Raw genomic sequence first — 56,812 nt, 5'->3', positions numbered from 1 at the left:
CGCCGGCAGCTCGAAGAGCAGCGCCGGCCCCGCCACGGCCCCGAGGACGAGCGCCGCCGCCAGGGCCGCGCTCAGCAGCGCGTACCCGATCTCCACGGTGATCGCGTCCCGCTCGGCCTGAGTCCGCCGCTGCCCGTGCCCTGTCATTGCCATCCCCCGATCGCCCCCACCCGAGAAGCCAAACAGGCGTGTACCCCGCGGGCAAGCGCCACACCTGCCACGCCGCGTTCATGGCGGCGGCACGTCCCGGTGACCGGCGGGCCGGGCCCCCGGATCTCAGACCACGGCGGACGTCTCCCGCCACAGCGTGGCGAGTTCCGGATCGCCCGACAGCGCCGGAACCGATAGCCGGTTCCACAGGGCGAGATACAACTCCTGTGCAGGTGCGGCCAGTTCGCACTCCGCGACGCCGACCGCGTCCCGTGTGGTCACCGGCGGCTCCTGAGACAGGTGTACGGTCCACACCGCGTCCGCGTCGGTCGTGCGCAGCCGCAGGACGCGGGGCCGGTCGGTGCGTATCCGGCTCTTGCGACGGGCGTGGAAGCCACGCAGCAGCTCATCGACACCGTCCACCGCGAAGTCCGCGGCGATCGGGGCCGGGACGCCGCCGCGGGCCGACTCCGCGTCGAAGCGGTGGACCGTGGTCTCGTGTGCCTGGCGCCGGGCCCAGAAGGCGAGGGCGCCGGACGGGCCACCGGGCAGGAAGGTGAAGCACTGCGTCCCGGGCGCGGCGCCGGCCAGGGTGTCCACCAGGCGGCGGTGGCTGTCGCGGTACCACGACACGAGCCCGGGGCCGTCCAGTTCGGGGTGCTCACCCATCGGGCGGGGCGCCGTGTGTCCGTCGGCGACGAAGGCCGCGGCCCATCGGTGCACCACACCGGTGTGCCGGAGCAGATCCCGTACCTCCCATCCCGGGCAGGACGGAACGGAGGCGGTCATACCCGCCTCCTGCGCGGCGTCGGCCAGCAACTGCCCCTCTGCGTCGAGGATTCCGAGAAACCAGGCGGTGTCCATGGGGACGATTCTGTCGTACGCCCGGCCCGCCCGGCCTACGGCAGCGGGGTCCCGCCCGTGGCGTTGACGATCTCGGCGGTGATGTACGAGGCTTCCTGGGAGGCGAGGAAGACATACGCCGGTGCCATCTCGGACGGCTGGGCCGGCCGGCCGATCGGGGCCTGTTTGCCGAACTCCGCCGTGTCCGGCAGCGTCGCCGGGATCAGTGGCGTCCATACGGGGCCCGGCGCCACGGCGTTCACCCGGATGCCCCGCTCGATCAGCATCTGCGCCAGCCCCTGGGTGAACGTGACGATGGCACCCTTGGTGGTCGCGTAGTCCAGCAGATGCGGGCTCGGCTTGTACGCCTGCACGGAGGCCGAGTTGATGATGGAGGCGCCCTCCGGCATGTGCGGCAGCGCCATCTTGCACAGCCAGAACATGCCGTACAGATTGGTCCGCAGCACGCGGTCGAACTGCTCGGTGGAGATCGCCTCGATGCCGTCGGGCTGCGACATCTGGTACGCGGCGTTGTTCACCAGGATGTCGATCCGGCCGAACTCCCGCGCCGCGCGCTCGATGAGCGTCCGGCAGTTCTCCTCCTCCCGCACGTCGCACGCGACGGGCACGGCCCGCCGGCCCGCCTCCTCCACCAGGCGTGCGGTCTCCTCGGCGTCGTCCTTCTCGCTGTCCAGGTAGGTGAAGAGCACGTCGGCGCCCTCCCGGGCGAACGCGAGGGCGACCGCCCGGCCGATCCCCGAGTCCCCACCGGTGATCACGGCCTTGCGGTCCGCCAGCCGGCCGCTGCCCCGGTAGGAGTCCTCACCGTGGTCCGGTGGCGGATCCATCGGACCGGTCCAGCCGGGATGCGGCTGGTCCTGGGCCGGGAAGTCGGGAGTCGGCTGCTGGTCCACGGGGTTCTGCTGTTGGCTCACGGTCTCTCCCAGGGATGTGCGGGCCTCGTACGTCCGGTGCCCGCCGACGGAGGACCGGCGGGCACCGCCGTCCGTGTACCCCGGTCCGGCCGGCGGTGAACCGCGCGCCCGGTCCGGCCGTCGGCCACGCGCTCGGACGGCTGCCGGGCGCGCCCCTGTGCGGCTCAGGCCGCCTTCACATGGCGGGTCGCGAAGCCGATGACGGTGGCCACCGCGGCCAGTACGGCCACGCTGGTCAGCGCCGTCGGCAGGCTGAACCAGTCCGCCATGAAGCCGATCGCGGGCGGGCCGAGGAGCATGCCGCCGTAGCCGAGGGTGGAGGCGGTCGCCACGCCGGTGGGGCCCGCGAGGGCGCCCGCCCGTTCGATGGCCACGGGGAACAGGTTCGCGAGACCGAGGCCGGTGATCGCATAGCCGATCAGGGCGGCCGACAGCGACGGCGCGAGCGCGCCGAGCAGCATTCCGGCCGCCGCGGTGGAGCCTCCGGCGAGGATCGTACGCGTCCGGCCCAGCCGTTCCAGCAGCGTCGTTCCGGTGAGCCGCCCGATCGTCATGGCGAGGGCGAAGAGGGCGTACCCGACGGCTGCCGCACCCGGCGAGGCGTCCAGGTCCTCCTCCAGATGCAGGGCGCCCCAGTCCGCCAGTGCTCCTTCGCCGTATGCCGTGCAGAGCGCGATCATGCCGAAGACGATCACCAGCGCCCGGGTGCGCCGGTCGAGCCGGCGCGGACCCTCCCGCCGGGCCCGGCCGGAGGCCGCGGGGGTGAGCGGCTCGCACCGCATCAGGGCGCGGCCCGCGAACGCCGTGATCAGCAGCCCGACGGCGGCCAGTCCCCACAGATGCGAGGTCGGCGACAGGGACCCGGCGACCAGCGCGCCCAGCCCCGCCCCGATCATGCCTCCCAGGCTGAACGCGGCGTGGAAGCTGGGCATGATCGGCCGCTGCAGAGCGGCCACCAGATCGACGGCGGCACTGTTGAAGGCGACGTTGATGCCACCGTAGGCGGCGCCGAACAGCAGGAGCACGGTGCCCAGCGCGACGGCGGAATGGGTCAGAGGGGGCAGGGCGACGCTGAGACAGAGCACGACCGCACAGACCACGGTCACGAGATGACTTCCGTACCGGCGGCACAGGCGGCCGGTGAGCGTCATGGTGACGACCGCCCCGGCGGAGACACCGAGCAGGGCGAGACCCAGCGTGCTCGCGGAGGCGCCGGTCTGCTCCTTGATGGCGGGGATGCGGACGACCCAGCCGGCGAAGACGAAGCCGTCGAGAGCGAAGAAGGCGGTCAGAGCGAGACGGAGGCGGGCGAGGTCGGTACCCGGCACCACACTGTGCGATCGGGTTTTGTTTATTTGCGGCACAAAGTCAGGCTAAGTGTCGGCCGGGTCGGGGGCAAGGGTGCCGGGACGGGACGAGGGTGTGACCGGACGCCGCCGCTGGGGTGACGGGCGTTAACCCGTGTGAACGCCCCGGATGGTGGGACCGCGCGGCATGGCCGAGCGTGGATCATGCCGGAGAACGGGACGTTCGTGCTGACGAGGGGTCAGCTGCCCGGCCTCCCGCGGAAGGACTGATCGATGCGCTCTGCCCGCATGGTGCTTGCCACCGCAACGGCCACGGCGGCCCTTGCCCTTGCCGCGCCCACAGCCTATGCCGACCACACCGGCGACGACGGTCACGACACCTCTTCCTACAGCAAGGAGCACGACAAGGAGGGCAAGCACGACAAGGAGAGCAAGCACGACAAGCCGCACGGCGGAATGCACACGGGTGGCGGGGCCCTCGCCGCCGTGAGCGAGGAGGACTGGGGTACCGCCAAGGACCCGAAGTACGACCCCGAGACGTACAAGGACAAGGGCGACTCCCAGAAGGAGGAGCCCTGGAGCGGCAAGCAGGACAAGGAGTGGAACCACGACAAGCCGAGCGGCGGCATGCACACCGGCGGCGGCGGGCTCGCCCAGCCCGGTGTCACCGCGGGCGGCCTGGCCGCACTCGGTGTCCTGGGCGCCGGCGCCTACGCGCTGCGCCGTAAGAAGGTCGCCGGCGGCGTGGCCTGAGCCGTGCCCGGCGTCATAGCGGCCGGGGCCGTCCGCGCGCCAGGCGCGTCATGACGGCCCCGCCCGCTCTGCCGGGACTCCTGCCTGCTCTGCCGGGACTCCTGCCCGCTGCCTCCCGAGACTCCTGCCCGCTGCCGTTCCCGAACGAGGTGGTCCCCCCGATGCCGGCCAGTCCCCCCACACCCCCCGAAACCGGTCCGGCGTCGCCGACGAGGAGGAGGCTGCGCGCCGTCATGACGGCGGTCTTCTGGAGCGGGGCCGGCCTGCTGCTGGCCGCGACGCTGATGGGCGGCGGGGACGACCTTCCGGACGACGCCCATGGGCCGCACGCGCCCCCCGCCGTCTCGGCGGCTCCGTCCGCCCCGGCCTCGACCGAGCCGGCCGCCGGCGAGACCGCCCCCTCCGCGCCGGCCGGCAAGCATCTGCCGCGCTCCGAGCCGACCCGGCTGGTCATCCCCGGGATCGGTGTCGACGCCCCCTTCACCGATCTCGCCATCAACCGCAAGGGTCAGCTCGAACCGCCGCCGGCACACAACACCAATCTCGTCGGCTGGTACGCCAAGGGCATCTCCCCCGGAGAACCCGGTACGGCGATCATCGCCGGTCACGTGGACACCGCGACGTCCCCGGCCGTGTTCGCGCGGCTCGGCGAACTGGAGAAGGGAGACCGTTTCCGGGTGCTGCGCGACGACGGCAGCAAGGCCACGTTCGTGGTCGACGACACGGAGTCCTTCGACAAGGACGACTTCCCCGACGAGCGCGTCTACGCCGACACGCCCGACGCCCAGGTCAGGCTCATCACCTGCGCCGGCGACTACGACCACTCCGCCAAGGACTACACCGAGAACCTGGTGGTCTTCGCCCGTCTCGTCTGACCACGACGTGTGAGGTCCGGTACCGGCTGCCCTCGCCCTGACCCGTCCGGTCGGCGGGCTGCCCGGGGGGCACCCCCGTGCGCTCATCCGTCCGGGAGGAATGGCTGGTGCGTCACCGCGACGCGAGGCGATCCTCACCTTCGCCGGTACGACGCCGGGAACCGCGCCGACGCCACGGCCAGCGCGGTCGCCGCACTGGCGATACCCAGCACGGCCCCCGCCGCCACATCGCCCGGATAGTGCACTCCCGTATGGACGCGGGAGTATCCCACCGCTCCGGCCAGGGCCCCCAGCGGCACCGAAGCCGCAGGCACCACCGTGCCGACCGCCGTCGCGAACGCGACCGCCGACGCGGTGTGCCCGGACGGGAACGACGCCGACGTCGGCATCGGTACGTGCCGGTCCACCGTCACCCGCGCCGCTTCCCGGTCCGGACGGTCCCTGCGCACCAGGCGTTTGCCCAGCAGATTGGCGGACGCCGAGGCCACCGCCACGGCCCCGACCCCGGCGAGTGCCGCCCGGCGCGGACGCGACCCGGCCAGGGCGAGCGCGCCCGCGATGGCGAAGGAGATCTTGGAGTGGTCCGCCGCGTGGGAGAGGCGGCGCAGCGCCCGGTCCAGCGTCGGCGTCGGGGTGGCCGCGACCGCCGCGTACAGGGCGCCGTCCACCGCTCTGAGGTCACCGAACACCGCGGAGACGACCCTGCGTAGTCCGTCGGCGGGGGGCACTGGCTCGGTGAGCGGACGGGTGACGTCCTGTGCGGTGGTGGGCGGCTCACTCATCTGTCTCTCCCGCGGTGGCATCGTGGAGCGGCGGACCCGCACAGCGGTGCGGGAATCACCAGGTGCCCACGGTACGCAAGAACCACACGAGGGGCCCGCCCGCCCCGGCCGTTCGCCGGATCAGGTGCCGCGGAACGCCCGTAGGCGCGGGGAGTTGCCGGCCATGAAGACCGAGGGCATGGTCATGGCCGCTGCGACGATCACGCCGGTCCGCAGCCCGGACGCCGCGAGCGGCAGCGCTCCGACGTTGCGGGCGAACGGCCATCGCGACCGAACAACCCTCCGCCTGCGGCCGCTTGACGACACCGGTCTTGTCCCGCGGCGGCACCTCGGCGATGACGTCCTCCGGCGCGATGCCGAACTCGTGCGACCGTGTGACCCCCTACGTGGTGGTCCCCGGTCAGCAGGACCGGCCGCTGCCGACGAGACCGCGTGGCCGTCGAGCACGCCCCGGACCCGAGGCGGGGTACGTTCGCGAACTCCTCCGGACCCGGCGGCAGCGCTCGATACGGGGGTGATCGTGGAGGAGGATCTCCTGCATACCCCCCAGCCGTATGTGGAACAAAGGTCGCGTGACTTGACTGAGTACCCCCCAGGGGTATGGTGAACCGTGTGGATCGGTTCCGCGGGAGCCGTACGTTCCTGTCTCGAGGAGACGGTCATGAACTCCGGACTGAAAGTCAGCGCGTTCGCCGCCGCCCTGGCGGCCACCTTCGGTGCGGCCTACGGCATCGGGGAGGGTCTCGACCCGGTCGCCGCCGAGCGTGCGCCGGCGCATGACGAGCGGCATGCCTCGCCGTCACCGGAGGTGAAGGACAGCGGGGGACACGCCGGCCACGACAGCACGCCGGCCGGCGGGCTCCAGATCTCCGAGGGCGGATACACCCTCGATCTGCGGACCCAGCGGATCACGGCCGGACACCGCGCCGACCTGCGTTTCACCGTGCGGGACGACAGCGGGCGCGCCGTCACCGAGTACCGCCGCGAACACGACAAGGAGCTCCATCTGACCGTCGCCTCCCGCGACCTGCTCACCTACCGCCACCTGCACCCCACCCGCGCCGCCGACGGCACCTGGAGCATCCCGGTAGACCTGCCCCGGGCCGGGGGCTACCGGGTCTTCGCCGACTTCACCCCGGCGGAGAAGGGCGCGGAGAACCTCACCCTCGGCGCGGATCTCGCGGTCTCGGGCTCCTACCGGCCACAGGAGCTGCCCCGGGCGGCCCGCACGGCCCGCGTCGACGGCTACGAGGTCGAGCTGACCGGGGCTCTGCGACCGGGCCGTTCGAGCGAACTGCGCCTGAGCGTCTCGCGGGACGGGAAACCGGTCACCGATCTCCAGCCCTACCTCGGCGCCTACGGCCACCTGGTCGCCCTGCGCTCCGGAGACCTGGCCCATCTGCACGTCCACCCGCAGGGTGAACCCGGTGACGGCCGGACCCGGCCCGGCCCGGAAATCTCCTTCGCGGCTACCGCGCCCAGCGGCGGCAGCTACCGGCTGTTCCTTGATTTCAAGCACGACGGAGTTGTCCGCACCGCGGCGTTCACCGTTCGGGCCGGAGCGGCGGCGCGCACCGATGCCGAGACCCCTGCGGACAGCACACCGCGGCACTCCGGCGACCACGGCCACTGAGCCTCAGCCCAGGGCGCGGTCCAGGGTGAACGCGGCGCTGATCAGGGAGAGATGGGTGAACGCCTGCGGGAAGTTGCCGCGTTGCTCCCCGGTGTGGCCGATCTGCTCGGCGTACAGGCCGAGATGGTTGCCGTAGGTCAGCATCTTCTCGAAGGCGAGGGCCGCCTCGTCGAGCCGGCCCGCCCGGGTCAGTGCCTCGACGTACCAGAACGAGCAGATGGAGAACGTGCCTTCGTCGCCGTGCAGTCCGTCGGGGCTCTCCTGAGGGTCGTAGCGGTAGACCAGCGAGTCGGACACCAGATCCTCGGTGAGGGAGGCGAGCGTGGACAGCCACTTGGGGTCGGTGGGCGCGACGAACTTCGCCATCGGCATCATCAGGACCGCCGCGTCCAGTACGTCCCCGCCCTCGTGCTGCATGAACGCCTGCCGTGACGCGGACCAGCCGTCGTCCATGATCCGGCGGTAGATGGTGTCGCGGCTCGACTGCCAGCGGGGGAGGTCGGCCGGCAGACCGCGCCGGTTGGCCATGCGGATGGCGCGCTCGATCGCCACCCAGCACATCAGGCGCGAGTACAGGAAGTTCTTCCGGCCGCCGCGTGTCTCCCAGACGCCCTCGTCGGGCTGGTCCCAGTGTGCGCACACCCAGTCCACCAGCGCCGTCACATGGTCCCACTGCTCGCTGGAGACCGGCTCGGCCCACTTGTCGTACAGGTAGATGGAGTCGATCAGCGCCCCGTAGATGTCGAGCTGCAACTGGTCGGCGGCGGCGTTGCCGGCCCGGACCGGCGCCGAGCCACGATGACCCTCGAGATGGCCGAGTTCGTGCTCGGTGAGATCGGTGCGGCCGTCGATCCCGTACATGATCTGCAGCGGGCCGGAGCCCTTGCACTCACCCGGGCTGATGTGCCGGGAGACGAACGCCATGAACGCCTTCGCCTCCTCGGTGAAGCCCAGCCGCAGCAGCGCGTACACACAGAAGGCCGCGTCGCGCACCCACACGTACCGGTAGTCCCAGTTGCGTTCCCCGCCGGGGTCCTCGGGCAGGCTGGTCGTCGGCGCCGCCACGATCGCGCCCGTCGGCGCGTAGGTGAGCAGTTTCAGCGTGAGGGCGGAGCGGTGCACCATCTCCCGCCATCGCCCCCGGTAGCGCGAGGAGGACAGCCAGCGCCTCCAGTACGCCACCGTCGCGGCGAATTCCCGCTCCGCCTCCCCGCACTCGCACAATTTCGGTGCCCCGCCCGCGTCGAACTCGTCCAGGGTGAGGACCGCCGTGTCGCCCTCGGCGAGTTTGAAATCGGTCCACACGTCCGTCCCGTCCGTCTCCAGCGGGACGGTCGCGGTGAGCGCGAGGGACAGATCCCTGGACTCGAGGACCGCGATGCCGTCGGTCATCCGGACGGTGTGCGGGTGGGCGCCGTAGCCGAAGCGCGGTGCCACCCGGGAGTGGAACGGCACGGAGCCACGTACGCACAGCACCCGCCGGATCAGCCGGTGCGGGCGCTGCGTGACCGATTCGCCGTCGACGGGAATGAAGTCCTGCACCTCGCCGACCCCGTCCTCCGTGTAGAACCGGGTGATCAGGACGTTGGTGTCGGGGAAGTAGAACTGTTTCGTGCGGGCCGGTACGGCCGCCGCCAGTGCGAAGTTGCCGCCCCGCTCGGCGTCCAGGATCGCGCCGAACACGCTCGGCGAGTCGAAGGACGGGCAGCAGTACCAGTCGATGGTCCCGTCGGTCGCCACCAGCGCCGCACTGCGCAGATCACCGATCAGCCCGTGATCGGCGATCGGCGTGTACCGCGGCGCCCCGGACGTGTCCCGTTTCCTGGCCGTCCCGTCCATCGCAGCCTCCCTGACCGGCGGCGCACACGGTCACGTCCGCACCACGTCACTCCAGCGTAGGCCCGGGGCCGGGCGGCGGCCTCCTGTCGCCCGGGGCATGCCCCCGGCACTGCGGCCTTCCCGGACGTGCGCACCCGCCCGGGACGCGGCCGTACGCCGCGGTGCAGGCCCGGCGGAAGGCCGACGGGCCGGCGCGGCACCCGGCGGACGACCTCGGCCACGCCGTGGCTCCGGAAGAGTCGCGAGAGGGCTCACGCCACGACGACCCGCAGCCCCGTCTCCTCGAAGCGGCGCACGGTCTCCGGGGTCACCGCGGAGTCCGTGACCAGGGTGCCCACGGACTCGGTCGCGCAGATCCGGGCGAACGCCCGGCCGCCCAGTTTGCTGGAGTCGGCGGCCACGATCACCCGCTCGGCCCGCTCGCACAGCAGCCGGTTGACCGCGGCCTCCGCCTCGTCGTGGGCCGCCGCCCCGTGCTCGGCGTCGAAGGCGACGACACCGAGCACCGCGACATCGAGGGTGATCTGCCGCAGCACCCCGTCCGCGAGCGGCCCGACCAGCTCGTAGGACTGGGCGCGTGCCACCCCACCGGTCAGCACGATCTTGAACTGCGGCCGTACGGCCAGCTCGTTCGCGATGTTCAGCGCGTTCGTCACCACGGTCAGCGCGGGCGACCCGGAGGTGAGATCGGCGCGTACGGCCAGGGCCCGCGCCACCTCCGTAGTGGTCGTACCGCCGGTCAGGCCCACCGCCTCGCCCGGTACCACCAGGTCCGCCACCGCCTTCGCGACGCGCTGCTTCTCGGAGGCGTGCCGCGCCGTCTTGTAGCGCAGCGGCAGCTCGTACGACACCCCGTGCACCACCGCGCCGCCCCGGGTGCGCACCAGCATCTGCTGCTCGGCGAGCTGGTCGAGGTCGCGCCGGATCGTCGCCGCCGACACCGCCAGCTCGGCGGCCGCCTCCTCGACGTCCAGCCGGCCGCGCTCGACGAGCAGCTCCAGCAGCGTCTTCCAGCGGGCGTCCCGCGACATCCGCCCTCCCGTTCCCGGCCGATTCTCCGATCTTCGGTGACCCTAACGCACACCGTCGAGCACCCGATGCTTGATTCTGCTCGAAACCTGGCTCTATCTTGCAAGAACAATCATTCAGTCTGTGGGGGTGTGCCGCATGACCCATGTCGAGGACGAACTGAACAGCCAGCCCGAATGCTGGCAGCGCGCAGCAGGTCGGGCCGGGGCACACGCCCCGGCCCTGCCGGCGCCGGGGGAGCGGGTCGCGGTGGTCGGCTGCGGCACGTCGTACTTCATGGCGCAGGCCGTCGCCGCCCTGCGCGAGGACACCGGCCAGGGCGAGACCGACGCCTTCGCCGCCTCCGAGTTCCCGCACCAACGCGCCTACGACCGTGTCGTCGCCCTCACCCGCTCCGGCACCACCACCGAAGTCCTGAACCTGCTGGGCCGGTTGAAGGACCGGACACGTACCACCGCGGTCACCGCCGACGCGGCCACCCCCGTGCGGTCACTCGCCGACGAGACCGTCGTACTCGACTACGCGGACGAACGCTCCGTCGTCCAGACCCGGTTCGCCACCACCGCTCTCACCCTGCTCCGTGCCCACCTGGGACTGCACAGCGACCGGGTCGTCGAGGACGCGCGCACTGCCCTGGACACACCGCTGCCCGAAGGGCTCGTGGACCGGACCCAGTTCACCTTCCTCGGCCGTGGCTGGACCGTCGGCCTCGCGAACGAGGCCGGACTGAAGATGCGTGAGGCCGCACTGGCCTGGACGGAGGCCTACCCGGCGATGGAGTACCGGCACGGGCCCATCAGCATCACCACCTCCGGCACCGCGACCTGGATGTTCGGCGACGCGCCGGAAGGGCTGGCCGGACAGGTCCGGGACACCGGCGCCCTGTGGATCGAGGGCACCCTCGACCCGCTCGCCGAACTCCTCCGCGCCCAGCGGCTCGCCGTCGCCGTCGCCGCGGCCCGCGGCCTGGACCCCGACCGCCCCCGCCACCTCACCCGCTCGGTCGTCCTCGCCCCCTGACCCGTCGGAAAGGACGGACCGTGCCCCTCACCACCACCGGCGAGCTCGTCGCCCGCGCCGCCGCCGGCCGTTCGGCGGTCGCCTCGTTCAACATCATCACCCTCGAACACGTCGAGGCCGTCATCGCCGGCGCCGAGTCGGTGGACGCCCCCGTCGTCCTCCAGGTCAGCGAGAACGCCGTCAGGTTCCGCCATGGCCGGCTGCTCCCGCTCGCCCGCGCCGCCGTCGCCGCCGCCGAACGCGCCGCCGTCCCCGTCGCGCTCCACCTCGACCACGTCCAGAGCGACACCCTGCTGCGCCAGGCTCCGGACGCCGGCTTCGGCTCGGTGATGTACGACGCCGCCCGGCTGCCCTACGCCGACAACCTCGCCGCGACCCGGGCCGCCGCGGACTGGGCGCACGCCCAGGGCCTGTGGATCGAGGCGGAGTTGGGAGAGGTCGGCGGCAAGGCCGGACAGCCCCCGCTGGACGCCCATTCCCCCGGCGCCCGAACCGACCCCGACCAGGCGCGCGCCTTCGTCGCCGACTCCGGCGTGGACGCGCTGGCCGTCGCCATCGGCACCACCCACGCCATGACCACCCGCACCGCCACCATCGACCACGCCCTCCTCAAACGGCTGGCAGCCGCCCTGAACGTCCCCCTCGTCCTGCACGGCTCCTCCGGCCTCCCCGACGACGAACTCGCCGCGGCCGTCACCGGCGGCGTCACCAAGGTCAACGTCGGAACGGCCCTGAACATCGCCATGACGGGCGCCATCAGGAAGTACCTCACCGCCCACCCAGAGGCCGTCGACTCCCGCGGCTACCTCACCGCGGGCCGGGAGGCGATGACCCGGACGGTGGCGGAGACCATCGCAGCACTCGACCCGCACTGAACCGACGAGGACTCACACCGCGCCCGGCGGACGACCACGCCGCGGAGACGGCTCGTCCGCCCGCCCGGTGATCCGCACACGGCGCGTGCCCCGTGCCCGGCCGCCGTGGCCGCCGACCCGGACAGCGCGTCGGTCCCTGGACCGGCCTGCCGCCGGCTCTGCGCAGGGCGGACGCGCCGGGCGGCCCCGCCACGACGTCCGGCGCGCGACGCGGTCGCTGTCGGACCGGCCCCAACCGGTGCGCGGGGTATACACGATGGCCCGGTCCGGTGGCCCGGCGCCCGGCCCTGTCACCCTGGCGGCGTGGATCGACGGACCGTCCGGTGTCCGGCCTCCGCCCGTCCCCGCCGGCCCGGCACCGGTGCCGCGCCGCAGGGCCGGCGCACCTAGCGTTTCCGGGCCCTCAGCACCACGAACTTCGGGTCCGACGCCACCACGTCGCTGTTGCCGAACAGCCGCCGCAGCTGCACGTGGTATCCGAGATGCCGGTTGCCGACGACCCACAGCTCGCCGCCCGGGCGCAGGGTGCGGCGGGCGTCGGTGAACATGCGCCGGGCCGTGGCGTCGGTGGTCGCCTGGTGGGAGTGGAAGGGCGGGTTGTTGAGCACGAGGTCGACGCTGTCCGCCGGCAGGCCCGACAGGCCGTCGCCGACCCGGAACTCCGCGTGCCCCGGCACGCCGTTCGCCCGGTACGTGGCCTCCGCCGACGCCACCGCCTGGAAGGACTCGTCCACGAACAGCACCTCGGCCCGCGGATCGGCGAGTGCCATCGCCGTACCGACGACACCGTTGCCGCAGCCCAGGTCCACCACCCGGGCGCCGTCCCGGCCGGCGGGCAGGTGTCTCAGGAAGAACCGGGTGCCGATGTCGAGACGGTCCGCGCAGAAGACGCCGGCGTGATTGACGACCGTCCGGCCGGAGACCGGGCCGATGTCATCGGGCAGCGTGTAGCGGTACGGCCAGGGGTTCGCCGGGCGGGCCGGGGTGGGATCCGGTGTGCAGAGGATCAGCCGCGCCTTCCGCTCGGCGAGCGACGTCCTGGTCGGGCCCAGGATCCGCTCGAAGAGGTTCAGGGTGGAGGTGTGGATCTCCTTCACCATGCCGGTGCCGACGACGACCGTGTCCGCGTGCACCGCCGGTGCCAGCCGCAGCAGCTGGTCCTCCAGCAGCGCCAGGCTCTTCGGCACGCGGACGAGCAGCACGTCGATCCGGTCGGGCGGGGGATCCTGTGTGGTGAGCAGCCGGACCGTGCCCGGTTCGACGCCGTTGCGCGAGAGGTTCGCGCGGGTCGCCTCCTGACCGAGCCAGGAGTCGGTGATCTGGGTCGGGCGGTGCGCCGCGAGAGCCGTGGCCAGCGCGCCCCAGCGGTCGCCGACGACCACGACCGTGCCGGACAGCGGGACCTGCCGGTCGGCGAGATGCCTGAGGAGATATTCGTCGGAGGCGTCCCAGGCACGCAGCCTGTCCCGCGGATCCTCGGGGAACCGGGCCAGCGCCGGCTCGCCCCACGGAGTCGTCATACGGTCGTTCATCGTCCGACCAGGCTAGCCGAGCCGAGCACGGCCCCGGCGGGTCCCGGGGAGGATGGGGGCATGGACGCCGAGCTGTTTCCCAGGGACCGGAGCGAGATCGCGCCGGGCGCTGTGCACATGCCGGACTGGCTGCACGCGCCGGAGCAGCGCGAGCTGCTGGAGGCGTGCAGGGAGTGGGCCCGGCCGCCCGCCGGACTGCGCACCGTCCGCACGCCCGGCGGCGGCACCATGACCGCCCGGCAGGTGTGCCTCGGGTGGCACTGGTATCCGTACGGCTATGCCCGCACCGTCGTCGACGGCGACGGCGGCCCGGTGAAACCCTTCCCCGGGCGGCTCGGTGAACTGGGCCGCCGCGCGGTGACCGACGCGCTGGGCGAGGACGCCGCGCGAGGGGCCGATCACGACATCGCGCTGGTCAACTTCTACGACGCCGGCGCCCGGATGGGCATGCACCGGGACAGCGACGAGAGATCGGACGCGGCCGTGGTGTCGCTGAGCCTCGGCGACACCTGTGTCTTCCGCTTCGGCAACCCCGAGACCCGGACCCGTCCGTACACGGACGTGGAGCTGCGCAGCGGCGACCTGTTCGTCTTCGGCGGGCCGTCCCGGCTCGCGTACCACGGCGTCCCCCGGGTGCACGCGGGCACCGGGCCGCCGGAGCTGGGGCTGAGCGGGCGGCTGAACATCACGCTGCGGGTCAGCGGCCTGTAGCCCCTGCCGCTTGCGGATCATGGGAGACTCGCCTTCATGAGCGGGAAGGCGGACCCCCGGCCGGCGGGGGAAGGGAGCACCTCCAGGACGCGGCTGGACCGGGGGCGTGGCGCGCTCGGACCCGCGCTGGAGCTCGTGCACACCGGGCGCGCGCCGACCCGCGCGGTACTCACCGCCGAACTCGGCGTGACCCGCGCGACGGCCGGCGCGGTCGCCGCCGAGCTGGAGGCGCTGGGGCTGATCAGGGTCGACGCCCGGCCCGGAGCGGCGGCCGGTACGCAGGGGCGTCCCTCGCACCGGCTCTCCGTCGCGGAGGACGGCCCCGTGGCGCTCGCCGCGCAGGTGCACTCCGACGGTTACCGGGCGGCGCTGGTCGGACTCGGCGGCCGTATCGTCGCCACGGCGCCCGGCTCCGAGGTCGTCGACGCCGACCCGGCGAAGGTCCTCGGTTCCGTGGTCGCGGTCGGCGCCGGGCTGCTGCGGGAGACCGGGCGGCGGTGCGTGGGCGCCGGGCTCGCCGTGCCGTCGGCGGTGGCCGAGCCGGAGGGGCTCGCCCTCAACCCCCTGCACCTGGCCTGGCCCGCCGGGGCCCCGGTGCGGGAGATCTTCGCCGAACAGGTGCGCGCGGCAGGTCTGGACGGGCCCGCCTTCGCGGCCAACGACGTCAACCTCGCCGCCCTCGCCGAGCACCGGCACGGCGCCGGACGGGGTTCCCGCGACCTGCTGTGCGTGGCCACGGGCCACCGCGGAGTGGGCGGGGCACTGGTGCTCGACGGCCGTCTGCACTCGGGCAGTTCGGGTCTCGCCCTGGAGGTCGGCCACCTCGCCGTCAACCCCGACGGCCGTCCCTGCCACTGCGGGGGCCGCGGCTGTCTCGACGTCGAGGCCGACCCGCTGGCCCTGCTCACCGCGGCGGGACGCGCACCGGGCCCCGAGATGTCCCTGCTGAAACAGGCCGACGACCTGATCCACGGACAGTACGGCGAACCGGGCGTGCGCGGCGCCACCGAGTCCCTCATCGACCGGCTCGGCCTGGGGCTCGCCGGGCTGGTCAATATCCTCAACCCGGACCGGATCATCCTCGGCGGACTGCACCGCACCCTGCTCGAGGCCGATCCCGACCGGCTCCGCGCGGTCGTCGCCGACCGCAGCCTGTGGGGCCGAAGCGGCGGCGTCCCCATCCTGGCCTGCACCCTGGACCACAACAGTCTCGTCGGCGCGGCGGAGCTGGCCTGGCAGCCGGTGCTGGACGATCCTCTAGGTGCACTGGCGTAAGGACGACTCCCGTCGTCCTGGGACGCCCGCGCGGCGACAGACGACCTCCCGACGTACAGAGAGCCGGCTTCATGACCGACAAGCTCACCGTCAGCGTCCTGGGCACCGGCATCATGGGCGCGGCGATGGTCCGCAACCTCGCCCGCGCGGGGCACACCGTCCGGGCCTGGAACCGCACCCGCGCCAAGGCCGAACCGCTCGCCGCCGACGGCGCGCACATCGCGGACACCCCCGCCGAGGCGGTCGAGTCCGCCGACGTCGTGCTGACCATGCTGTACGACGGCCCCGCCACCCTGGAGACGATGCGCGACGCCGCCCCCGCCCTGCGTCCGGGGACCGTCTGGGCGCAGTCCACCACCGCGGGGATCGACGGCGTCGCGGCACTGGCCGCATTCGCCCGTGAGCGCGGACTGCTCTTCTACGACGCCCCGGTCCTGGGCACCCGTCAGCCCGCCGAGTCCGGCCGGCTGACCGTGATCGCCGCCGGGCCGGCCGAGGGCCGCGACCGGGTGACGCCGGTGTTCGACGCCGTGGGCGCCCGCACTGTTTGGACCGGCGAGGACGGCGCCGCGGCCGGCGCGACACGTCTGAAGCTCGTCGCCAACAGCTGGGTGCTCGCGGCCACCGCCGCCGCCGGAGAGACCCTCGCCCTGGCCGAGGCGCTCGATGTCCCACCCGACGGCTTCTTCGACCTCATCGCCGGCGGCCCGCTCGACATGGGCTATCTGCGCGCCAAGGCCGGGCTGATCCTCGAGGGGCGGCTGACCCCGGCCCAGTTCGCCGTGACGACCGCGGCCAAGGACGCCAGACTGGTCGTGCGGGCCGGTGAACAGCACGGCGTCCGCCTGGACGTCGCCGCCGCGAGCGCCGAACGCCTGCGGCGGGCCGCCGACCGGGGCCACGGGGACGAGGACATGGCCGCCGCCTACTACGCCAGCTTCGACGACGGGCCCGCCGCCTGAGCCCCGGGCGCGACCCCACCGCCCCACTGTCCACCGCCCCCCAACACCGAGGAGCCCGTAGTGTCCAGACCCCCGCTGCCGCCCGAGGCCGACGCTCTGCTGCGCAGGCCCAACCCCTGCGTCATGGCCACCCTGCGCTCCGACGGCGCACCCGTGTCCACCCCCACCTGGTACCTGTGGGAGGACGGCCGCGCGCTGGTCAACTTCGACGAGGGCCGGGTGCGGCTGGAGCATGTGCGCCGCGACCCGCGCGTCACTCTCACGGTCCTGGCCGGGGACGACTGGTACACCCATGTCACCCTGATCGGCCGCGTGGCCGGCCTGTACGACGACGAGGGCCTGGCCGACATCGACCGCCTGTCCCGGCACTACACCAAGAACCCGTACCCGGACCGGAAGCGCTCCCGCGTCAGCGGCTGGGTCGAGGTCGAACGCTGGCATGGCTGGGGCGCGATGAAGGACAGCACGCAGACCGGCTGACCCGCGGCGTCCACCGCCGGCCGAGTACTCCCCGCGAGGTACGCCCGGTGCCGCCGGTCGTACGACGACCGGACCCCCCTCGCGGGGCGACTCTCGAGGTGTCGCACAAGGAGCGACGGGACAGCGCACCCGAGGAGTTGACGATCATGCAGACCCTGGCGCACTTCGGCGACGGCGGGCCCGGACCGTGGATCCTGTTCTTCCCCCTCGTCTGGGCCCTGGCCATCGGCGGCGGTATCGCACTGCTGCGCCGTACGGTGTGGCGCGGGCACCGGGGCCGGGGACCGGGCCGGCCCATGGTGGCCCACGACTCGCCGGTCGCGGTGCTCGGCCGCCGTTTCGCCTCCGGAGAGATCGACGAGGACGAGTACTGGCGCCGGCTGTCCGTCCTGGACGAGGAGTTCGGCCGGCACGGCAAGGGGAGCGCGGGGTGAATGACCCGGACGCCGGCCCGCGGGCCGGCGCTCGGGACGGCCCCGGCGCACGCCGGCGTCCGGCGGCAGGTCGTGCTCACCCGTCCCGGGAGCGGGCGGCGGTCCGCCGCCCGTCAGCCCGGGACGGACGAGTGGGCCGGGGCCCGCTCGGTGTGGTGGGTCCCGGTGGTGTGCTCGACGAACGCGACCTCCGGGAACCGGTGGTCCGCGGGCTCGACGGCCGCGAGGCGTGGCTGCCGGTCCCACGCCGTCGGTGCGTCCGCGGACGGCGTCGGCAGCGTGAACCACACGACCTTGCCGGACTCGCCGTCCGGCACGACGCCCCAGCTCTCGCTCATCGCGGCCACCATCGCCAGCCCGCGCCCGCAGGTGGCGAGCGGTCCGGCGTCCGCCACGACCGGGAGACGCGGATCATGGTCGTACACCGAGATCTTGAGCCGGTCGAGCAGCAGCTCCATCTCGACGGTGCACGTCTTGTCGGGCCGGGCGTGCCGGTGGACATTGGACAACAGCTCTGTCACACCGAGCGAGGCCCGGTCTATCAGTGAATCCATATGCCAGTAGCGCAACTGCGCAGATACGATTCTGCGGACCTGGCCGATCCGCGACGGCAGGGCTTGGAGCTCCACCGTGCAGTGCCTGCTTGGGTGACTGATCACGGCTGCGACTCCCCGACGTGAGGTCCGGAAGAACACGGAGTACGGATCCAGCAGGACGCCCGCGTGACGCTGCCGCCTGCTGTCATGTCCGGCGGGCTGGTTCGCAGCGTTATCGCCGGTAAACCCAGAGTGACGTGGGACCAGCGTGACGCAGCGGGTGGGGTGGCGCAACTCGCGGACATCTCAGGCGCCGCGTCCCGACGCCCGGCGGACGGCCTCGATGAAGCGGCGGGCGGCCGGCGGGCCGGGCTCACCCGGCGCCGGATCGTGGTCGCCGAGAGTGAGCAGGTACCGGTTGCCGTTGAGATCCGCCAGTGCCCGGTCCTCGGGCGCGAACCAGGGCCTGGCCGCGCGTACCGCCTGCACCGGCGCGCTGTCGATCTCACTGCCGTAGCTGGTGAGCAACTCCAGCCGGCCGCCGCGGATCCGGACCTGGCCGGCCCGGGTGAGCGACCGCAGCCGCTTGCCGATCCGCACGCCCGTGGCCGTGAACTCCGGCTCAGTCATGCCACTCGCCCCCTTGTGCGCGTCGGTGTGCCGGACCGTGCTCCGCGGGCCGGCTCCTGCCCGGATCCAGTGTGCCCTTGCTTCCGCCGGTGCAGTCTGCCCCCGCCCGCCGCCGAGCACCAGTGCGCGCGCCCCCGTTCCCCGGGGCATGGGAGCACTCCCGCCAATGCGCCCCCCCGTGTCCCGGCCCGGCCCCCAGGGGACCCTTTGAGCCGCTCAAAGGGTCGTTTATGCAGGTGAGAGGTGGTGCGGATGGTGCCTATGATCGGGGTACCGGCCGCGCGGGACGCCGTCGGCGCTCAGCCTAAGGAGCCCTGTCGTGAGCACTTCCCACCAGACCCTGACCGGTGCCACCCTCGACGTCGACCACAGCGACACCGCCTACCGGGCCTGGCTGAAAGAGGCCGTCCGCAGGGTCCAGGCGGACGCCAACCGCTCGGCCGACACCCATCTGCTGCGTTTCCCGCTGCCCGAGCGGTGGGGCATCGACCTCTATCTGAAGGACGAGTCGACCCACCCGACCGGCAGCCTCAAACACCGGCTGGCCCGTTCGCTCTTCCTGTACGGACTCTGCAATGGCTGGATCCGTCCGGGCCGTCCGGTGATCGAGGCGTCCAGCGGTTCCACGGCCGTGTCGGAGGCGTACTTCGCGAAGCTGATCGGTGTGCCCTTCATCGCGGTCATGCCGCGCACCACGAGCGCCGAGAAGTGCCGCCTGATCGAGTTCCACGGCGGGCGGTGCCACTTCGTGGACGACCCCCGCACGATGTACGAGGCCTCCGTCGCCCTGGCGGCGGACACCGGAGGCCACTACATGGACCAGTTCACCTACGCCGAACGGGCCACGGACTGGCGCGGCAACAACAACATCGCCGAATCGATCTTCCGCCAGCTGGAGTTGGAGCGGTTCCCGGAGCCGGCGTGGATCGTCGCCACGGCCGGCACCGGCGGCACCTCGGCGACCCTCGCGCGCTACGTCCACTACATGCAGTACGACACCCGCATCTGCGTCGCCGACCCGGAGAACTCGTGTTTCTTCGAGGGCTGGACGACCGGCGATCCGGACGTCGCCTGTGACCGCGCTTCCCGTATCGAGGGCATCGGCCGGCCGCGGATGGAGCCGAGCTTCGTGCCCGGCGCGGTGGACCGCATGATGAAGGTGCCCGACGCGGCCAGTATCGCCGCCGTGCGGGCACTGGAGGGGGTGATCGGCCGCAAGGCGGGCGGTTCCACCGGCACCGGGCTGTGGAGCGCGCTGAAACTCGTCGCCGAGATGGTCGCGGAGGGCCGGAGGGGCAGCGTGGTGACGCTGCTGTGCGACCCGGGGGACCGGTACCTGGACAAGTACTACTCGGACGCCTGGCTGGCCGAGCAGGGGCTGGACATCGCCCCGTACGCGGCGGCGGTCGACTCCCTGCTGCGGACCGGAGTCTGGCCCGGCTGACGGCGGGAACCGGCGGCGGAGCGGGGTCTACCCTGTCGGCATGACGACGATCGCGCGGCTGTCGCTGGGTGTGCGGGACGACCGGCGGGCGGGTGAGTTCTGGCGCCGGGCGCTCGGCTACGTGCGGCGGCCGCCGCGCTACGAGGGCGACGAGTGGATCGTTCTCGAACCTCCGCCGGGAGCCTCCGGCACGGTGCTCGCCATGGACGTCGTCGACAGCCCCGTGCCGGAGTCCGCCCGCGTCCACCTCGATCTGCACGCGGGCGAGCGCGACCTGGACGAAGAGGTCGACCGCCTGGTCGCCCTGGGCGCGCAGCGCGTCGACTGGCCGCACTATTCCCGGAATCCCGAACCCGGGGCTCTCCCGTACGTGGTGCTGGCCGATCCGGAGGGAAACCGGTTCTGCGTCGAGGGACGGCGCGGCGGCACTACCGCGTGAGCCGCCGGTCCAGTGAGGTCACCGCGGAGCGGAACGTCAGGTCGAGTCCCGGCCGGGCAGCCCCGAGCGCGAGACGGAACGGCGCGGTGCCGTCGGCGGCGAACGTCCACCGCACCCGCGTGCCCGTCCCGGCCGGCGTCGTCCGCCACTCCTCCACCAGCGCGTGGGCGCCCGGCACATTGGTCACGTCGACGCGGTAGGCGTAGACCTCGGGCGCCTCGGTGACGAGGACGGTCTCGCGGAACCGGGCCCCGCCGCGCAGGCGGATCTCCCGTCCCGCGCCGCCGTCGAGGGGCCGGGCCAGCGTGACCGGGCCGAACCACTCCGTCCAGCCGCTGACGTCCTCGGCCAGTGCGGCGAAGACCTGACCGGGCGGGGCGGAGATCACCCGCTCGAAGACCAGGCGGACGGGCGCGGACCCGACGAATTCGGGCCCCACGGGCCGCAGACGGTGAGGCATGCAGGTACTCCCCTCGGCCGATGCCGGTTGTACGGACAGGCGGCGGCGCCGGGCGCCCGCCGGTCCTGCGATGCCGCTTCCGTCAGTTCCCGGCGGCTTCCGCCGACTCCTCGGGCTCGCCCGCCACCACCAGGCGGCGCAGATGCTCGGACACCTCCGCGCGCGCCCCCGCGGGCAGCCCGGTATCGGTGACGAGGGTGTCGACCTGCTCCAGGGAGGCGAAGGAACTCAGCCCCACCGTCCCCCACTTGGTGTGGTCGGCGACCACGACCACCCGCCGGGCCGACTGTACGAGGCGGCGGTTGGTCTCGGCCTCCGCCAGGTTCGGCGTCGACAGGCCCGCCTCGACGGATATCCCGTGCACCCCGAGGAACAGCAGGTCGAAGTGGAGCGCCGCGATCGCCTGGTCGGCCACCGGCCCCACCAGCGAGTCGGACGGGGTGCGCACCCCGCCCGTCAGGACGACCGTGGCCGTGCCCTGCCGGGATCCCGAGGTGCGCTGTGCCGCGTGGAAGACGTCGGCCACCCGCACCGAGTTGGTGACCACCGTGAGATCGGGGACGTCGACCAGCCGGTGCGCCAGGGCGAAGGTCGTCGTACCGCCCGACAGCGCGATCGCCGCACCGGGGGAGACCAGCTCGGCCGCACCCCGCGCGATGTCCTCCTTGGCGGTCAGCTCCAGGCCGGACTTGGCTTCGAACCCCGGTTCGTGCGTGCTCGCCTCGACCACCGGGACCGCGCCGCCGTGCACCTTCTCCAGTACGCCCTGCCGGGCCAGAGCGTCGAGATCGCGGCGCACCGTCATGTCCGACACGCCGAGCTTGCGGGTCAGCTCGTTGACCCGGACGCCGCCCCGGCGCCGGACCTCGTCGAGGATCAGGGTGCGCCGCTGCTCCGCGAGCAGGTTCTGATTCTCGCTCACGTACGCTCCGGTCCTTTCGCCGCACGGCCTCCGCCACACCTCGCGCACCCACTGCGACGAGTGGATCACTCCCGGCACCGGTGCGCGGACGTTCCATCCTTGCATGCCAAGCACCGGACGGCGCCACCGGTGCTTCGTCGCGAGCATGTCACAGATGGGGCGGAGGGCGCTTGCGTGCCACACGGACCGGGGAAATTCCGTGACGACAGGTGTCAGCCGTCCCCTCGCGGGAGATCCTGGCCCGCACGGACGGAGTCGACGGGGCGTCACGGGGGAAGTGCGAATCGGTGGACAGCGCGCGGCAGCACAGACCGGCGGAGAGCGGCGACGGTCCCGGCACCCGGCCGGGGGAGTCCACGGCCGCGCTGGAACTCCTGGTCCACGGCGTGGGCGGCACCACCCCCGAGGCCATGCTCGACGACCCGCGCACGGTCCGGGTCACCGGTGACGACGTCGCCGCCGTGTTCCGCCGCGCCGGCGACGCCGACGCGGAAGGCCGGCCCGCCGGCCGCCGGGAGCGGCCCGTCCCCGAGGCCTACGTCTGGTGCAACCTCACCTCGGGCAACGGCACCCGCGCCCTGTGGCTCCTGCTGCTGCCCTTCATGGTGGTCAACCTCGCCCACTGGATGCGCCCCACCGCCCGCGGCCGCCGGCGCACGGTCCGGCTCTACGGCCTGCTGGTGCGACTGGCCGGACTGAGCCTGACGGTGCTGCTTGTCGCGGCCGCGTGCGAGGTCGCCCTCGACCTGACCGCATGGCAGTGCGCGGGCACCCGCGCGTGCGCCGACCGGCACTCCTGGCTGGGCTTCCTCTCCCCCGGACTCTCCGGCAGCGGCTGGTGGAGCGCGCCGGGCCGCCGGCTCGCCCTCGCCGCCCTGGTACCCGCCGCCCTCACCGGCCTGCTGTGGTTCCTGTCCCTGCGCACCTGGAACGCCTACGAATCACAGCAGCCGATCGGCGCCGACCCCGAACCCCGGGAGGACGGCGCCCCCACCGCGCTGAACCGGCCCGGGTTCTGGTACGGCCGGCGCCTGGTCGCCCGGCTGCGCGCCGCGCACACGGCCGCCGGGCTCCTGACGGTCGCCGCCGCCGTCGGCTCCGCCGCCGCCCGGTACGACCGCGAGCCGGGCGGCCCCGCTGTCCTGTCCTTCCTCGGCGTGCTGCTCGAGGCGCTGCTGGCCGCCGGGGCGGGCGCGGTCGTCTGGGTGGTCTGCCGCCGGGGCCGCAGCGAGCGCCGGCCGGACGGCGTGCTCGACCGCCGCCTGGTGCGGTGGCTGCCCCTCACCGCTCTCGTCCTGCTCGCGCTCGCCGTGCTGTACGCCGGATGGGAACGCCCCGGATGGGAGTCGTCGGGACGGCTGCCGGGCGACGCCGCCTTCGGCGCCCTGGCCCTCGCACAGGGCCTGCTGGTGATCGTCCTCGCCGGGGCCGCCCACACCCTGTACCGCACCGACCCCGACCGGCGCGCCGCCATGCGGGGCCTGGCCGGACCCGCCGTCGCCATGCTCGCCTGCGCGCTGGGCGGTGTCATGTCCGGCGGTGTCTCCCAGCGGGTCGCCGACTGGCTGGACGGTACCGGCGCCTCGATGCCCGGACCGCCGGTGCTGCTCACCTGGCAGGCCTCGGTGATCCCTCCGCTGCTCGTCCTGCTGCTGGTGATGTGCGGCTGGCTCGCCCGGCGCGCCGTGCACCTCGCCCGCGCGGAACGTGCCGCGGTGGAGCGCGAGTACGCCGGCGAGACCGGCGACTCCGGCCGTACCCGCCGTATCGCCTCGGTACGCGCGATGGCCGCCCTCACCGACCGCGGACCTCGCATCCTCGCCGTCACCTCCGCCGCCACCCTCCTGCTGGGCGCCGGTGCCCTTGCCGGCGCGTTCGTCACCGACAGAACCCCCGGCGAGGCGACGGCCGGTTCGCACGGCGTCGTCCACGGCGCGGCGCAGACCGCGCAGGCGCTGGGGTCCTGGCTGATCGGACTCGGCTTCATACTCTTCGTCACCTGGGGCCGCCGCGCGTACAAGGACGCCTCCGCGCGGCGCACCATCGGCATTCTGTGGGACGTCGGCACATTCTGGCCGCGCGCCGCCCACCCCTTCGCGCCGCCCTGCTACGCGGAACGTGCCGTGCCCGATCTGACCTGGCGGATCGCCACCTGGACCCGGTCCACCGGCGGACGGCTGGTGCTCTCCGGCCATTCCCAGGGCAGCGTCCTCGCCGCCGCCGCGGCCTGGCAGCTGCCGCCCGCCACCCGCAGGCGCGTCGCGCTGCTGACCTATGGTTCCCCGCTGGAACGGCTGTACGGCCGCTGGTTCCCCGCCCACTTCGGCCCCGACGCGCTCGGGTTCCTGCACCAGGAGGTCGACTGCTGGCGCAACCTCTACCGGCGCACCGACCCCATCGGCGGTCCCGTGCTGCTGCCGGGCGACCACGGCCCCGGTGTGGACCGGCCCGCGCTCCAGGACCCCCTCGCCTACGGGCGCACCGAGCACCATCCGCTGCCCGCACCGATCCTCGGCCACTCCGACTACCAGGCCGACCCCGCGTTCGCCGAGGAGCGCGGCCGGCTGCTCGCCCGCCTGCGGGCCGGGGTGCCGGCCCCGCGGCAGACGGGGAAGCCCGGCGGCCCCGCCGCCTGAGGTGCCCCGCTCAGCGCAGCGGCGGCAGATCCTCGGAGTAGAGGAGGGTCAGATCGTCGGTGGTCGGCTCGTCGAGCTGGGCGACCCGGCTCGCGTGCCGCTCGACCATCGCCTCGAAGGTCTGCCGCGCGGTGCGTCCGTTGCCGAACGCGGGCCCCTTGGGCATCTCGGTGAAGTACGTCAGCAGTGCCTCGGCCGAGCCCGGCGCCAGCCGGTACTCGTGCTCCTCGGCCTGCTGCCGCACGATCCGCAGCAGTTCGTCGGGGCCGTAGTCGCCGAAGGTGATGGTCCGTGAGAAACGGGACGCCACACCCGGGTTGACCGACAGGAACCGTTCCATCTCCGCCGTGTAACCGGCCACGATCACCACGACCGAGTCCCGCTGGTCCTCCATCAGCTTCACCAGGGTGTCGATGGCCTCCTTGCCGAAGTCACGCCCGGCGTCCTCCGGGGAGAGCGCGTACGCCTCGTCGATGAACAGCACACCGCCGCGCGCCCTCTCGAAGGCCTCCTGGGTGCGGATCGCCGTGGAACCGATGTGCTCGCCGACCAGGTCCACCCGGGACACCTCGACCAGGTGTCCCTGCTCCAGCACTCCGAGGGAAGCGAGGATCTCGCCGTAGAGACGGGCGACGGTGGTCTTGCCGGTGCCGGGAGAGCCGGTGAAGACCAGATGCCGTTTGACCGACGCCGCCTTCAGTCCCGCCTGCTGCCGGCGCCGGCCCACCTCGATCATGTCGGTGAGGGCGCGCACCTCGCGCTTGACGCTCTCCAGGCCCACCAGCGCGTCGAGTTCGCCGAGCACGGCCTTGGACGTGCGGGTGTCCGGTTCGGCGGCGGGCGGGGCGGCAGGTGCCGGCCGGGCCGTCCGGGCGGCCGGAACGGTGCCCAGCAGGCCGGTGGGACCGCTCGTCGCCTGTACGGCCGGCTCCGGCGCCGCGGGTGTGCTCGGGCTGCCGCTCTCGTCGCTCGTGCAGTCCTCGACGAGCGGACCGCCGGATCCCGCGTCCGCGCCCTCGGCGAACTCGTAACCGCCCCGCGCGCAGCGCTCCGTACGGCACTTCCGCAGCGTCGTACGGCTCCCGTCGATCACGTGGAAGCCGTAGCCGCCGCTGCCCGTGACCCGGCAGCTCACGAAGGTGCCGCGGCCGCCGGCCGAGACGTAGACGCCGGCCTCGGCGGGGGAACCGACCGTGCAGCGCTCGACGGTGGGGTCGGCTCCCTTGGTGACGATCACCCCGGTCTGGGTGCCTTCCAGGGTGCAGTTGCTGAGCGTGCCGCCGCTGCCGTGGTCGCGGAACCAGGCGCCCGTCGCCGCTTCGCTGATGCGGCAGTCGTCGAGCTGTGCGGTGGCGCCGTCGCTCACCGACACGGCCGTGTTGCGCACCTGCGACAGATCGCTGTCCACGACATCCGCGCGGGAACCGCGGTCGAGGACGAACAGCGCGTCGGGCACGTCGTGGACCCGGCAGGAGTCCAGTACGACCGTGGCGCCGTCGCTCACCCACACCGCCGGGTAGTCGCCCGTGCTGTCGAAGATCTCGCACTGGTTGGCGTCCACGCGGGTGCCCGGGTCCCACACCGACAGACCGTTGCGGCCGAACCGGCGCACGCTGGTGCGGGTCAGGGTGAGAACCGAGCGGGACCGCAGATCGACCGCGTTCTCCGGGATGTCGTGGATCCGGCAGTCGGCCAGTGTCAGCGCCGCGTCCGTGTCGAGCGTGACCCCGTCCCCGGTCGTACGGTGCACGTCGCAGTCGGTGAGGTGCGCGGTGGCGCGGGCGGTGACCTGGACACCGCTGCCCCGCACCTCGTAGACCTCGCATCCCACCGCCTCGAGCGCCGAGTTCTCCCCCGTGGCGGTCAGGCCCGAGCCCGCGGCGTGATGCACCCGGCAGCGCTCCAGCCGCGGGTGGGCACCGCCGCGCACGGCGACGCCCGCCTGTCCGGCGGCGACCACCTCGCACTCCTCGAAGACCCCACCCGCACCATCCAGTACGGCGATGCCGACGCCCGCCGGATTGTCGACCGTGCAGCGGCGCACCGAGGGCCGGGCACCCCCGCGCACCTCGATGCCGGCCGCGGACCGGGTGACCACGCGGACGTCGAGCAGCTCGGGAGTACCCTCCTCGACGAGCACGGCGGGGGCGGTGGCGTCCTGGCCCTCCACATGCAGGTCCCGCACCACCGCCGAGGCGCGCACGGTCAGCGGAACGCCGTCCACGGGCGCGATGCGCACCGAGCCGGGCGAGCCCTCCGGGCCGCGCAGCGTCACCGCCCGCTGGACGACGAGATTCTCCCGGTAGGTGCCCGGGGCGACAGTGAGGATGTCGCCCTCGGCCGCGGCCTCCAGGGCGGCGGCGAGCGACGCGTACTCACCCGTGCGGCGGCGCCACCTCGATGTGCCGGTGTGCGTCACCTGGACCGTGCCCTGTGCCATGGCTGAGTTGTGCCCCCACCCTGTCGTACTGATGGCTCGTTCCCGCCCGTGTTCTCGCCATTCCTCGCCGATCGGTTCGGCCGGACCACCGTAGCGTGCGCACGGACACCGGGTTGACCGGAGCGGGAACGCCGCCGGCTGCCGGTTCCGCCCCGGGGCCGCTGCGTCCCACGCCGGGTCCGGGGCGGACGTGACGGCGGCGGGGCCCGGTCCGGACGGTCAGCCGTCCGCGGGCCCGTCCGGCGACCGCCGTCCGGCCTCGACACGGTCGCCGACCCTGAGGGTGCCGGGGGAGAGGGGCACCAGATTCTGCCCGAAGACGAGCCTGCCGTCGGGCCGCCGGCGGGCGGCCAGCGAGTGCAGGGGCTCCTTCCCGCGCCGGGCGGTGTGCTGGTCCGTGGTGGTCACCACGCACCGGCCGCTCGGCTTGGCGACGCGGAAGGGCACCTCACCGATGGTGACGCGCGTCCACCGCTCCTCCTCCCAGGGGTCGGTGCCCTCGATCACCACGTTCGGCCGGAAGCGGTTCATCGGCAGCGGGCCCTCGGCCCGGTGTTCCCCCTCGGCGATCAGGGCGTTGAGGCGCTCGAGGGAGGCCGTCGTGGTGAGCAGCAGCGGGTAGCCGTCGGCGAACGAGACCGTCTCGCCCGGCAGGGCGAAATCGGGATCCACCGGTCTGCGCGTGGCCGGGTCGTCCAGATGCACCAGCCGCACCGGGACGCCGAGGTGGGCACTGCACCACGCGTGCACCGCGTCGTCCTCGGCCGGCACCGCCTCGACCTTGTCACCGAAGAGAACCACCGGGAGGGTCCTGCCGGGCGCCGGCACGCGGGCCGTCACCGCGCCGGAGCCGGGCGCGGACAGCCGGACACCGCCGCCGGGCAGGAGCTCGGCGGCGGCCAGGGCCAGACGCGGATGGCGGCGCTGGGTGACGACCTTTCCCCCGTCGTCGATCAGCATCCAGCGCCGGTCCCCGGCCGGACCCCAGGGCTCCACGGCGACCTCCCGGAGCGGCAGGCTCCGGAAGCCCTTGACCGGATGAACGTGGATCGAGTGCAGGCGCGCCTTTCCCATGGGGCCATCGTGCCATCCGGCACCGACGGCCCCGGGAGGGCTCAGTACCCGCGGTACTGCTGGCTGTTGTACGGCTCCTGGTACGGCGCGGGAGCCGGCCGGGGAGCCGCGGGGCGCATCGCCTCGTAACCGGCAGGCGGGCCCTGACGCGGCGGCTGCGGCTGGGGGCCGGGGTAGCCGCGCGGCGCGGTGGTCTGCTGCGGGATGTAGGCGGTGTGCGCGTGCTGCAGCGGCGCGGGCTGCTGTGCCTGCGGATAGCCGTAGGCGGACTGGGAGGGAGCCGCCGGGAGGGCGGGCAACGCCGAGGGAAGCGCGGGCAGATGACTGACCGGCGCCTCGTACGCGGCGGGGACCCGGATCGGGGCGATCTGCGGGGTGCCCCGCTCGGCCACGAGCGAGTCGTAGATCGGAGTGTCCGGGAAGGAGGCGGAGTAGTAGCCGCCGCCATACGTGGAGCGGGGGGAGGTCATGGCACATAAGTTAAGCCCACGATGTGCTTTTGGGGAGACCGGTAAGAGGGTTGTTTTCTGCGGCCTCCGTGACCCGGGATCGCTAATATGAGCGAACATGGGGAAAACGGGCAATCCGCTGAGCATATTTCGTGTAAAGGCCGAGTTCCGGACCGGTTACCGGCGGTCGACCCGCGGTTTCCCGGGCTCCCCGTGGGAGTTCCCGGCCCGGGGGAATAGGTTGTGCGGACGAAGAACGACGGAAGCCGGGAGCCGGTCCGGCGCGAGGTCAACCGCGATGGGGGCGAACATGTCAATGTCGAAAGGATCGAACACGCCGGTGCCGGCCACGGCACTGAGGGTGGAGGTGGGCTGGGGCTCCGGCCCCGGCGTGCCCGACGCGGACGCCTCGGCGCTGCTGCTGGCCGGCGGGAAGGTCCGTTCCGACAGCGACTTCGTCTTCTACAACCAGCCCGCCCACTCCTCCGGCGCCGTCCGGCACGAGGGCAAGCGGGACACCGGAGGCCGGACCACCGACACCCTGCTCGTCGACCTCGCGCGCGTGGAATCCGGCATCGAGACCGTGATCCTCGCCGCCTCCTGCGACGGCGGCGCGTTCGGCCAGGTCCCGGATCTGTACGTCGAGGTCAAGGACGCGGCGAGCGGCACCGTGGCGGCGCGCTTCGACAGCGCGGGAGCCACCACGGAGACGGCGTTCGTGCTCGGCGAGTTCTACCGGCGCCAGGGCGCCTGGAAGTTCCGCGCCGTCGGCCAGGGCTACAGCAGCGGGCTCGGGGGCCTCGCCACCGACTACGGCATCAGCGTGGACGAACCGCCACGCCCCGCCCCGCCGGCCCCGGTGCCGTCGGCTGCGCCGCCCCGGGTCACCGCGCCTCCGGCTCCGCCGGCCGCCCCGCCCCCGCCGGCCGCCGCCCCCGCTCCGGTCCGCCTGACCAAGGTCACGCTCACCAAGGCCGCCCCCTCGGTCTCGCTGACCAAACAGGGCGGTACCTCCGGCGCCCTGCACGTGAACCTCAACTGGCAGGTACGCAAACAGTTCTCCGGCTGGGCCGGGAAACTGGGCCGGTCGGTCGCCATGCACTCCGACCTCGATCTCGACCTGTGCGCCCTGTACGAACTCACCGACGGCAGGAAGGGCGTCGTCCAGGCCCTCGGCAACGCCTTCGGATCCCTGCACCAGTCGCCGTTCATCCACCTGGACGGCGACGACCGCACCGGCGCGGTGTCGACCGGTGAGAACCTCACCGTCAACCTCGACCAGAAACACCAGCTCCGGCGCGTCCTCGTCTTCGTCACGATCTACGAGGGCGCCCGCTCCTTCGCCGATCTGAACGCCACGGTCACCCTGCAGCCGCAGCACGGCGCGGCGATCGACTTCTCCCTCGACGAGTGCACGGTCCCCTCGACGGTCTGCGCGCTCGCCCTGATCACCAACACCGGCGGCGGTGAACTCGTCGTCCGGCGGGAGGCCCGCTATCTCGTCCCGGAGCGCGGGGTGAGCCCCCAGCGCACCGTCGATCACGCCTACGGATGGGGCATGAACTGGACCCCCGGACGCAAGTGACGGCCGCTCAGCCCTCGTCGCGCACGGCCGTCGGACGGGCATAGGTGCGGCCCTTCCAGGCCGCACCGCGTCCCCGGTGGTGCTGTACCGCCGAGTCCACCGTCATCAGCAGGTACAGCGCCGCGGTGAACGGCAGCAGGGGAGCGAGCCACAGCGGCTGCCGGTAGTAGCGGAGCAGCGGGACGTACGTCCCCGACATCACGAGCCAGGCCGCGGCGCCCGGGACCGCGGCGCCCGCGCTCCCCGTCACCGCGCCCGCGGCCACCGCCACGGGCGGTACCAAGTACACCAGCGCCAGCCCGGCGACCGTGCCCAGCAGCAGCAGGGGGCTGTGCCGCAGTTGCGCGTACGCGCTGCGCGACACCATGCGCCACAGATCGTGCAGCCGCGGATACGGACGCACGCTGTCCACCCCGTCCGCGAGACCCAGCCAGACGCGGCCACCGCTCCGTTTGACCGCGCGGGCGAGGGCGACGTCGTCGATGACGGCCTGCCGGATGGCGTCCGGGATCCGCGCCCGCGCGGCCGCCCCGGCGCTCAGCAGCACACAGCCGCCGGCCGCGGCCGCCGTGCGGGTCCCGTCCCCGCCGATCCGGCGGAACGGATACAACTGCGCGAAGAAGTAGACGAAGGCCGGCACGACCATGCGTTCCCAGCGGCTCTCCACCCGCAGTCGGGCCATCTGCGACACCACGTCGAAGCCACCGCCGCGGGCGGCCGCCACCAGCCGGCGCAGACTGTCCGGGGCGTGCGCGATGTCGGCGTCCGTCAGCAGCAGGTACTCCGGGTCACGCGTGCGTGCCAGCGCCATGCCGTGCCGCACGGCCCACAGCTTGCCGGTCCAGCCGGCCGGCGGATCTCCCGGCGAGCCCACCGTGAGCGGCAGTCCGCCGTGCCGCCGCGCGAGCTCGCGCGCGATCTCCCCGGTACCGTCCGTGCTGCCGTCGTCGACGAGGAAGACCTCGGCCCGGCCCGGATAGTCCTGGGCGAGCACCGACGGCAGGCTCGCGGGCAGCACCTCCGCCTCGTCCCGTGCGGGAACGACGACACACACGTCCGGCCAGTCGTCCGGGTCCCGCAGCGGCGGAAGCCGGACATCCGTACGCCAGAACCAGCCCTGGCAGAGCAGCAGCCACAGCCAGGCGACGAGTGATCCGGCGGCACTCCACACGATGGCGCTCACGTGCGCAGTGTCCCCCACGGCCCGGCCGCCGAGCGGCTCATCGTCTATCGTGACCGGGTGAAGATCGCGCTCATGGACTCCGGAATCGGGCTGCTGGCGGCCACCGCCGCGGTACGGCGTCTGCGCCCCGACGCCGATCTCGTCCTCTCCCTCGACCCCGACGGCATGCCCTGGGGACCGAGGACTCCGCAGGACCTCACCGAACGCGCCCTCGCCGTCGCCGAGGCCGCGGCGGCGCACCGCCCCGACGCACTGATCGTCGGCTGCAACACCGCCACGGTGCACGCCCTCACCGCCCTGCGCGCCCGCCTCGAACCCGCACTGCCGGTCATCGGCACCGTCCCGGCGATCAAGCCGGCCGCGGCCGGCGGCGGACCGCTCGCGATCTGGGCGACGCCCGCCACGACCGGCAGCCCCTACCAGCGCGACCTGATCGAGAACTTCGCCGGCGGCGTGACCGTCACCGAGGTCCCGTGCCGGGGGCTCGCCGAGGCCGTGGAGCGCGCCGACGAGACGGCGATCGACGCCGCCGTCGCCGCGGCCGCCGCGCTCACCCCCGACGACGTGACGACCGTGGTCCTCGGCTGCACCCACTACGAACTCGTGGGCGAGCGCATCCGGGCCGCCGTGCAGCGCCCCGGCCGCCCGGCGCTCGCCCTGCACGGCTCCGCGGGGGCGGTGGCCGCCCAGGCACTGCGCCGCCTCGGCGAACACCCCGCCGCCGGAGCACCCGCGAGCGGCACCCTGACGACGCTGCTGAGCGGACGCGAGGGCACGCTCCCCCTCACCGCCCTCACCTACGCCGAAGGCAGGCTGCTCCAGCGGCTCGCTCCCGCCCGTACGGCCCAGTAACGCCGTGCCACGCGGTACCGACCCGGAGAATCCTGAGTAACCTCAAAGCCATGAGGGACCCCCGACACGGTGAGCCCGCCCCGTACACCGAGGTCTGGACCGGTCGCGCCACCGGTCGCTTCCAGTGGCTGCTGGCGCTGATCGGCGCCGCCTGCATGGCGCTCGGGATCGCGCTGGCCGTCGACTCCGCGTGGACGACCGGCGTCGCTCCGCTGGCCATGGCCGTCGTCGGCTGCATCGCCGCCGGGCTGCTCGTCCTGTTCGGCACCCTGGCGTTCGTGCATGTCGCGCTGCGGGTCGACGAGGACCATCTGGAGGTGCGCTGCGGGCACATCGGCCTGCCACGCCGCCGCATCCCGCTGTCGCACGTGGCCGGCGCGGAGTTCGCCCCGCACGTCACCCCGCGGCACTGGGGCGGCTGGGGATACCGCTGGCGGCCCGAGAAGGGCACGGCGGTCGTCGTGCGCCGCGGCGAGGGAGTCGTCCTGCAGCTGTGGGACGGTCACACCTTCACGGTCACCGTGGACGACGCGGAAGCGGCCGTGAGCGTCATCCGCGACCGCCTCCGCCCCCGCAGACCGGGCACGAAACACTGAACCGCGCGGCGCCGGGGCGCTGACCTCGGCCCCTCCGGCGTCTGCGGAGCGGGGTCCGGGGCGGAGTCCCGCTTTCGGGACGGGAAGGGACGGCGGGGGCGAAACACAGCTCCCCCTAGCCGATCACGGCGTATAAGGCCGCCGCGCGGGGCGGGATGTCCGTCGCTCGCGGGTTCGGCCGTCGGGTCGTCGAGGGTGTGGTGTCCGACGACGAAGGGACGACGAATGAGCGTCATATCGGGCGCGGTGCTCCGGCAGACGGCCGGACCGACGGTCCCGGACCGCGAGGCAGCGGGGCGCGGCCGGCCGGGCCGGGCACCGGGTCAGCCGGTCTCCGCGCGGGCGGCGGCCCCCGCGCCGCGGACCGTGTCGTCCGCACCGCGTCGCCCCCGGCCTGTGACGGGCCCCGGCCGCCGGCACCGGGACGGGCCGCGCGATCAGGGCACCGGCACACCGTAACGGCTGGTGGCCGGTTTGAGGATGTGTGGTGACAAGTCCCGCGGAAACGATGCCGCACGCCGCCCGCCCCCGGAGACGGCCGTGCCCCACGGTGGCCCTCCCGCCCGGCGGACCGTGCTGTCGGCCGCCGGGCCGGGCGCCGTAGACTCCCGGAGTGACCGTCACCGCAACCTCCGTCGGCGAGTCCGGCCCGACGTCCGCGCAGACCGCGCCCCCCGCGCGGGGCGGGCGGCTGGTGCGTCTCCTTCCGGCCGCCGCAGCCGCGCTCGCGGGCCTGCTCCTCTACGTCAGCTTCCCGCCGCGCACCCTGTGGTGGCTGGCCCTGCCCGCCTTCGCCGTCTTCGGCTGGGTGCTGCGCGGGCGGAGCTGGAAGGCGGCACTGGGTCTCGGGTACCTCTTCGGCCTCGGTTTCCTGCTGCCGCTGCTGGTGTGGACCGGTGTGGAGGTCGGCCCCGGGCCGTGGATCGCCCTGGTGGTGATCGAGGCGGTGTTCGTCGCGGCGGTCGGCGCCGGTGTCGCCGCGGTGTCGGGACTGCCCGGGTGGCCGGTGTGGGCGGCGGCACTGTGGATCGCCGGCGAGGCGGCACGCGCGCGTGTGCCGTTCAGCGGCTTTCCCTGGGGAAAGACCGCGTTCGGCCAGGCGGACGGCGTGTTCCTGCCGCTCGCCGCGCTCGGCGGCACCCCGGTGCTCGGCTTCGCCGTCGTGCTGTGCGGCTTCGGCCTGTACGAGATCGCCCGGCTCGCCGTGCGGACCCGCCGTACCGGAACCCTGGGCCGGGCCGCGGCGGTGGTCGGTGTGCTGAGCGTCGTCGTCCCGGGGGCCGCGGCGCTCGCGGCCAGGACGCTGGTCGACGACAGGGCGGAGACCGGCACCGCGACCGTGGCCGTCATCCAGGGCAACGTGCCCCGCCTGGGTCTCGACTTCAACTCCCAGCGGCGCGCGGTCCTCGACCACCACGCGCGGGAGACGGAACGCCTGGCCGCCGAGGTCGCGGCGGGGCGGGCCGAGCGGCCGGACGTCGTGCTGTGGCCGGAGAACTCCTCCGACATCGACCCCTTCGCCAACGCCGACGCGCGCGCCGTCATCGACAAGGCGGCCGAGGCCGTCGGCGCGCCCATCTCGGTCGGCGGCGTGGTCACCAGGGACGGCAGACTGCTCAACGAACAGATCCTCTGGGACCCGGTGAAGGGCCCCGTCGACACCTACGACAAGCGGCAGATCCAGCCGTTCGGCGAGTACCTGCCGCTGCGCTCCCTGGTCGGGGCGATCAACGACGACTGGACCTCGATGGTCCGCCAGGACTTCAGCCGGGGCAGTGAGCCCGGTGTGTTCCGGATGAACGGCGTCGGGGTCGGCCTGGTCACCTGTTACGAGGCCGCCTTCGACTGGGCGGTGCGCGACACGGTCACCGCCGGTGCCCAGCTGATCTCGGTGCCCAGCAACAACGCCACCTTCGGCCGCAGCGAGATGACCTACCAGCAACTCGCCATGTCCAGGGTCCGTGCCGTGGAGCACAGCCGAGCGGTGACCGTGCCGGTGACCAGCGGGGTCAGCGCGGTCATCATGCCGGACGGAAGGGTCGCGCAGAAGACCGGCATGTTCGTGGCCGACTCGCTGGTGCAGGAGGTGCCGCTGCGCTCCTCGCAGACCCCCGCCACCCGCCTCGGCATCCTCCCGGAGATCGTGCTCGTGCTCGCCGCCGCGGGCGGCGTGGGCTGGGCCGTCGCCGCCGGGGCGCGCGCACGGCGCGCCGGTGACGGGTAGGACCCTGCCGCCTCGGGTGCGCGCGGTGCCGTGCGGGACCGCCGTGTGCGATGTGCGTGTGCGCGGTGACGCGCGGGCGGTAGGTCCTCCTGACGTGCCGGGGGAGCGCCGGGCGGCGCCGGTTAGGGTCGGCGCATGGCTACACCCGATTTCATCAGCACACTGCGCGCCTCCGCCGGTCACCAGCTGCTGTGGCTCCCCGGAGTCACCGCGCTCGTCTTCGACGACGCGGGCCGGCTGCTGCTGAACCGCCGGTCGGACACCCGCGGATGGTCGGTGATCGGAGGCATCCCCGACCCGGGGGAGCAGCCCGCGGCCTGCGCCGTGCGAGAGGTCGAGGAGGAGACCGCGGTGCGCTGCGCCGTCGAGCGGGTCGTACTGGTGCAGGCGGTGCGACCGGTGACCTACGGCAACGGCGACATCTGTCAGTACATGGACATCACCTTCCGCTGCCGTGCTCTCGGGGGCGAGGCGCGGGTCAACGACGACGAGTCCCTGGACGTCGGCTGGTTCGCCGTGGACGCGCTGCCGGAGCTGAACGAGTTCGCGACCTTCCGGATCAAGCAGGCCATGTCGGATGCGCCCACATGGTTCGACGCCACTGGAAGCGGCTGAACCGCAGGGCCTGGCCACAGAACTCCCCGTCCACGTCGGCACGGTCGCCCGGCGACGGGAACGCGTCGGCCGTCTCCTCGGCGACGACTGGCGACCGGGGGACACCGACGGGACGCCGGACCGGCTCCTGCCGCACCGGTGCGCGAGCGGAGCGGGTCCTCACCGTGCGTCGCGCAGCGCCACCACGTACGCGGCGGTGAGCGCGACACCCCGGTCGGCGTCCCGCGACAGCCGCGCGAGCGCGCGGGACGCCGCCGGACCCGGGATGTCCGCGAGGGCCTGAGCCAATCGGCGGCGCGCGGGAGCGCCGGTGCCGGCACGGCCGAGACGGCCGACGAGTTCGGTGGTGATCCGGGCGGCCGACGCCGGATCACGGGCCAGCACGCTCAGCGCGTCGGCCGCGTCGACGTCATTGACCTCCTGGACGACCATGTCGATGAGCGTCGGAGCCGCATCGGCCACTCCCCGTGTCCCGAGTGCCAGAGCCGCACACCTGCGGACCGCGGCCTCGGAGTCGGTGAGGGCCTCCCGCAGCAGTGCGTCGGCCTCCGCGCCGGACATCCCGGCGATGGACCGGACGGCGCGGGTACGCACCTGCGCCTCGGGTGAGCCGAGGCCTTCCGCCAGCAGGCCCAGACCGCCGTCCTCCGACCGCGCCAGCGCCCAGCGGAGGGCGCCGGCGACGACCGGGTCCGTTTCGCTCAGCGCCGCCTCGGCCAGGGCCTCCGCCGGCACCGGACCTCCGGTCGCCGAGGACAGGGCCGCGCGCTGGCGTCTCCCGGCACTCTCCGACCCCAGAGCCCGCAGGAGGGCGACGGCCCGCAGGACCTCCTCCCAGTCGGCGGGTTCGGCGGCACCGATCCGGCGGAGCCGCGTGAGCAGCTCCGTCTCACGGGCGATGCGGTCGCGTGTCCGGCGGACGAGGTCGTCCACGAGCTGAGCGGGCTCGAAGGCGGGGTCGTCCAGCGCCCGCCCGATCTCGCTCAGCGACAGCCCCAGCGAGCGCAGGCTCTCGATGTGGAAGATCCGCCGCATGTCGTCGCCGGAGTACTCGCGGTAGCCGGCCCCGGTGCGGCCCGTCGGGTGCACCAGGCCGAGCGAGTCGTAGTGCCTGAGCATGCGGGCACTGACCCCGGACCGTCGTGCCACCTCACCGATCAGCACGCTCCGTCACTCCTCCTGGGCGCTCGTACCGAGGGCCACGATGCGTTTCGCCTCCTCGATCGCGGACTCGAATCCGGCATCCGGGTCGCGCAGCAGCCGTTCCGTGGCGATCGCGTGCCGCCGCACCCGGGGGCCGGGATCCGTCATCGCGGCGTGCAGCACCGGCACGATCACCTCGCCGAGTGCGGTCAGCGCCCGGCTGAGGCTCGCCCGCGTCTCACGCCCGCCGCGTCCGAGCTGCGTCGCCAGTACTCCGGCCAGCCCGGCCTCCTCACCTTCGGGCACCAGAACGACCGCCGCTCGCCAGGCACTGCGCGCCACCTCGTCGTCGGTGTCGGTCAGCAGCGTACGTGTGATCGCGGGCCAGGCCTGCCGGTCCCCGATCTTGGACAGGGTGTGCAATGCCTGGCTCCGTGCCTGTGCGCGTGCCGAGCCGAGTTCACCGACGAGCCGCGGGACCGTCAGGGTCGACGCGTGGCGGGTGAGCGCCCAGGTGAGCATGTCCCGCACGTGGAAGTCAGGCTCGATCGCGCACCGTCCGACGAGCGCGTCGACGAACCGGGGGTCCGGGGCGCTGCCCATCGCCATCGTCGTCCGCAGGCGTACCGACGCATTGCCGTTCTCCAGCCCTCGCAGGGCTCGCATCGTGTCCAGGTCCTCTTCCGGCATGGTCATCGAGAACCACCTCCTGACCGCAGTGAAGACCTTGTCACGGTGTCAAGGTCAAGCCCGGCCGCCCGGTACCCCGTGTTCCGCGAGCGGGCCGACCGACAGGCCCGCCGCGTGGCAGGCGTGCACGATGCCGGGCAGGGCGCCCAGAGCGGACCGCCAGCAGCCCGGGGCGGACATCCTGTCCGTGTCGTGCAGGAGGAGGGTGCCACCGCCGCGCAGACCGGCCGCGACGGCGGAGCGCACCGAGGCCGGGGTGGCGTCGGCCGTCCAGTCCCTGCCCCAGGCGGTCCACAGCACGGGCCGCAGTCCCGCCGTGCGGGCCGCGGCCCAGCGCCCGGAGGTCAGGATGCCGTAGGGCGGGCGGTACCAGCGGGGGTCGTGGCCGGTCAGCTCCCGTACCGTGCCGGCCGCCCGCAGCAGGGCGCGCACGTCGTCCACCGGGCCGGGGAGCCAGGGGCGGTCGTGGCTCCAGCCGTGGAGGGCCACCTCGTGCCCGCGGCGGACGGTCTCGCGCACCACCGAGGGGTGCCGCAGGACGCCGTCGCCGAGGACGAAGAAGGTCGCCCGGACCCCGAGCGCCTCCAGCGCGTCGAGGAAGCGCGGGGTGGACTCGGGATCGGGGCCGTCGTCGAAGGTCAGGGCGACGTGACCGGGGTGTCCCGTGCCGGCGAGACGCGGGAAACGGCGGCGCACCACGGGCAGCCAGGTGGCGGCGGGGACGATGTGCGCCGCGGCGACGGCGGCGACCGGAGCCAGCGCGGCCGCCGTGCGCCGGGCTGGGGACTGACGCCAGGACGTGTCCATCGGATACCGACTCCCTTCCCCGCGTCTACCGCAGTGGCCGGGGCGAGCCGGTACCCGGACGCCGCGACGCCGTGTCCCAGTCTCCGGAGACCGACGGGGCACGCGCCAGCCCGGCGGCGCCCGCGCCCATGAGCACCACACCGATCACGGCGGGCACCACCCGCACCCCCAGGGTGATCTGTTCCCCGAACAGCGCCCACCCCAGCGCCACGCTCGTCAGCGCGTCACCGAGGGTCAGGGCGGGCTGGGACGCGGCCAGGGTCCCGGCCCGGAAAGCACTCTGGAGCAGCAGGAAGGCGACGATCCCCACGGCGGCGGTGGCGTACAGGGGCCACGATGCCAGCACGGTGGTCAGGCCGTCACCGAACCTGCCGGTCACCTCCTTGATCAGCGCCGCCGTCAGCGAGAACGACACGGCCGACGCCAGTCCGAGCAGCGCCGCGCGCGGCGCGCCCCGCACCGCGCGGGCCGTCGCCACCAGCGCCACCACGCCGGCCAGTACCGCGGCGGCGGACAGCAGCCACTGCCCGGTGGACGCGGTGTCCCGGCCGGCCGCCGGAGCGGCGGAGGTCAGGAAGGCCGCCAGCCCGGCGGCCAGGGCGGCGAACGCCATCCAGGTCCTGCGGTCCGGACGGCGGCGGAAGACCGCGCTGCCGACGACGAGGGTGAACAGCAGCTCGGCGGCCATCAGCGGCTGGACCAGCGCGAGGCTGCCCAGACTCAGGGCGGCCGCCTGCAGCACGGTGGTCAGCGCGAGCATCCCCGCACCCACCACCCAGTAGGGGCTTCTCAGCACATGACCGAGCCAGCGAAGGGCCTGGCGCACGCCCGGACCGCCCTCCGGTTCGTTCGCCGCGGCCCGCCGCTGCAGGACCGAGGCGGCGGCGTTGGCCAGTGCCGCCAGCAGGGCCAGGACGACGACGGCCGGCACGCCGGGTCGCCGTTCAGCCGAACACGGCGGCGAGCCGCCGGTACAGGCCCGGCGCCGCGCCGCGCACCCGGGCGGGAAGCCGCAGCCAGCCGGGGACGTAGACCTCGTCCCGCCCCCGGCGGACGGCGCTCCACACGGCGTCGGCGACCCGCTCGGCCGGGACCGGTCCGGGCCACGACCGTTCGTAGGGGACTCCCCGCCGGTCGAAGAACGGGGTGTCGACCACCCCCGGCACCACGAGGCTGACCGCGACGCCGCTGCCGCGCAGCTCGTAGCGCAGCGCGTCGGCGAAGGCGGCGAGCCCCGCCTTCGCCGCCGAGTACACCGCCTCTCCCCGCACGGCCACCGTCCCCGCCAGGGATCCGACGAGAACCACGCGCCCGGAACCGGCCTCCACCATGTACGGCACCACCTGCCGGACCAGTCGCAGCGTGGACAGGAGATCGACCTCGACGACCTCGTCGAGGGCGGACGGGGGCATGGCCGTGAAGTCCCCGGCCCAGCCGATACCGGCGCCCGCCACCAGCAGGTCCACCCGGCCGCTCTGCCCGAGGGTGAACCGGGCCAGCCGCCCTTCGGCGCCGGGCCGGGTCAGATCCGCCGGAAAGACCGACGCCGGGACCCGCTCCACGACCGGGCCGGGACGCTCCGCCACCCGGCCCGCCTGCTCCGCCACCCGCTCGAGACGCCCGGCGTCCCGTCCGCTGAGGACGAGGCGCCACCCCTGTGCGCCGAGCCGCCGGGCCACGGCGGCGCCGATGCCCGAGGACGCCCCGGTCACCAGGGCGGTGCGGGGGCGCCCGGGGCCGCCGGCCGGGGACCCGGGCGCGACGCCCTCCGGCATCACGCCCGCCGGAGTGACGGACGTCCCGGGGGACGACACGCCGGCGGTGCCGGCACGGGGAGCGTGAGACATCGGCTGTACCTCGGCTGCGGGGATGAACGCCCGGGAGACCGCGACCGCGGCCGCCCCGGCGTTCGGCGAAGGGGACAAACCGTAGTATCCCGGTACGGGTGGCCGAAACGCGGCCGCGCGGGTTTCACCGGCACGGCGCAGGGAGACACGGCACCACGTGCACCCACCGTCCCCGGCACCCCGCCACGGCACTCCGGCGAACGGCAGGCCGCGACTGCTGATCGTCAGCGCGAGCATGGGCGCCGGCCACGACACCGTGGCCGGCGAACTGGCCCGCCGCGCCAGGGAGCAGGGCCACGAGGCGCAGGTCGTGGACGTCCTGCGGCTCCTTCCCTGCGGCCTGGGCACCGGCCTGCGCCTCTTCTACCAGTCCTCGGTACGGCACTTCCCCTGGGCGTACGCGGCCCTCTACCGCGCCCTGCTGCGTCCCGGCCCCCGGTACCGCCCGAGCGGTCTGCCGCTGGCCCGGCTGGCGGGCCAGCGGCTGACGGAGCTGACGGAGCGCACGGGCGCCGACGTCGTCGTTCCCGTCTTCCATCTCGCGGCCCAGCTGACCGGCCATCTCAGGGCACGGGAGCGGCTGAGGCCGCCGAGCGCCGTCTTCATGACCGACTTCGCCGTCCACCGGCAGTGGCTCCACCCCGGCAACGACCTGTACCTCTGTCTCACCGACGAGGCCGCGCGGGACGTGGGCCGGAGCGTCCCGGTACCCGTCGAGACGACCGGACCGGTCGTGGCACCCGGCTTCTTCGCACCGGCGCCCGGAGCCGGGCCGTGGCGGCGGCGCTTCGAGCGGCACGCCCCCGGACGCCCGCCCGTCGTGCTGTCCGCCGGTGCCTGGGGCGCCGCCTGCGAACTGGACCGGACCGCACGGCTGCTCGCCGGCGCCGGCTTCCTCCCGGTGGTGCTGTGCGGCCGCAACGAACGCCTGCGGACCCGCCTGGCCGGGCTGCCGGGCACGCTCGTACCGGACTGGGTGACCGACATGCCCGGCCTGCTGCGGGCGTCCCGGGTCCTGATCGACAACGCCGCCGGGCAGACCGCCGTCCAGGCACTCGCCTCCGGGACGCCCGTGGTGGGCTACCGTCCGCTGCCCGGCCACGGGGCGGAGGGCGTCCGCAGGATGGCGGCACTCGGCGTCTCGGAGACCGCCACGGACGCCTCGGCCCTGCTGCGCGCTCTGCGGCGGCTGTCGGCGGACGGCCCGTACCGGGAGCACCGGATCGCCCGCGGACGGCAGCTGTTCCGCGGCGACGTGCTGGCCCGGGTGGACGCAATCGCCCGCGTGCCCTCCGCGTGACCGCAGGGAACCGGAACAGCGGCAGGGGCAGCCGGTCGGGCGGACCCCGTGCACCCGGTCAGCCGCCGTCGCCCGCCGGCTCCGCCCCGGGCTGCGGGGGCAGGTCCTCGGTGAACCGGTGCCCGTGATGGTCGAGGAGCCAGCGGCCGAACAGGGCGCCGCCGAAGATGACGAAACCCACGCCGATGAGCCAGGACTCCACGATGAGGACGACACCGACGGTGCCGTAGCTGATGGCGTTCTCGACGATCAGCGGGGTGAAGACGAAGTAGGAGAAGCTGCGCAGGCCGATCAGGCCCGCCATGGTGGCGAGCGCGCCCGGCAGCAGATGCCACCAGCGGACCTGGCCGCCCAGCAGGAAGCGCTGTCCCCACCAGAAGAAGAGCACGCCGGTCACCAGCGAGACGGTGATCCGCTCCGGCCCGTGCATGGCGTCGCGGGTCAGCCCTTCCTGGTAGAGGTACGCGGTCAGGACGCACAGCCAGGTGGCCTGACGCCAGATCCGGTGCCACGGTCCCGGAGGCAGGCTCCAGGTCCGTTCGTAGCCGTTCTGGACGCTCCCGCCGAACGGGATGCCGAACGCGGCGAGTGCCAGCACACCCCACAGACTGGTGGTCCCGACCACCTCGCGCGGCGGACTGATGATCTCCGCGAGGACGCGCGCGGACCGGCCCGACAGTCCCATGCCGTCCGCCAGCCAGGCCGCGAAACCACCCCGGCCGAGCGGGTCGGCGGCGGCGATCACGATGAGCAGCGGTGCGAGCGTGACGAGCGCCAGCGTCGCGAAGCCCATGGCCCTGTGCATCAGCTCGAGATCACGGCCGCGCCGGATCAGGGACTGGGCACCCAGCCAGTGCCATCCGCGCCGGAGCGCGCGCAGGTGACGCCTCACGGTGCGCTCCTTCGTCGGCTCGCGTGCCCTTGTCCGTGCCGCCCGGCGGCGGACGGGACGGACCTGGGCGGGGATGATTTCTGCCCTGGCGCGCGGCGGCGGAGGCGGCCGCACGGTCCGCCGGCCGCACCGGACGACGTCCGGCGCCGGTGTCCGGGGCCCGGTCCCGAAGGACGCCCGCGAGCCGGTGCACACCGGTCTCCGGCGCCACCGGACGTGTGTGGAGCGCCACGGCACCGGGCGTACGACGGCCGTGCGGTCGCGCGGATGCCTCCGCAGTTCGCCGGTGATCCTGGGGAGCGGGCAGGAGAGGAAGGGGTGGTCCGGGCGGGGGTCGTAGCCGTCCACCGCCTTGACCAGCCCCAGGGACGCGGCCTGCGCGAGATCGTCGGAGTCCTCCCCGTGGTGCCGGAAACGGCGCGTGGCCCTTCGGACCATCGGCAGCAGCAGACGGATGGCACGATCCCGCGGAGCGGCCCGCCGCGGCCCCGGGGGCTGCTCCGCGCACTCGCGCAGCAGTGCGTCGAGCTGCTCCGGGGACGGTTCGGGCGCGGCGGTCCCGCGCGTCCGGATCACGTCGGCGACTGGTGCGGTGGACATGGGCCTCGGGGGGTGTCGGCGTGCGGAAGACGATCGTCGACGTGGACGGTCACCGCACCGTCAGGGGCCGTGGCGCCCACGTCAGTCTCGGACTTCACCCCTCGGCAGGGCCCCGAAACGCGGCCTGAGCCGCGTGCGGGAACGCTGTCCGTCCGGCGGGTGACGCGGCGTCCCGGCCGGTTGCCCTCCGGGCCGGGGCGGGTCCGCCCGCGTCACGGCCGCCGGAGCCCCGTCCTCGGAGACCGGGGGCTCAACTCCTCGGGACTGATCCGGGGGCTCACTCCTCGGGACTGATGAGGAGCAGGGCGATGTCGTCCCCGGGACTGGGTGCGTGACGGATGAGGGTGTCGGCCATGGTGTCGAGGTCGGCCGGGTCCGCGTGTTCGAGGAGCCCGGCCAGGGCCGCGGTGGCGTTGTCGATGTCCACCCCGGGGGCCTCGACGAGCCCGTCGGTGTACAGGACCAGCACGCAGCCGGGCGGCAGGGGCACGTCCAGGGTCGGATAGCGGGCCTCCGGCTCGATGCCGAGCAGGAGGCCCGGGGAGATTCGGAGGAGTTCGGTGCGCCCGTCGGAGTGACGCAGCAGTGGCGGGGGATGACCGGCGGTCGCCATGCACGCGCGCCGGCCGGCGAGGTCCAGGTGGACGTACACACAGCTGGTGAACAGGTCCGGTTCGAGGTCGTTGAGCAGACGGTTCGTTCCGGCCAGCACCTGGTCGGGGGACGAGCCCGCGGTGGCGTGGGCGTGGACGGCCGTGCGGACCTGCCCCATGAGCGCGGCGGCGTCCACATTGTGGCCCTGCACATCACCGATGGTGGCACCGGCGGTGTGCTCGGCGAGGTGGATCAGGTCGTAGAAGTCACCGCCGATGCCCAGGCCCCGGGCTGCCGGAAGGTAGCGTGCGGCGACCCTCAGCCCGGGGATCCGGGGAAGAGTGTGCGGCAGCAGTGCGGACTGCAGGCGGTGGGCGACTTTGTGCTTGGCGTCGTAGAGGAGCGCGCGGTCGAGCGCCTGGCCGACCAGACCCGCCAGGGAGGTCAGGACGGCTCGTTCACCGGGCGGGAAGGCATGAGGCCTGCGGTATGCGAGGAGCAGGGAGCCGCGGGGACGGCCGGAGGCGATCAGCGGCAGGACGGCCCATGCGCCCATCCCGTCCTCGTGCACGACGGAGGGGTAGTCGTGCTGCAGATCGGAGAACGTCGTGTAGAAGCCCGGGATGCCGGTGGCCTGCACCCTGGCGCCGGGGATGTCCGAACTCAGGCGGACGGCGTCGAAGCGTTCCATGAGGTCGGTGCTGTAGCCGCGGTGACCGATGATCTTCAGGCGGCCCTCCTCGGCCGTCATGAGCACCAGACCCTGGGCGCCGAGAGCGGGCAGGAGCTGGGCGGCGGTCCGGTCGGCCACGTCCTGGACGCCGACGGCCTCGGTCAGGGTCGCGGCCAGTTGCATCAGGTGGTAGAGCAGCGTGGCGCGGCTGGGGCCGGCGGCCGGCACGGACGGTGCCGCGGCAGAGGCCGCGGAGGGGTCGGCGGCGTTGATGCGGACACTGATCCCGGAGGGGTCCGGGTACAGCTCGAAGGCCAGCCAGGTGTCCGGCGGGCGCAGGACGGTGAACGTCTGCGGCTCACGGCTGACCATCGCGGCCCGGTACCGGTCCTCGACCTGGGGGACGTCCATCCACGGCAGCGCTTCCCAGGGCAGGGCGCCCACCAGGTGGTCCGGACCGGCACCGAGGAGCTCGGCGGCGCCGGGTGTGACGAACACGAGGCGACCATGCATGTCGAGTGCGCAGGACCCCCCGGGCAGACGGTCGATGAATGCCGCGGCCGCCGATGCCTCGTCCGGCGGGACGATGCGCCCGCTCGGCAGGGGCAGGGTCAGCGGCCGGCTTCCGGGCAGCAGCGGGTCGCCGCGGTCCGCACGCTGCCGGAAGAGGTCGCCGAGGCGGGCGCAGCCCGCCTCGACCACCCGGCGTTCAGCGGGGCTCAGCTGCGGTGAACGGGTTCCGGGCCACAGCAGCACCAGCCCGCCCCGGCTCTCGCCTCCCGACGTGAGCGGAGCGGCGGCCATCGCGAAGTCGTACGGCAGCACGAGAGCCGGCCGCGGATAGCGACGCGCCATCTCCTCCTGACCGCCGAGCCACACCAGGCGCCCCTCACGCACGGCGTCCGCCACCGGAATCGGGTCGGACAGCGCGACCCGCTGCCAGGGGGCCGCCAGCTCGCGCGGCAGACCTGCCGCCACGACCAGCCACAACGCGCTGTCGCCCGGCGGCAGCACATACAGCAGCCCGCCGTACGCTCCGCTCTCCCGCACCACGGCGGCCATCGCGGCCTCCATCAGCCGCCCGCCCGGCCCCTCGGCGGCACGGCGAGCGGACCCGGTCCGCTCCGTCCGGCCGCGCCGTGCCCCGGCTGCCGGAACACGGGCGCCGCCGTCCCCGGCAGGACCGCGTCGCTCCAGTCAGACCGAACACCGCGCATATGCGGACAGTACGCCCACCGTGCAGCGAAGGCATCCAGACAGCGGACGCCGTCGCCGGGGAGGGCCACGGGGGAGCGCCGTCCGGGAGTGCCGCACCCTGACGCGGTGACCGCCGGGGCTGCCGGACGAGGCCGAGGGCCCGCACGCGGTCGGCGACCCCCGTCTCCTTCGGGGCATCCGGCGGCCGCGGCCCGGGCGTACGGATTGTCCGGAGGCAGTGTGCCCTCCGGACAACCCGCACGGCAGGAAGCCGCGTCTCAGGGGCTCACCGGCCGGCCCCTTCGCCGGCGCGCGTCCCTCAGGTGAGGGTCCAGCGTTGGTTGCCGCCGTTGGAGCAGGAGTAGAGCTGGATCAGGGTGCCGTTGGCGGTGGCGCCTCCGGCGGCGTCGAGGCAGAGGCCGGACTGGACACCGACGACGGACCCGTCGGAGTTGACGCGCCACTTCTGGTTGTCGCCGCCCCAGCAGCTGTAGATCTGGACCTTGGCGCCGTTGCCGGTGCCGGCGGCGTCCAGGCACTTGTCGCCGTAGACCCTGAGCTCGCCCGCATCGGTGGACGCCCACTGCTGGTTGGTGCCGCTGTGGCAGTCCCACAGCTGGAGCTGGGTGCCGTCGGTGGTGGCGGCGCTGGGCACGTCCAGGCAGCGGCCCGAGCCGACGCCCCTGATCTGTCCGGACTCCACGGGGGGCTCAGTAGGGGAGTCGCCGCCGTTGAGCGCGTCGAGGACGGCGGAGTAGGCGGCCTTCTTGCTGCCGTCGTTGTTGAACAGCAGCGGCGTGTGCTCCGATCGCCAGGAGTCGCTGTCCCGCACACCCCAGACCGTGACGCCGAGGCAGCGCCCGACGGCCAGGCAGTCGTTGATCACGTTGGCGTAGGTCGTGGGCGAGGCGCCCTGGATGTCGAGTTCGGTGACGGCCACGTCGACGCCGAGGGCGGCGAAGTTCTGGAGCGTGGTGCGGAAGTTGCTGTTGTAGGGGCTGCCGCTGTTGAAGTGCGCCTGGAAGCCGACGCAGTCGATCGGCACACCGCGCTGCTTGAAGTCCCGGACCATGGAGTACATGGCCTGGGTCTTGGCCCAGGTCCAGTCCTCGACGTTGTAGTCGTTGTAGCAGAGCTTGGCGGACGGGTCGGCGGCTCGCGCGGTGCGGAAGGCGAGCTCGATCCAGTCGTTGCCGCTGCGCTGCAGGTTGGAGTCGCGCCGGGCTCCGGAACTGCCGTCGGCGAAGGCCTCGTTCACGACGTCCCACTGCGTGATCTTGCCCTTGTAGTGGGCCATCACGCCGTTGATGTGGCCGATCATCGCCTGACGCAGATCGTTGCCGCTGAGGCTCTGCATCCAGCCGGGCTGCTGGGAGTGCCAGGCCAGGGTGTGGCCGCGCACCTCCTTGCCGTTCTGTACCGCCCAGTTGTAGACGCGGTCGGCGGCGGTGAAGTCGAACCGGCCCCGCTGCGGCTCGGTGGCGTCGATCTTCATCTCGTTCTCGGCCGTCACCGAGTTGAACTCACGGTTGGCGATCGTGGTGTACGTCGAGTCGTTCAGCCGGCCCGAGGCGATGGCGACGCCGAAGTAGCGGCCGCTCTGCGCCGCCGCGGCGCCGAGCGTGCTTTCGGCGGCGTGGGCCGGCGGCGGTGCGACCAGCACGGTGGCCGCGCCGAGGACGCCGACGACCAGCGCCATCAGCGGGCCGCGGACTTTCCGTCGGACGGATCCGGTAAGGGCGTACGAGCCCATGACTGTGCCTCCAAGGTGGACATCACGGAAGGACTGGGGCGGAGGGAACGCGTCGTCCGCTCCCCACTCGTCGACGGACGGGGCGGGCCGGAACCCGGGCAGCACGCGGTCGGCCGCGCCCAGGGGGCCGGGACGGTCTCAGCCGCCACGGACGGCCCCCGGCCGGCCGTCGGGTGACGTGCGGGCGGGCGGTGGCGGTGTCTCGACACAGGCAAGGGAGGTACTCCATCGCGGCTCGGCCGGGGGATCGTCACGCGGCGTCGCGTACCTCTCCCACGGTGCGGAGAGTCTGCGTGCGCGGGTACGAACCTCACCGGAACGGAACGGGGTGGCGCGGGTGCTTCGGTGCGCGGATCTGTCGGGTGACTGTGCGGTCGGTCCGGCATGTCGAACCGCTGCCGCGTCCTCAGACAGGGACTATTGAGGTATTGACGGTGGATCGTCAATACCTTGCGCAGAAGGAGTTTCGGTTCCCTCTTCGAAACTTTCAGGACCCTGGAGAGGCGCGCGGCGAACCTGCTCCGCAGCGGTCCGGTGGGCGTGAGGGCTTGTCAAGCCCTGAGAGGGAGGTGCCCGGTGAGGACGGATCGGCGCCAGGCCTTGACCCGGAGAGCTCGTGTTCCTAGCTTGTGACGTCGAAGCCTCTGGGAAGGAGTCGAAACTTTCGATGTCCTCCGCCGGTGATCACCCAGGCGTCGGCGTCCCCTTGCCGGGCGGCGCGGTCGAGGCGCGCACCACGAGTTCGGTGGCGAGTTCGATGTGGTGGGATTCGACCTTCTCGCCGTTGGCCAGCCGGAGGGCGGTACGCAGGGCGGCGGCACCCATCTCCCGCAGCGGCTGGCGCACGGTGGTCAGCGGGGGCGAGGCCATCTGGGCCACGCTGGTGTCGTCGAAACCGACCACGCTCAGGTCCTCGGGGATGCGCAGGCCCCGGGCGCGGGCGGCCTCGATGACTCCGACGGCGATCTCGTCGTTGCCCGCGAAGACCGCCGTCGGCGGCTCTTCGAGGCTCAGCAGTGCCGTGGCGCCGAGCAATCCGGTCTCGTACGTGAACTCTCCGGGCCGGACGTAGGCGTCGGGCACCGGCGCTCCTTCCGCCTCCATGGCGGCGCGGTATCCGTGCGTGCGTGCCTGGTTGCAGACGGCCATGGCCGGTCCGCCGAGATAGGCGATGCGGCGGTGGCCCAGGGAGAGGAGGTGCTGGGTCGCGGTCAGGCCGCCGGCGAAGTTGGTGGCCCCGACGCTGTTGACCCGGCTGTCCGGCAGATGCAGGGGGTCCAGCACGACCAGCGGCAGCTCGGTCCGGGCCAGTTCGTTCAGGTGCGCTGTGGTGTACACGCTGGTGACCGCGATGACGGCGCGGCGCCCGGCGGAGACCAGATCCCGGGCCCAGTGCGGGGCGTGGGACGCCTTGCTGATCACCACCGAGGCCCCCGACTCCTCGGCGGAGTCGATGATGCCCTCGAGGGTCTCGGCCACGTACGACTTGAGGCCGCCCTTGAACTGCACCTCGATGGTCGGGCTCTGGACCGACTCGGTGTGACGGAACACGGGCGCGAGGTAGTGGTGCTGATGCAGCAGTTCCTGCACCCGGGTGCGGGTGTGCGGCGCCACGTCACCGCGACCGTTGACCACCTTGGACACGGTCGCGACGGAGACCCCGGCCGCTTGGGCGATGTCCGCCAAAGTGGTGCGCCTGGCGTTCGGTCGCATCGGTTCCTCTCAGCTGTACGTCCACCAGGGTGGTGAGCCGCCGGGCGGGCCGGCGACGCGGGTGGAACCGGTCAACCGTACGGCAACCGGGCTCCGACCTGGTCCGGGAGGTGCCGGTGGGCTCCTGGACCGCGCGCCGCGCCACGGCAGGCGCCCCGGCGTCCTCCGCGGCCACGAAGGGGGGCCGCTGCCCCGGCCGCGCGACGGTCCGGCCCGGCGCGGACGGCACCGGCGCACCGTCGGCGGGGCGTGACCTGCACCGACGGCGTGTCTGCTGCGGCCGCCGCATCGTCCCCCGCCCTCTCCTGGATCCTTTTCGAAACAGTTTCGGTCATGGTCGAGGTTACTCGAGAGTCGCTGGAGCCCGGTAGCCCACGGCTCGCTGCGGCTTTTCAACGCACTGCTGCACATGCCTTGACATGACATCAGCCCGAAACCTAATTTGCACGCACAGAGCTCGAAGAAGGCTGTTTCGAAAACCTTTCACCATGACTCACGAGATGCCGGTGGCTCTCGAGTGCGGAGAAAACATGGCGCTCTCCCGACGTACCCTCCTCGCCCTGGCGGCCGGTGTGCCGGTCTCTGCGGCGCTGGCGGCCTGCGGCTCATCCGGTCCCGGCGACAGCGGCGGCGGGGCCACGTACTGGTACCTGAACGGCATGCCGCAGGAAGGTGTCAGAGCCGGCGCGGTGGATGCCTTCAACAAGGCCAACCCCGACAGCCAGATCAAAGACACCACGTATCAGAACGACGCGTACAAGACGAAGATCAAGACTGCCATCGGTGCCGGGAAGGCGCCCACCATCATCTGGGGCTGGGGCGGCGGGACGCTGCGCACCTACGCGGAAGCGGGCCAGGTCGAGGACCTCACCTCGTGGTTCGACGAGCAGTCCGAGGTCAAGAAGCGGCTGTTCCCGGCCTCGTTCGGCGCGGCGACCGTCGACGGCAAGATCTACGCGATGCCGTGCGAGACCGTGCAACCGATCATCCTGTACTACAACCAGAAGGTCTTCGACCGGGTCGGCGTGAACCCGCCTGAGTCCTGGGACGACATCATGGCGCTGGTGCCCAAGTTCAACGCCAAGGGCATAGCTCCGTTCTCCCTGGGCGGCCAGTCCCGGTGGACGAGCATGATGTGGCTGGAGTTCCTGTTCGACCGCATCGGCGGACCCGACGTGTTCCAGGCCATCATCGAGGGCGAGAAGAACGCCTGGTCCCACCCGGACTCCATCACCGCGCTGACCAAGGTGCAGGAGCTGGTCGAGGCCGACGGGTTCATCAAGGGCTTCTCCTCGATCACCGCGGACTCCAACGCCGACCAGGCGCTGCTCTACACCGACCGGGCCGCGATGATGCTGCACGGCGCCTGGTCGTACGGCATCCAGCAGGCCGACGGCGGGGACTTCGTCTCCAGCGGCGGGCTGGGCTACATGAACTTCCCGCCCGTCGACGGCGGCAAGGGTGATCCGAGCAACACGGTCGGCAACCCCGCCCAGTACCTGTCCATCTCCTCGAAGGCCACCGACGAGCAGAAGAAGATCGCCAAGGACTTCTTCGCGACCGGTGTCCTCCAGGACGCCGAGGTGGAGGCGTGGATCGACAACGGCTCGGTTCCGGTCCGGCTGGGCACCGAGAAACTGCTGGCCGCCTCCAAGAGCGCCGACTTCCTCCAGGTGAACTACGGCATCGCCAGCAAGGCCAAGACGTTCGTGCAGTCCTGGGACCAGGCGCTCAGTCCGGCGGCGGCCGCGGCACTGCTGGACAACATCGCCAAGCTGTTCCAGCAGTCCGTGTCCCCGAAGCAGTTCGCCACCAACATGAATGCGGTCATCGGCACATGAGTTCACTCACCGGCCATCCGCCGCGTCACGGGTCCCGGAGCATCCTGCCGTGGCTCGCGACGCCGGCGTTGGTGTTCTTCCTCTGCTTCGCCGTGGTTCCGCTCGTCGGTGTCTTCGTACTGAGCTTCACCACGTGGGACGGCATCGGTGCCATCGACCCCTCGGGGCTGACCAGTTGGCGGACGGTACTCACCAACCCCGGTCTGCCGCACGCCCTGTGGGTGACGTTCCTGGTCATGGCCGTGTCCTGGGCCGTCCAGACTCCGATGAGTATTCTGCTCGGCACGTTCATGGCCGGCCGCCAGCGCTACCGCGCGGTGCTGGCCGTGGTGTACTTCGTCCCGCTGCTGCTCAGTTCCGCCGCCATCGCGATCGCGTACAAGGCCCTGCTGGACCCCAACTTCGGGCTCGGTGCCGGACTGAAGATCGACGCCCTCGTCAAGGACTGGCTGGGCCGCCCCTGGCTCGCCTTCGGCGTCGTCATCTTCGTCGTCTCCTGGCAGTTCATCCCGTTCCACTCACTGATCTACCAGGGTGGCGTCCAGCAGATCCCGAAGTCCATGTACGAGGCCGCGCAGTTGGACGGCGCCGGGCGGATCCGGCAGTTCTTCAGCATCACGCTGCCCCAGCTGAAATACACCATCATCACCTCGTCCACGCTGATGGTGGTCGGATCTCTGACCTTCTTCGACCTCATCTTCGTCCTGACCGAGGGCGGCCCCGGCGACGCCACCCGGGTCCTCGCACTCGACATGTACAAACGGGGATGGCAGGCCAGCCAGATGGGACCGGCCAGCGTCATCGCGGTCATCCTGGTCCTCGTGGGCCTCGGTCTCGCTCTGCTGCTGCGCCGGCTCGGGGGCCGGGACACCGGCGCGAGCCAACTCGAGGGGGCCTGACATGACCACCACGCTCACCAAGGCGCACACCCCGGAGAAGGAGACCCGCCGGCGGGCGCCCGACTCCGGCCCGGCGGCCGGCCGGCGCAACTGGGCCGGCGGCCTGGCCGGGTGGATCTGGCTCGTCGTGGTCGCCGTGCCGCTGTACTGGATGGTCATCACGAGCTTCAAGCCGCGCAGCGGCTACTACGCGACCAACCCCCTGGTGCCCACCGGCAACCCCACCCTGGAGAACTACCGACTGGTCATCGAGTCCGACTTCATCGGCTACTTCGTGAACAGCGTCGTGGTCACCCTCGGCGCCGTGGTGCCGGCGGTCACGATCTCCTTCATGGCCGCCTACGCGATCGTCCGCGGCCGGCACCTGCGGAGCCTGCGTGCGATGAACGGGCTGTTCCTGATGGGGCTGGCCATCCCCCTGCAGGCCACGATCATCCCCGTGTACCTGATCATCATCAGACTGAATCTGTACGACAGTCTGCTGGCGCTGATCCTCCCGTCGATCGCCTTCGCCATCCCGCTGTCCGTGCTGGTGCTCTCCAACTTCATCCGGGACGTGCCCAAGGAACTGTTCGACTCGATGCGCGTCGACGGCGCCACCGAGTGGACGACACTGTGGCGGCTGGCGGCACCGCTCACCCGGCCGGCCATCCTCACCGTGACCATCTTCAACGGACTGACCATCTGGAACGGATTCCTGCTGCCCCTGGTCCTCACACAGAGCCCCGACCGCCGGACCCTGCCGCTCGCGCTGTGGACCTTCCAGGGCGAGTACGGCGTCAACGTCCCCGCCGTCCTCGCCTCCGTCGTCCTCAGCACACTGCCCGTCCTGGTCCTGTACGCGTTCGGCCGCCGCCAGCTGCTCAGCGGGCTGACCGCCGGATTCAGCCGGTGACCGTCCCCGGCGCCGTGGCCGGCCGGTGGCCGAAGACCCTCCGCGAGCTCCGCGGCCGAAGCCCGGCAGAACACGGCGGGGCCCGGCCGGCGGGCTCCGCGTCCGTGGCCCGCCCGCCCCGGCCCCGGCCGGCACCTCAATCCCGCTCGTCTACCTGTTCGCCCGTCGCGCCCTGGTCCAGGGCCCGGGGGGCGTGGGAGGAAAGTGAACGCCAACGTGGCTGTAGAGAACACCACCGGAATCGCCCTCTGGAATGACCCCGCGGTCTCCGTCACCGCGCGGGTCGACGCCCTGATCGACGCGATGACCCTGGAAGAGAAGACCGCCCAGCTGTACGGAGTGTGGGTGGGCGCCTCCGACCAGGGCGGTGAAGTGGCCCCCCATCAGCACGACATGGAGGAGGCCGTCGACCTCGAGGCACTCCTGCCCACCGGACTGGGCCAGCTGACCCGCCCCTTCGGAACCGTCCCGGTGGACCCCGCCCTGGGCGCGCTCTCCCTGGCCCGCACCCAGACCCGTATCGCCGCCACGAACCGGTTCGGCATTCCCGCTCTCGCGCACGACGAATGTCTGGCCGGCTTCGCCGCCTGGGGTGCGACGGCCTATCCCGTCCCGCTGTCCTGGGGCGCCACCTTCGACCCCGACGTCGTCCGCCGCATGGCCGGCGCCATCGGCCGCGACATGCGTACCGTGGGCGTCCACCAGGGGCTCGCGCCCGTCCTGGACGTGGTGCGCGACGCCCGCTGGGGCCGGGTCGAGGAGACCATCGGCGAGGACCCGTACCTCGTCGGCACCATCGGCACCGCCTACGTGCAGGGCCTGGAGTCCGCCGGGATCGTCGCCACCCTCAAGCACTTCGCCGGCTACTCGGCCTCCCGCGCCGGACGCAACCTCGCCCCCACCTCCATGGGGCCGCGTGAGCGCGCCGACGTCCTGCTGCCGCCCTTCGAGATGGCGATCCTCGAAGGCGGTGCCCGGTCGGTGATGAACGCCTACACCGACACCGACGGCATACCCTCCGCGGCCGACGAGGAGCTGCTCACCGGGCTGCTGCGCGACACCTGGGGCTTCGACGGCACCGTCGTCGCCGACTACTTCGCCATCGCCTTCCTCAAGACCCTGCACGGCGTCGCGGACGACTGGGCCGGAGCCGCCGGTTCGGCGCTGCGCGCGGGCATCGACGTCGAACTGCCCAATGTCAAGACCTACGGCGCCCCCCTGACCGGGGCCGTCGCCGACGGCCGGGTACCGGAGGCGCTGGTCGATCGCGCGCTGCGCCGGGTCCTCACCCAGAAGGCGCTCCTCGGCCTGCTCGACGAGGACTGGAACCCCGTGCCGGCCGCGCTCGACGGGGCGGACCCGGACGATCCGGCCGCCCTGCGCGGCCGGATCGACCTGGACGGCCCGCAGAACCGGGCGCTGGCCCGCACCATCGCCGAGGAAGCGGTCGTCCTGCTCAGCAACGACGGCACCCTGCCGCTCGACAGGCTGCGCCGCATCGCCCTGCTCGGCCCCAACGCCGAGGAGCCCACCGCCGTGCTGGGCTGCTACTCCTTCCCCCAGCACATCGGTGTCCGCCACCCCGGGACCCCGCTCGGCATCGAGCTGCCCACGCTGCGCGACACCCTCGCCGCCGAGTTCCCCGACGCCGAGATCACGGTCGCCCGCGGCACCGGCATCGACGACGGGGACCTCTCCGGCATCCGCGAGGCCGCCCGGGTGGCCGGCGAGGCCGACGTCGCCCTGGTGGTGCTCGGCGACCGCGCGGGGCTCTTCGGGCGGGGCACCAGCGGTGAGGGCTGCGACGTGGAGACGCTGGCGCTGCCCGGCGCGCAGCAGCAGCTGCTCGACGCCCTGCTCGACCTGGAGACCCCCGTGGTCACCGTGCTGCTCGCGGGACGGCCGTACGCCCTCGGCCGGGGCGTGGAGGAGTCCGCCGCCATCGTGCAGTCCTTCTTCCCGGGGGAGGAGGGCACGCACGCGATCGCCGGGGTGCTCAGCGGCCGTACCAATCCCTCCGGACGGCTCCCGGTCAGCGTGCCGCGCGGGCCGGGCTCCCAGCCGGCCACGTATCTCGGGGCCCGGCTCGCTCAGGCCGGCGGGGTGTCGAGCATCGACCCGACGCCGGCGTTCGCCTTCGGTCACGGCCTGTCCTATACACGGTTCGACTGGACGGACCTGACCGTGGACGTCCGGGACACACCGACCGACGGGGAGTTCACCCTCGCTCTCACCGTCCGCAACACGGGCGGCCGGTCCGGGACCGAGGTGGTCCAGCTCTATCTGCACGACCCGGTCGCCTCCGTCGTCCAGCCGGTACAGCGCCTCGTCGGCTACACCCGGGTCGATCTGGCGCCGGGCGAGGCCCGGCGCCTGCGTGTCACGGTCCCGGCCGACGTGGCCTCCTTCACCGGACGCGACGGCCTGCGGGTCGTCGAACCGGGCCGACTGGAGCTGCGGCTGGCCGCCTCCAGCGCGGATCAGCGCCTGACGGCCGAGGTCACGTTGACCGGAGCCGAGCGCCACGTGGATCACACGCGCCGCTTGCACGCCACGATCGGACAGGAGCCGGTCACCCGGGTGTGACACCGGAAGGGAACCGGGTGCGGGGCCGCCGAGTGTCAGGGGCGGGGCCCTGACGCCGTCTTCTCCGCCCTCCCGGCGCGGTGGCCGCCGGTCACAGCACGCCGCGCCGGGCGAGGCTGCGCATCAGCTCCCGTACGCCGAACGTCCACGGCGTGGCCTGCTCGCTGGGGACGACGGTGTTGACCAGGGCCCCGAGCCGGGGGCTGGAGATCCGCACGACGTCGCCGTACTCGTGGGTGAAGCCCGCGCCGGCCGCCCGCCGGTCCTCGGTGGGGGCGAACAGTGTTCCGGTGAACAGCACGAAGCCGTCCGGGTACTGATGGTGCGGACCGTGTGTGGCGGCCACCAGCTCCAGGACGTCGCGGCTGATCTCGCGCATCGAACTGCTGCCGTGCAGGACGTAGCCGTCCGCGCCGTCGATCCGCAGGTCGATGTCGAGCCCGCGTACGGTGTCGAGGCCGAAGTCCCCGTCGAACAGCCGGATGAACGGGCCGATCGCGCAGGAGGCGTTGTTGTCCTTCGCGTGGGACAGCAGCAGGGCGCTGCGTCCCTCGATGTCGCGGAGGTTGACGTCGTTGCCGAGTGCCGCGCCGCGTACCCGGCCGCGCGAGTCGACGACCAGGACGGCCTCCGGCTCGGGGTTGTTCCACACCGAGGCGCCGAGCACTCCGATGTCGGCGCCGGTGCCGACGGCGGACAGGACCGGGGCCTTGGTGAACACTTCCGGGTCAGGCCCGATCCCGACCTCCAGGTACTGCGACCACAGTCCTTCGGAGACGAGCAGCTCCCTGGCCCTGTCCGCCTCGGGCGATCCGGGACGGATGCCGTCGAGGGCGCCGCCCACCACCTGCCCGACGCGGGCCCGTACCCGCGCGGCCTGCGCCGGATCGCCGCCCGTGCGCTCCTCGATGACGCGTTCCAGCAGGCTCCGGGCGAAGGTGACGCCGGCGGCCTTGACCACCTGCAGGTCGACGGGAGCGAGCAGACGGGGAGCGTCACGCAGGCCGGCCGGCGCCTCGAGCAGTTCGTCCAGGCGCCAGACGCGTCCGCCGCCGGCCTCCCGGACCACCTCCGCCGCGTCCTCGCGCTCCATCAGGTCGGAGACGGTGGGTGCGACGGCCGTCAGGTCGACGGCGTACTCGCCGCGGACCGCGGCCACACACGGCCCGCCGACCTCCGGGTCGTGGACGCGCGCGACGAGGGCGGCCCGGCCGGCGTCCTCCGGCAGGACGGAGCCGGCCGTGAGGACCGGACGGGGGCGCGCTGCTGCCGATTCCACGATCGATGCTCTCCTGGGGTGAAGGGGCGGTCGCCCGGGGCTGATTCAGTGGGAGTCGCGCGGGACCTCGTGGCCACGGCTGCCGCGCAGGAAACCGAAGTCGGCGCCCCGGTCGGCCTGTTCCACGTTCTCGGTGTAGAGCCAGGTGTAGCCGCCGGCGTGCCGCTCGGCGGGCGCGCTCCACGTCTGCCGGCGTCGCGTGAGCTCGGCGTCGTCCACGTCCAGGCGCAGGACCCGGTTCGGGACGTCCAGGACGACGGGGTCCCCGTCGCGCACCAGGGCCAGAGGTCCGCCGACGGCGGCCTCGGGCGCCACGTGCAGGACCACCGTCCCGTACCCGGTGCCGCTCATCCGGCCGTCGCAGACGCGCACCATGTCGGTGACGCCGGCCTTCAGCAGCTTGGCGGGCAGCGGGACGTTGGAGACCTCGGGCATGCCGGGGTAGCCCTTCGGGCCGGCGTTGCGGATGACGATGACGGTGTTCTCGTCGATGTCGAGGTCCGGGTCGTCGACCACCTCGTGATAGGCCTCGGGGGAGTCGAAGACGCGCGCGGGGCCGCGGTGGGTGAGCAGGTGCGGTGAC

50 protein-coding genes and 2 pseudogenes (2 of these 52 cut by a window edge) are annotated in these 56,812 nt (G+C 73.1%); 23 read left to right on the top strand and 29 right to left on the bottom strand.

Annotated features, from left to right (window positions below):
• From HTV45_RS17220 to HTV45_RS17205, 4 genes are all read right to left on the bottom strand, one after another.
• Positions 1–147: the 5' portion of a DUF6332 family protein gene (locus HTV45_RS17220; protein WP_215206701.1), read on the bottom strand. It extends 138 nt beyond the left edge of the window; 147 of the gene's 285 nt are visible here — the first part of the coding sequence; its start codon is at positions 145–147; the stop codon falls past the left edge of the window.
• Between the two features lie 129 nt (positions 148–276).
• Positions 277–1,014, bottom strand: a complete 738-nt coding sequence (locus HTV45_RS17215) for a maleylpyruvate isomerase family mycothiol-dependent enzyme (protein WP_215206675.1) — start codon at positions 1,012–1,014, stop codon at positions 277–279.
• Between the two features lie 35 nt (positions 1,015–1,049).
• Positions 1,050–1,928: an SDR family oxidoreductase gene (locus HTV45_RS17210; RefSeq protein WP_215206674.1), complete on the bottom strand. Its 879-nt coding sequence runs from the start codon at positions 1,926–1,928 to the stop codon at positions 1,050–1,052.
• A gap of 164 nt (positions 1,929–2,092) precedes the next feature.
• Positions 2,093–3,256, bottom strand: coding sequence for an MFS transporter (locus tag HTV45_RS17205; RefSeq protein ID WP_215206673.1), 1,164 nt, complete (start codon positions 3,254–3,256; stop codon positions 2,093–2,095).
• Between the two features lie 252 nt (positions 3,257–3,508).
• On the opposite strand from HTV45_RS17205, the gene HTV45_RS17200 reads away from it, so the two are divergent.
• Positions 3,509–3,988: a hypothetical protein gene (locus HTV45_RS17200; protein WP_251692237.1), complete on the top strand. Its 480-nt coding sequence runs from the start codon at positions 3,509–3,511 to the stop codon at positions 3,986–3,988.
• Positions 3,989–4,221: 233 nt separating this feature from the next.
• Entirely contained in the window at positions 4,222–4,863 is a 642-nt protein-coding gene (locus tag HTV45_RS17195; protein ID WP_251692236.1) for a class F sortase, read from the top strand.
• A gap of 134 nt (positions 4,864–4,997) precedes the next feature.
• On the opposite strand, the gene HTV45_RS17190 is transcribed toward HTV45_RS17195, so the two are convergent.
• Entirely contained in the window at positions 4,998–5,645 is a 648-nt protein-coding gene (locus tag HTV45_RS17190) for a phosphatase PAP2 family protein (protein ID WP_215206671.1), read from the bottom strand.
• A 120-nt stretch (positions 5,646–5,765) separates the two neighbouring features.
• Positions 5,766–6,009: pseudogene (locus tag HTV45_RS34345) on the bottom strand (hypothetical protein); the annotation flags it as partial.
• A 297-nt stretch (positions 6,010–6,306) separates the two neighbouring features.
• On the opposite strand from HTV45_RS34345, the gene HTV45_RS17185 reads away from it, so the two are divergent.
• The gene (locus HTV45_RS17185) at positions 6,307–7,278 is read left to right on the top strand and encodes a DUF748 domain-containing protein (protein ID WP_215206670.1); all 972 of its coding nucleotides are present in this window, start codon (positions 6,307–6,309) and stop codon (positions 7,276–7,278) included.
• A 3-nt stretch (positions 7,279–7,281) separates the two neighbouring features.
• Here the strand turns inward: HTV45_RS17185 and HTV45_RS17180 are convergent, their stop codons facing one another.
• The gene (locus HTV45_RS17180) at positions 7,282–9,117 is read right to left on the bottom strand and encodes a glycoside hydrolase family 15 protein (RefSeq protein ID WP_215206669.1); all 1,836 of its coding nucleotides are present in this window, start codon (positions 9,115–9,117) and stop codon (positions 7,282–7,284) included.
• Between the two features lie 251 nt (positions 9,118–9,368).
• Complete coding sequence (locus HTV45_RS17175; RefSeq protein ID WP_215206668.1) at positions 9,369–10,148, bottom strand: DeoR/GlpR family DNA-binding transcription regulator; 780 nt, start codon at positions 10,146–10,148, stop codon at positions 9,369–9,371.
• A 136-nt stretch (positions 10,149–10,284) separates the two neighbouring features.
• On the opposite strand from HTV45_RS17175, the gene HTV45_RS17170 reads away from it, so the two are divergent.
• Together HTV45_RS17170 and HTV45_RS17165 are read left to right on the top strand one after the other, a co-directional pair.
• Positions 10,285–11,166: an SIS domain-containing protein gene (locus HTV45_RS17170; RefSeq protein WP_215206667.1), complete on the top strand. Its 882-nt coding sequence runs from the start codon at positions 10,285–10,287 to the stop codon at positions 11,164–11,166.
• A gap of 20 nt (positions 11,167–11,186) precedes the next feature.
• Complete coding sequence (locus tag HTV45_RS17165; RefSeq protein ID WP_215206666.1) at positions 11,187–12,041, top strand: ketose-bisphosphate aldolase; 855 nt, start codon at positions 11,187–11,189, stop codon at positions 12,039–12,041.
• A gap of 386 nt (positions 12,042–12,427) precedes the next feature.
• Here HTV45_RS17165 and HTV45_RS17160 read toward each other — a convergent pair whose 3' ends face one another.
• A complete protein-coding gene (locus HTV45_RS17160; RefSeq protein ID WP_215206699.1) occupies positions 12,428–13,561 on the bottom strand; it encodes a methyltransferase in 1,134 nt (377 codons plus the stop codon).
• Between the two features lie 72 nt (positions 13,562–13,633).
• Between HTV45_RS17160 and HTV45_RS17155 the strand changes: the two genes are divergently transcribed.
• The 5 genes from HTV45_RS17155 to HTV45_RS17135 all read left to right on the top strand — a co-directional run bounded on the left by HTV45_RS17155 (position 13,634) and on the right by HTV45_RS17135 (position 17,435).
• Entirely contained in the window at positions 13,634–14,284 is a 651-nt protein-coding gene (locus HTV45_RS17155) for an alpha-ketoglutarate-dependent dioxygenase AlkB (protein WP_215206665.1), read from the top strand.
• 36 nt (positions 14,285–14,320) lie between these two features.
• Positions 14,321–15,559: an ROK family protein gene (locus HTV45_RS17150; RefSeq protein WP_215206664.1), complete on the top strand. Its 1,239-nt coding sequence runs from the start codon at positions 14,321–14,323 to the stop codon at positions 15,557–15,559.
• Positions 15,560–15,630: 71 nt separating this feature from the next.
• Positions 15,631–16,521 carry an NAD(P)-dependent oxidoreductase gene (locus HTV45_RS17145; protein WP_215206663.1) on the top strand — a complete coding sequence of 297 codons (891 nt, stop codon included), beginning with the start codon at positions 15,631–15,633 and terminating at the stop codon, positions 16,519–16,521.
• Positions 16,522–16,581: 60 nt separating this feature from the next.
• On the top strand, positions 16,582–17,001 hold the full coding sequence (locus HTV45_RS17140) for a PPOX class F420-dependent oxidoreductase (protein WP_215206662.1): 420 nt from the start codon (positions 16,582–16,584) through the stop codon (positions 16,999–17,001).
• Between the two features lie 146 nt (positions 17,002–17,147).
• On the top strand, positions 17,148–17,435 hold the full coding sequence (locus tag HTV45_RS17135; protein WP_215206661.1) for an SHOCT domain-containing protein: 288 nt from the start codon (positions 17,148–17,150) through the stop codon (positions 17,433–17,435).
• 113 nt (positions 17,436–17,548) lie between these two features.
• Here HTV45_RS17135 and HTV45_RS17130 read toward each other — a convergent pair whose 3' ends face one another.
• The gene (locus HTV45_RS17130) at positions 17,549–18,094 is read right to left on the bottom strand and encodes an ATP-binding protein (protein ID WP_215206660.1); all 546 of its coding nucleotides are present in this window, start codon (positions 18,092–18,094) and stop codon (positions 17,549–17,551) included.
• Between the two features lie 183 nt (positions 18,095–18,277).
• Positions 18,278–18,601, bottom strand: a complete 324-nt coding sequence (locus HTV45_RS17125; RefSeq protein WP_215206659.1) for a hypothetical protein — start codon at positions 18,599–18,601, stop codon at positions 18,278–18,280.
• Positions 18,602–18,920: 319 nt separating this feature from the next.
• On the opposite strand from HTV45_RS17125, the gene HTV45_RS17120 reads away from it, so the two are divergent.
• Together HTV45_RS17120 and HTV45_RS17115 are read left to right on the top strand one after the other, a co-directional pair.
• Entirely contained in the window at positions 18,921–20,045 is a 1,125-nt protein-coding gene (locus tag HTV45_RS17120) for a PLP-dependent cysteine synthase family protein (RefSeq protein WP_215206658.1), read from the top strand.
• A 40-nt stretch (positions 20,046–20,085) separates the two neighbouring features.
• Positions 20,086–20,484, top strand: coding sequence for a VOC family protein (locus tag HTV45_RS17115; RefSeq protein WP_215206657.1), 399 nt, complete (start codon positions 20,086–20,088; stop codon positions 20,482–20,484).
• On the opposite strand, the gene HTV45_RS17110 is transcribed toward HTV45_RS17115, so the two are convergent.
• Together HTV45_RS17110 and HTV45_RS17105 are read right to left on the bottom strand one after the other, a co-directional pair.
• Complete coding sequence (locus tag HTV45_RS17110) at positions 20,474–20,944, bottom strand: SRPBCC family protein (RefSeq protein WP_215206656.1); 471 nt, start codon at positions 20,942–20,944, stop codon at positions 20,474–20,476. The genes HTV45_RS17115 and HTV45_RS17110 overlap by 11 nt on opposite strands.
• 82 nt (positions 20,945–21,026) lie before the next feature.
• Positions 21,027–21,866 (bottom strand): DeoR/GlpR family DNA-binding transcription regulator, encoded by an 840-nt coding sequence (locus HTV45_RS17105; RefSeq protein ID WP_215206655.1) that lies wholly within the window; start codon positions 21,864–21,866, stop codon positions 21,027–21,029.
• A 410-nt stretch (positions 21,867–22,276) separates the two neighbouring features.
• On the opposite strand from HTV45_RS17105, the gene HTV45_RS17100 reads away from it, so the two are divergent.
• Complete coding sequence (locus tag HTV45_RS17100) at positions 22,277–24,502, top strand: hypothetical protein (RefSeq protein ID WP_251692265.1); 2,226 nt, start codon at positions 22,277–22,279, stop codon at positions 24,500–24,502.
• A gap of 10 nt (positions 24,503–24,512) precedes the next feature.
• Here the strand turns inward: HTV45_RS17100 and HTV45_RS17095 are convergent, their stop codons facing one another.
• The 3 genes from HTV45_RS17095 to HTV45_RS17085 all read right to left on the bottom strand — a co-directional run bounded on the left by HTV45_RS17095 (position 24,513) and on the right by HTV45_RS17085 (position 28,486).
• Entirely contained in the window at positions 24,513–26,942 is a 2,430-nt protein-coding gene (locus HTV45_RS17095; protein WP_215206653.1) for a right-handed parallel beta-helix repeat-containing protein, read from the bottom strand.
• Between the two features lie 219 nt (positions 26,943–27,161).
• Positions 27,162–28,016: an MOSC domain-containing protein gene (locus tag HTV45_RS17090; RefSeq protein ID WP_215206652.1), complete on the bottom strand. Its 855-nt coding sequence runs from the start codon at positions 28,014–28,016 to the stop codon at positions 27,162–27,164.
• 41 nt (positions 28,017–28,057) lie between these two features.
• A complete protein-coding gene (locus HTV45_RS17085) occupies positions 28,058–28,486 on the bottom strand; it encodes a DUF6643 family protein (protein ID WP_215206651.1) in 429 nt (142 codons plus the stop codon).
• Positions 28,487–28,781: 295 nt separating this feature from the next.
• Between HTV45_RS17085 and HTV45_RS17080 the strand changes: the two genes are divergently transcribed.
• A complete protein-coding gene (locus HTV45_RS17080) occupies positions 28,782–30,050 on the top strand; it encodes a TerD family protein (RefSeq protein ID WP_215206698.1) in 1,269 nt (422 codons plus the stop codon).
• Positions 30,051–30,057: 7 nt separating this feature from the next.
• Here the strand turns inward: HTV45_RS17080 and HTV45_RS17075 are convergent, their stop codons facing one another.
• Complete coding sequence (locus tag HTV45_RS17075) at positions 30,058–31,251, bottom strand: glycosyltransferase (protein WP_215206650.1); 1,194 nt, start codon at positions 31,249–31,251, stop codon at positions 30,058–30,060.
• A gap of 39 nt (positions 31,252–31,290) precedes the next feature.
• Here HTV45_RS17075 and HTV45_RS17070 point away from each other — a divergent pair, with 39 nt between their 5' ends.
• The 4 genes from HTV45_RS17070 (at position 31,291) to HTV45_RS17055 (ending at position 35,520) form a co-directional block, all read left to right on the top strand.
• Positions 31,291–32,085, top strand: a complete 795-nt coding sequence (locus HTV45_RS17070; protein ID WP_215206697.1) for a glutamate racemase — start codon at positions 31,291–31,293, stop codon at positions 32,083–32,085.
• A gap of 50 nt (positions 32,086–32,135) precedes the next feature.
• Positions 32,136–32,681, top strand: coding sequence for a hypothetical protein (locus tag HTV45_RS17065; RefSeq protein ID WP_215206649.1), 546 nt, complete (start codon positions 32,136–32,138; stop codon positions 32,679–32,681).
• Between the two features lie 613 nt (positions 32,682–33,294).
• Positions 33,295–34,905, top strand: coding sequence for an apolipoprotein N-acyltransferase (lnt, locus tag HTV45_RS17060; protein WP_215206648.1), 1,611 nt, complete (start codon positions 33,295–33,297; stop codon positions 34,903–34,905).
• Positions 34,906–35,040: 135 nt separating this feature from the next.
• Entirely contained in the window at positions 35,041–35,520 is a 480-nt protein-coding gene (locus HTV45_RS17055) for an NUDIX domain-containing protein (protein WP_215206647.1), read from the top strand.
• A gap of 159 nt (positions 35,521–35,679) precedes the next feature.
• On the opposite strand, the gene HTV45_RS17050 is transcribed toward HTV45_RS17055, so the two are convergent.
• Genes HTV45_RS17050 through HTV45_RS17030 form a run of 5 tightly spaced genes read right to left on the bottom strand, consistent with a single transcriptional unit; the run spans position 35,680 to position 40,007 of the window.
• Positions 35,680–36,684, bottom strand: a complete 1,005-nt coding sequence (locus HTV45_RS17050; RefSeq protein WP_215206646.1) for a MerR family transcriptional regulator — start codon at positions 36,682–36,684, stop codon at positions 35,680–35,682.
• Positions 36,685–36,690: 6 nt separating this feature from the next.
• On the bottom strand, positions 36,691–37,359 hold the full coding sequence (locus HTV45_RS17045; protein WP_215206645.1) for a HEAT repeat domain-containing protein: 669 nt from the start codon (positions 37,357–37,359) through the stop codon (positions 36,691–36,693).
• Positions 37,360–37,407: 48 nt separating this feature from the next.
• Positions 37,408–38,160, bottom strand: coding sequence for a polysaccharide deacetylase family protein (locus HTV45_RS17040; protein ID WP_215206644.1), 753 nt, complete (start codon positions 38,158–38,160; stop codon positions 37,408–37,410).
• Between the two features lie 25 nt (positions 38,161–38,185).
• Positions 38,186–39,091 (bottom strand): DMT family transporter, encoded by a 906-nt coding sequence (locus HTV45_RS17035; protein WP_215206643.1) that lies wholly within the window; start codon positions 39,089–39,091, stop codon positions 38,186–38,188.
• 13 nt (positions 39,092–39,104) lie between these two features.
• Positions 39,105–40,007 (bottom strand): SDR family oxidoreductase, encoded by a 903-nt coding sequence (locus HTV45_RS17030; RefSeq protein WP_215206642.1) that lies wholly within the window; start codon positions 40,005–40,007, stop codon positions 39,105–39,107.
• 235 nt (positions 40,008–40,242) lie between these two features.
• Between HTV45_RS17030 and HTV45_RS17025 the strand changes: the two genes are divergently transcribed.
• Entirely contained in the window at positions 40,243–41,307 is a 1,065-nt protein-coding gene (locus HTV45_RS17025; RefSeq protein ID WP_215206696.1) for a galactosyldiacylglycerol synthase, read from the top strand.
• A gap of 58 nt (positions 41,308–41,365) precedes the next feature.
• Here the strand turns inward: HTV45_RS17025 and HTV45_RS34340 are convergent, their stop codons facing one another.
• The 5 genes and pseudogenes from HTV45_RS34340 to HTV45_RS17005 form a co-directional block, all read right to left on the bottom strand.
• Positions 41,366–42,187: a ribonuclease BN gene (locus tag HTV45_RS34340; protein WP_251692256.1), complete on the bottom strand. Its 822-nt coding sequence runs from the start codon at positions 42,185–42,187 to the stop codon at positions 41,366–41,368.
• A gap of 279 nt (positions 42,188–42,466) precedes the next feature.
• Positions 42,467–42,799 (bottom strand): annotated as a pseudogene (locus HTV45_RS34845) (sigma-70 family RNA polymerase sigma factor); the annotation flags it as partial.
• A 277-nt stretch (positions 42,800–43,076) separates the two neighbouring features.
• Positions 43,077–45,140 carry a SpoIIE family protein phosphatase gene (locus tag HTV45_RS17015; RefSeq protein ID WP_215206640.1) on the bottom strand — a complete coding sequence of 688 codons (2,064 nt, stop codon included), beginning with the start codon at positions 45,138–45,140 and terminating at the stop codon, positions 43,077–43,079.
• A gap of 442 nt (positions 45,141–45,582) precedes the next feature.
• Complete coding sequence (locus HTV45_RS17010; protein WP_215206639.1) at positions 45,583–47,016, bottom strand: endo-1,4-beta-xylanase; 1,434 nt, start codon at positions 47,014–47,016, stop codon at positions 45,583–45,585.
• Between the two features lie 684 nt (positions 47,017–47,700).
• A complete protein-coding gene (locus tag HTV45_RS17005; RefSeq protein WP_215206638.1) occupies positions 47,701–48,729 on the bottom strand; it encodes a LacI family DNA-binding transcriptional regulator in 1,029 nt (342 codons plus the stop codon).
• 530 nt (positions 48,730–49,259) lie between these two features.
• Here HTV45_RS17005 and HTV45_RS17000 point away from each other — a divergent pair.
• The 4 genes from HTV45_RS17000 to HTV45_RS16985 all read left to right on the top strand — a co-directional run bounded on the left by HTV45_RS17000 (position 49,260) and on the right by HTV45_RS16985 (position 54,950).
• Complete coding sequence (locus HTV45_RS17000; protein ID WP_215206695.1) at positions 49,260–50,570, top strand: extracellular solute-binding protein; 1,311 nt, start codon at positions 49,260–49,262, stop codon at positions 50,568–50,570.
• On the top strand, positions 50,567–51,469 hold the full coding sequence (locus HTV45_RS16995) for a carbohydrate ABC transporter permease (protein WP_215206637.1): 903 nt from the start codon (positions 50,567–50,569) through the stop codon (positions 51,467–51,469). Before HTV45_RS17000 ends, HTV45_RS16995 begins: the two co-directional genes overlap by 4 nt.
• A 1-nt stretch (position 51,470) precedes the next feature.
• Positions 51,471–52,364 carry a carbohydrate ABC transporter permease gene (locus HTV45_RS16990; protein WP_215206636.1) on the top strand — a complete coding sequence of 298 codons (894 nt, stop codon included), beginning with the start codon at positions 51,471–51,473 and terminating at the stop codon, positions 52,362–52,364.
• Between the two features lie 204 nt (positions 52,365–52,568).
• Positions 52,569–54,950, top strand: coding sequence for a beta-glucosidase (locus HTV45_RS16985; protein ID WP_215206635.1), 2,382 nt, complete (start codon positions 52,569–52,571; stop codon positions 54,948–54,950).
• Positions 54,951–55,041: 91 nt separating this feature from the next.
• Here the strand turns inward: HTV45_RS16985 and HTV45_RS16980 are convergent, their stop codons facing one another.
• A complete protein-coding gene (locus tag HTV45_RS16980) occupies positions 55,042–56,229 on the bottom strand; it encodes a fumarylacetoacetate hydrolase family protein (protein WP_215206634.1) in 1,188 nt (395 codons plus the stop codon).
• Positions 56,230–56,274: 45 nt separating this feature from the next.
• On the bottom strand, positions 56,275–56,812 hold the final stretch of the coding sequence (locus HTV45_RS16975; protein ID WP_215206633.1) for an IlvD/Edd family dehydratase. 1,199 nt of this gene lie beyond the right edge of the window; only the last 538 of its 1,737 coding nucleotides appear in the window; its start codon lies beyond the right edge, outside the window; the stop codon is at positions 56,275–56,277.

The organism is Streptomyces sp. CHD11 (assembly GCF_018638295.1).
GTDB lineage: Bacteria > Actinomycetota > Actinomycetes > Streptomycetales > Streptomycetaceae > Streptomyces.
Note: the sequence above shows the minus strand (reverse complement) of the source record. Positions and strands in the feature narration are given on the sequence as shown.

Bases quoted from the DNA above. Each gene is read 5' to 3' on its own strand.
- HTV45_RS17185 (WP_215206670.1), top strand. From the start codon at position 6,307: ATGAACTCCGGACTGAAAGTCAGCGCGTTCGCCGCCGCCCTGGCGGCC.
- HTV45_RS17155 (WP_215206665.1), top strand. From the start codon at position 13,634: ATGGACGCCGAGCTGTTTCCCAGGGACCGGAGCGAGATCGCGCCGGGC.
- HTV45_RS17190 (WP_215206671.1), bottom strand. From the start codon at position 5,645: ATGAGTGAGCCGCCCACCACCGCACAGGACGTCACCCGTCCGCTCACC.
- HTV45_RS17015 (WP_215206640.1), bottom strand. From the start codon at position 45,140: ATGGAGGCCGCGATGGCCGCCGTGGTGCGGGAGAGCGGAGCGTACGGC.
- HTV45_RS17115 (WP_215206657.1), top strand. From the start codon at position 20,086: ATGACGACGATCGCGCGGCTGTCGCTGGGTGTGCGGGACGACCGGCGG.
- HTV45_RS16995 (WP_215206637.1), top strand. From the start codon at position 50,567: ATGAGTTCACTCACCGGCCATCCGCCGCGTCACGGGTCCCGGAGCATC.
- HTV45_RS17150 (WP_215206664.1), top strand. From the start codon at position 14,321: ATGAGCGGGAAGGCGGACCCCCGGCCGGCGGGGGAAGGGAGCACCTCC.
- HTV45_RS17065 (WP_215206649.1), top strand. From the start codon at position 32,136: ATGAGGGACCCCCGACACGGTGAGCCCGCCCCGTACACCGAGGTCTGG.
- HTV45_RS17025 (WP_215206696.1), top strand. From the start codon at position 40,243: ATGGGCGCCGGCCACGACACCGTGGCCGGCGAACTGGCCCGCCGCGCC.
- HTV45_RS17080 (WP_215206698.1), top strand. From the start codon at position 28,782: ATGTCGAAAGGATCGAACACGCCGGTGCCGGCCACGGCACTGAGGGTG.
- HTV45_RS17090 (WP_215206652.1), bottom strand. From the start codon at position 28,016: ATGGGAAAGGCGCGCCTGCACTCGATCCACGTTCATCCGGTCAAGGGC.
- HTV45_RS17200 (WP_251692237.1), top strand. From the start codon at position 3,509: ATGCGCTCTGCCCGCATGGTGCTTGCCACCGCAACGGCCACGGCGGCC.
- HTV45_RS17045 (WP_215206645.1), bottom strand. From the start codon at position 37,359: ATGACCATGCCGGAAGAGGACCTGGACACGATGCGAGCCCTGCGAGGG.
- HTV45_RS17000 (WP_215206695.1), top strand. From the start codon at position 49,260: ATGGCGCTCTCCCGACGTACCCTCCTCGCCCTGGCGGCCGGTGTGCCG.
- HTV45_RS17160 (WP_215206699.1), bottom strand. From the start codon at position 13,561: ATGACGACTCCGTGGGGCGAGCCGGCGCTGGCCCGGTTCCCCGAGGAT.
- HTV45_RS17180 (WP_215206669.1), bottom strand. From the start codon at position 9,117: ATGGACGGGACGGCCAGGAAACGGGACACGTCCGGGGCGCCGCGGTAC.
- HTV45_RS17010 (WP_215206639.1), bottom strand. From the start codon at position 47,016: ATGGGCTCGTACGCCCTTACCGGATCCGTCCGACGGAAAGTCCGCGGC.
- HTV45_RS17110 (WP_215206656.1), bottom strand. From the start codon at position 20,944: ATGCCTCACCGTCTGCGGCCCGTGGGGCCCGAATTCGTCGGGTCCGCG.
- HTV45_RS17175 (WP_215206668.1), bottom strand. From the start codon at position 10,148: ATGTCGCGGGACGCCCGCTGGAAGACGCTGCTGGAGCTGCTCGTCGAG.
- HTV45_RS17040 (WP_215206644.1), bottom strand. From the start codon at position 38,160: ATGGACACGTCCTGGCGTCAGTCCCCAGCCCGGCGCACGGCGGCCGCG.
- HTV45_RS17145 (WP_215206663.1), top strand. From the start codon at position 15,631: ATGACCGACAAGCTCACCGTCAGCGTCCTGGGCACCGGCATCATGGGC.
- HTV45_RS17055 (WP_215206647.1), top strand. From the start codon at position 35,041: ATGGCTACACCCGATTTCATCAGCACACTGCGCGCCTCCGCCGGTCAC.
- HTV45_RS17085 (WP_215206651.1), bottom strand. From the start codon at position 28,486: ATGACCTCCCCCCGCTCCACGTATGGCGGCGGCTACTACTCCGCCTCC.
- HTV45_RS17135 (WP_215206661.1), top strand. From the start codon at position 17,148: ATGCAGACCCTGGCGCACTTCGGCGACGGCGGGCCCGGACCGTGGATC.
- HTV45_RS17030 (WP_215206642.1), bottom strand. From the start codon at position 40,007: ATGTCTCACGCTCCCCGTGCCGGCACCGCCGGCGTGTCGTCCCCCGGG.
- HTV45_RS17195 (WP_251692236.1), top strand. From the start codon at position 4,222: ATGACGGCGGTCTTCTGGAGCGGGGCCGGCCTGCTGCTGGCCGCGACG.
- HTV45_RS17215 (WP_215206675.1), bottom strand. From the start codon at position 1,014: ATGGACACCGCCTGGTTTCTCGGAATCCTCGACGCAGAGGGGCAGTTG.
- HTV45_RS17100 (WP_251692265.1), top strand. From the start codon at position 22,277: ATGCTCGACGACCCGCGCACGGTCCGGGTCACCGGTGACGACGTCGCC.
- HTV45_RS17005 (WP_215206638.1), bottom strand. From the start codon at position 48,729: ATGCGACCGAACGCCAGGCGCACCACTTTGGCGGACATCGCCCAAGCG.
- HTV45_RS16990 (WP_215206636.1), top strand. From the start codon at position 51,471: ATGACCACCACGCTCACCAAGGCGCACACCCCGGAGAAGGAGACCCGC.
- HTV45_RS17170 (WP_215206667.1), top strand. From the start codon at position 10,285: ATGACCCATGTCGAGGACGAACTGAACAGCCAGCCCGAATGCTGGCAG.
- HTV45_RS17095 (WP_215206653.1), bottom strand. From the start codon at position 26,942: ATGGCACAGGGCACGGTCCAGGTGACGCACACCGGCACATCGAGGTGG.
- HTV45_RS17125 (WP_215206659.1), bottom strand. From the start codon at position 18,601: ATGACTGAGCCGGAGTTCACGGCCACGGGCGTGCGGATCGGCAAGCGG.